Below are 57671 nucleotides of genomic sequence, written 5' to 3' on the forward strand. Positions count from 1 at the left end.
TCTCGCTAGTCATATCCCTGGATGGGCAAAGAAAATACTTGGCATTCATTCTCCTTCTAAGGTTATGGAGAAAGAAGTGGGGCAATGGATACCTGCAGGTATAGCTGAAGGGATTACTAATAACTTAGGTATGGTCAAGACGGCTTCCGAAGAAATGGCTATGGCGGCTATTCCAAGCTTTACCTCCTAAGGTTGCATTAGCACAGAATGAATTGAAAAAGTTTAATAGTATTGTTGCTTCTGCTTCATCTACCAATGCCAAAGCCCTTAATCAGATTCACAAAGATGCCAACGCCAAACGAGCTGATATAACATCACAAGCGAATAAGAAAATTGCGGAAATTGAAGCCAAAGCAAGGGATGCTAAAAAGAAATTGACGGCAGCCCAGGAACGGCAAATAACGAACATCCAAGATAAAGCGGCAAAGGACCGGGCGAAAATCACAGCTGATGAAAATAAGAAAATTGCTTCCCTATCTGCTGGATCTGCTGCAGCTAAAATGAAAGCCTTAGAAGACTATGTGAAGAAGCGGAAAGATTTAGAATCCCTTACATTGGACCAAGAGGCTGCATACTGGCAAAAGGCTGTAGTTTTATTCAAGAACAATGCGAAAGAAAAGACTCAGGCACAGATCATCTTGAATAAGGCAATGGATGCTTTAAATAAGGACCGATACAACAAAGAGAAAGCATATGTGGAAGACAAGAAATACTACAATGAACTATCCCTTGCTGAAGAGTTGGCAGCCTATCAGCAGTATATAAAAGGGTACAAAGCCGGTACAGAAGAACGGATCTATTATGAAAAGGAAATCTATCGTGTAAAGCAGGAAATCCAAAAGCAAATCGATCAAATAAATGCCGACTATCTAACGAAGGTTCAGACCCTCAACCAGCAGCTTATTGACGAAGAGAAGAAGCTAAATGATGAGTATGACAAAGCTTTGGAAGATAGAGCGAAGTCCCTTTATTCCTTTGTTGGATTGTTCGATGAAATCACCAAGAAATCAGTATCGGGAACTACTTTGTTAAAGAACCTGCAGGATCAAGTTTCAGCTTTTGAGGACTGGCAACGAAATCTGGCTGAACTAGCTGCTAAAGGGATTGACCAAGGGTTGCTTGCTGAATTACAGGATATGGGGCCTAAGGCTGGCGCAGAAATTGCCGCCCTTAATAGCCTTACATCTGACCAACTTACTCAGTATGTTGACCTGTGGAAGGCTAAGAACCAGTTGGCAAAAGAAGAGGCGCTCAAAGAACTTTCTAGTTTAAAAGTAGAGACAGCACAAAAGATTGAAGAATTAAGGGCTGATGCAGCTGTGAAGCTATTGGGCTATCAAGAAGAGTGGCGGAAGGCAATGGCTGGCGCGAAGTTCAAGGTGAAAGACGAAGCCAAGGAAATGCCGTCCATTGGTGATTATGCTGTAGCCGGATTAATCAGCGGAATGATGAGTAAGAAAAGTGAATTAGTTTCTGCAGCCGAAGAACTGGCCAGCATTGTGAAAGATACTTTTCAATCCGCCTTGGATATCCATTCTCCATCACGTGTTTTCAGGGGCTTTGGAGTCAACATCAATGAAGGTTTAATTAAAGGGATTCAGGATTCTTCTGCCAAGCTGAAAGGTGTCATGAATAATGTATATGGCAGCATGGCCAGTAGCGCAGGAAAGATGCTGAATGCAAATAACCCTGTTACGGTTTCTTCCACAGGACAGGCAGGCAGTACAACTACAGTTGAGCATAATTATTATATGACCTTCCAATCTCCTAAAGCATTGGATCCTTATGAGACTGCTAGATTAAATAGAAATGCATTAAGAGAATTGGCCATGCAAGTATAGGAGGTGTTTGATTGGAATCATACAGCAGGAAAGAAAAATTGATATTTGATAATAACCAAGGGCAAACACTTGAGATATCCGTGTTGAGCCCTTTTTATTTGGACTCGGCAGAAGGTTTGGACGCGATGGAAAATGAGTTTTTCACCAGCAAAAGCTATGGTATTGACGGATTATCCTTATCAGGATCTAGTGTCAAAGAAAGGAACATTGTCATCAATGGCCGGCTTAGAATCGATAAGGACATTAATCGATCCCGCCTTATTCGTTTCTTCAATCCAAAACATGTGTTCACTCTTCAATACACAAATGGAGAAATCAGCCGGTATATCAAATGCCATGCGGAAAAAACACCTGTAATTAACAAGGCTCCTTATCCGGAATTCATGATATCTCTTCTTTGTCCGAAGCCTTGGTGGTTCGATAATGAAATTAAAACGGATATTGCTTCCTGGATAGGAGGCTTTTCTTTTCCGTTAGTCATTCCGGCTGACACAGGCATTCGGATGGGATATAGAGAGCCTTCATTGATTGTGAATGTATTGAATGCCAGTGACAATGAAGCACCATTACGGCTTGAATACAGGGCATTGGGAACCCTTAGAAATCCATCGGTTGTAAATGTAGAGACACAGGAGAAAATATTGATTGAAAAAGAGATGCAGGCAGGAGATATCATTACGATCAGCACAGAACGCGGTAATGAATATGTCCGGCTAAGTAGGAATGGTATTGTCTCAAATATCTTTAACTATCTTTCTTTCGACTCTAATCCACACTTAGCGTTAGATTTAGGGGATAACTTATTGCGGTATGATGCTGGTCTAAATGTGGACAATCTGGAAGTATCTATATACTTCACGCCACAATATGTGGGGGTGTAAGCGTGGAATTATATGTATGCGACAAGCAGTTCAACAGACTTGGCTTAATCGGTAAGTTTTCCTATCTATTGTGGAGGAAAAGAGACACGAAGCATGGGGAGGCTGAATTACATGTCGATGTAACAATCGATAATATTTCCTTATTACAAAAGGGAAATATTCTGTATAGAGATGATGATAACGAAGCCATGTATATCTATTACCGTGGATTCACAGAGGATGAGGATGGAAAGGAGCAATTATCCATCAAATGCTTCTCGGCTTTGCGATGGATTGATCGGAGGATTTTATGGAATATCTATAATTATAATGACACAGCTGAAAATATCATCCGTTCCATGATTATGTCTGAATGCATCAATCCATCTAATGTAAAAAGGAAGATTGCTCAAATCCAATTAGCTGCCGCCAGAAACTTCGGCACCTCTATACAGTTTCAAGCTTCATATGAAAATGTGCTAGAGCAGGTGGAAAGCTTATGTAATACGTATGAAATAGGGATTCGCTCCAATTTTAACGGGCGGTCTCTTTTTTATGAACTTTATGAAGGAACAGACAGGACCATCGATCAATCGATTAATCCAAGATGTATTTTATCTAAGGATTTTTCCAATGTTATCAGCCGGAATTATGAGGAAGCCGACAATGATTATAAAAATACAGCTTTGATTGCTGGAACTGGCGAAGGTGTTGACAGAAAGCTCGTTTCCATCGAACAAGGTACCGGCCTTGATCGGAGAGAGTTATTTGTGGATGCCCGAGACTTATCGGAAACACAAACGATTGATGAGACCGAGGTGACTCTATCGCCTGAAGAATACATTCTCCTTCTTAAACAAAGAGGGCTAGAAAAGCTATTGGAACAAGAAGAATTCATTTCTTTTGATTGTGAACTAGACGTTACCAAAGAGAACACCAAGTATAATCGTGATTTCTTCCTTGGGGACCTTATCACAATTAGGGATGACAAATTAGGAATCGTCATGAACAGCCGAGTTGTGGAAGTCGATGAAGTCTATCAAGATATTAAAGAAGTTTTTGTGAAGGTGGGGAAATCTATCCCAACCCTTCCCGAAAAGGTAAAAAGGATGGTGAAATAATGGCAATCAATAGTGGGATTTTTGATTCTGTGAATTTTGACAGAGTGTACTTAGCAAAGCATTACGCGGCTTATTTCGCAACGTTCATTGGAAACGGAGTTTTTCCGAATCCGTCCACAGGATTTCAAGTAACGGCAGGCACTGGAATGAACGTTGTATTAAAGCCAGGTAAAGCATGGATAAACGGGTACTACATTTTCAATGATGCTGATTACAATCTTAGCCTTGATGTAGCAGACGGTGTATTAAATCGTATTGATCGTATTGTTCTTCAGCTCAATTTTTTAAATCGAAATATTGTTCCGGTCATTAAAAAAGGGACTGCCAGGTTCTTCTCCTATTGCACCAGTATTAAAAAGGGATGCCGATGTTTATGAAATTGCCTCTGGCTGATGTGTATGTCGCTAAAGGTGTCCGTTCCATCTAACACAAGCGAACTATCACCGATACATCGCGTTAAATAAAGAACTGTGCGGCATTGTACACGGTACTGTAGATCAAGTGGATACCACGGAAATCTTTAATCAGTATCTCGCATGGTTTAATCAAACGAAGACACAGAACACTGCAGACCTAGAAAACTATAAGGCTCAACAAAAGGTTGCTTTTGAAAGTTGGTTTGATGGAATAAAAGGTATTCTAAATGGAGATATTGCAGCAAACTTAGCGGCAAAAATTCAAACCCTGCAGGCTGCATTTAATGTGCATAAGGAAGACTATGCTACATTAAAAACGGACTATGGTCAACATAAGACAGATACGAATTTGCACTTAACAAATGGCCTTCTAAAAATCAAAAATACAGACAGCCAAAAATCCTTTTTATTCAAGATGGATAACAATGGCCCTTATCTGGAAGAGGTGTAAACATGGCAAATGGGGATAGATATTATTTTATAGAAATGCCTGCCACGCAGCACTATACACATGAAGTGAGTATAGGAACTACGGAGGTTTCTGTTACATTGCCGTTTGAAGTAAAAAAGTTTGTTTTTCTTACAAATGATGATGATACGAATGATCTTCTAATCGCTTTTAACACAGCAACCACATCAGATGGAATGTCCGGCACAAATAAGGTTATTCGGTCTAAAGCCAGGGGAAACATTACAAGAATTTCGCTATAAAGCGACTGTCAATCAAGTTTAAACGGTCAGCCGGAACAGGTAATGTCCGATTTTTGACGGTGTAAGTATGGGATTAATAAAACCTAGCGGGTCTAAAATTAGTTATACAATATCACCTAGTGATGAACAAAGATTCTTTTCTAGTGTATTGGTCTGTAACATGATAGTTCAAGTTTTTGTTCCTTTAAAAACAAGTTCTTTGGTTAGGGTAAACCTTCCACTATACGAATAAAATATAGATTTAAGGATTCAACGGGAGGATATGGTGCAGAGGTAGGCCTATTTATCAATAATGTACTAGTTGGGTCATATCAACAAAATTTTTCAAATTATAGTTATATATATATAAAGCAAGACATTACTGTTAAAAAGGGTGATGAAATTACATTGAAGGGACGGGGAATGCTTAATAGTGATGGTATGTATGTTGGAAGAGTAGCGTGTGATGAATTCGGGGTTTATTATGGAATTGCTCCTGCCAATATACCTGTACTTGTTAAAAAGACCTTAGAATAGGAGAGTGAATATGGAACTAGTATTTCAATATACAAACGACGATGAAAGACAACGCCTCATGGAGTTAAATGCAGAATATAAGTTAATTGAAATTAGGGATATTATTACGGGAAAGTATCTAGTTTTTGAGAAGTCGGAAGTAGATAACTCGCCTACGCTTGAACAACGTGTTTCTGCAATAGAAGCTTTACAAAATGCCAATCTATTAGGAGGATTAAAAATGATGAATAGTTCAGCGTATTATAACTATGTGAAAATACAGGTATTATTGGGTAACTTAGGAGTGGAGGAATTAAACATTCTTGCTAGTCGATCAGTAATAACTAGCAGAGGAGAAGGATGAACTGAGTCAATTGGTAAAGACATATAGTTAATTTATACAGAAAGCACCCATTGAGGTGTATTTTTTATGGGGAAAAGGGGGTCTAATCCATTGGAGGCGGATCAAGTGGTGGACTTATGGAAAACATCCATTCAGAAGGACATTGATGAATTGAAAAAGGAAAGTGAATCAGCTAGGAAAGATATAGATGACCTTAAGCGAACAACGGAATTACACGAAAGGGATATAAAGGAGATTAAGAAATCCCTTGAAGAAATCAAAGATGACACAAAATGGCTACGGCGCTCTATTACAAATGCAATCATAGTTGCTGTGGTTGCAGGAATTGTAGCCATTATTTTCGCGACAATGAAAGGAGGTGTGTGAATTGAATAAGGACACTATCACATTATTGGGGGGCTTCCTTACAGCTCTCCTTTTATTTTTGGGTACAATCGGCATTTCTTTTGATTGGTTCACTCAGGAAAGCATTAATGCCTTCGTGGTTGTAGTTGGAGCTTTAGTTGCACTGATTATTAACATCTATGCTGTGTGGAAGAACACTCATACTGGCTGGTTTAAGAATAAGGACAAATAAGCTGCTCATTCGAGTGGCTTTTTATTTTGGGGAGGCGAGGGCCATGTGATTCTTATTGGTTGCTATGATGCTAAGTCATGTGAAAAATAAAAACTATATGAGGTGAATGAAATGGTAAAAATCTTTATTGATCCAGGTCATGGTGGTAGCGATCCAGGTGCAGTAGGTAACGGTATTCAGGAAAAGAATATCACTTTGGCGATTGCCTTACGGGTAAGAGATTTATTATTAAACGGCTACAGTAATGTGGAAGTGAAAATGAGCCGGACAGGTGATACTTTCCCTTCTTTATCTGATCGTACTAATGCAGCTAATACTTGGGGAGCCAATTACTTTATGTCTATCCATATTAATTCCGGTGGTGGAACAGGTTATGAAGATTTTATTTATCCGGGTAGTGGAGCACCAACCACAACATATCAAAGCACCATCCACAATGAAATTATGAAACAAGTAGATTTTGTGGATCGTGGTAAAAAGCAATCTAATCTTCATGTATTACGTGAATCCAATATGCCGGCAATCCTTACGGAAAATGGTTTTATTGATAATGCAACTGATGCAGCCAAGCTTAAGAATAGTGCATATCTTGATAAGATTGCTCTTGGTCATGTAGACGGACTGGTTAAAGCTTTCGGCCTTACTCCTAAAAGTAGTGTCATTTATCACACGGTTGTTGCTGGTGACACGGTGTATGCATTAGCCCAAAAGTATGGCAGCACAACGCAGCAAATAAAAGACTGGAACGGTCTAGATAGTAACTATACCATCAAGCTCGGTCAGAAGTTGCGCGTCAAGTAATGTAAAAACCCTTCTATATAGAAGGGTTTAATTTCTATTTGATGAATATTTTTATTAATAATGTAAATGATAGTAAAAATGGTAGATTATAGAGAGAAATAAATTGATAATAAACCCTCGCTCAATTAGAATAACCATATAACAATTTGGGGATTTTTGGACGAGAGGGGGAAGTTTTTTGGTACGTTCTATTAGTGTTCAAACAATTATTAAACAGCTTGGAGAAGGATCGAGTGACCCTGCAGTAGTTATTGGGGACGACTTTCAAAAGTATGTAATGAAGACTCAAAGAGTATTTGTTGATGGAAAGCATCAATTTTATGATAGTATGTTTTTGAATGAATTATTGGTATACCAAATTGCTGTCTATTTAGGAGTTCCTGTACCAGAAGCGACGATTGCTTATTTGGATAGAGAAATTGTACAGAATGATCCTAGAGCAGTATTTGCCCATAGATTTTTTGAAGGCAAGCATTTTGCTTCTGAAGAAATAAGCGATTTGGAAGACAACGTGATAGAAAATTACAATCAAATGGCACGGATGGGGAAACCCTATTTACGAACATCCTGGAAAAACTTTTTCCGGAATGTAAGTAACAAGAACGATATAGCCAAAATAGTCGCTATGGACATTCTAGTAGGAAATTACGATAGAAATAGCAATACAGGCAATTTACTCGTCACTAATGAAGGGTTTGTACGAAGAATTATTGCAATAGATCATGGACATGCTTTTCAAGGACCAACCTGGACTCCAGAGCGAGCAAATGCTTTAACATCTGTAGAAGTAAGTGAACAATACGTTCAGGGCTATGCTCGTAGTTTTCTGGTTGTGAATTTTAATCAAGGGTACTTAAATGGTATGGGGACGGTCTATAACGCAATCGAAGAACATATAAATGTAAGTGACATGGTTAATCATTCATTTTTAGAAGTAGTACATAAAATCGAGCAAATAGATGAAAATCTAGTTGAATCATGGTTAGAGTCTGTTCCAGATGTATGGTATGTAAATAAAGAGTATCAAAAAAGGTTGTATAAACAATACATTTTAACCCATAAGGTTTTGGTCAGATACATTATTCAAGATTTACTAAATAGAGGGGCTTTTTCTAATAGTATTGGAGGTGTTTTAAAATGGAAGGAAAAAGAAAATGCTGGTACAGCATAGTAAGATTTAGTAATAATAATACGAACGGAGAAGTAATGAATGTAGGGGTGATTCTTCATTCTTTAGGTGAAGAATCAAAATTACATTATTTATTGTTAAATGAAAATACAATCAAGATTAAGGCGTTATCTAATTCACACACTCTGCCGAGCATCTATAAAACCTACAAGGACACTTTAGAATACTATCTGCAAAACAGTATCAAAAATTTAGTTGGCGCTGTAGGTGAGTTGGCGATTGCTTCTCCCCAAGATAATAAGTTTCTTGAAATAATGCATAAATATCACATGAATAAAAACCTCTATTTAACGGAACCTACCTTTGCTCTTACTGAAAATTTAGAGGGATTATTTAAGGTATTGTTTGAGAGCTATGTTGGAAAAGGATACCTAAATGAACGCATAAAACCAGAAAGCGTTAAACATAGTATGAAAAAAATTCTTGAAGAAGAAAATCTTTTGAATAAAAAAGTAATCCATAATCACTCTTTTTCACCTATAGTTGGTTTGGACAATGTACGAGTAAATATAGATTTTAGTTTTAAAAATGGGGTTTGGAACCATATACAAACCATTCCTAATTTAGATAGTACAACCAAGGATACAGAATGGTTTACTAAAACTAAGTTCATGTTTGAAAATATTGATAAAGAGGCCAAGGTTCATTTGTTGTATAGAGAGTCAGATTTAAGAATAAACAAGGAGATGCAGGGCATTTTAAATTATTTCCTACATCTGAGTGGTAAGGTACAAAAAATAGATTTTGAAAATCAAAACAAAATAAATTCATTAATAAGTTTTATCCAAACGGATGCTCATGATTTAACTGAGTTATTAGCATAGTAAAATTGACCCCTTCCTTTAATTGGAGGGGCTTTTTAAATAGTATGTAAGTAATTCCTCGCATTTGTTCCTCAGCCTTGGATTAAAGTAATTATGATGTTCCTCATATCCTTTGTAAATAAATGTATACATTGTAAAGGCCTCGTCACTCTGCTGTTTAAATACCTTAATCTTATTCTTCCTCAAGTAATCCCTTGTTTTCTTAATATCCTTGTATACTTCCTTAATTGTACAATCAACTAATTCCAAATACGGTTTTTTCAACTTTAAATGGCTTTTATCAATCACTTTTCTATCTCTCTCTAAGATAGTGATAACCATAGGTAGGTAAATTTCTTGTTCGATAATATCTCTTTCTTCATTAGGAATCCGTGTCATAACCATTACCTTCTTTAACCTTAATATGACAATTATATACAAACGTTTGTTCTAAAACAACTTGAATTAGAACGAATGTTCTTGTAATATTGAATTATACAAAAGGGAGGGGTCACACATGGGAGCAGTACCAAAACCACCATCAAAAAAGAAATCAAAGGCAAAGCGGCCAGAACGAGATGAGTATGAATTGGAAGAAATCGCAATGCAGTTGAATGAAGCGAAGGACGATCAAGAAAATCGATTAATTATTGCTTTGAACCAAGAAGAGCCTATAAAAGGAAAAGTAACTCATTTGGACCCGGTTACGAAACAAATTACTATTTCATATCTATTCGATAAATATAAAGTCCATTTTTTAGATATCCTCAAAATTGAACGATTACAAGAGAATTAATTAAAGCCCCTTCTCATTGAGTTGGGGCTTTTGTTGTTATTTGGCTCCGCCTAAAGCCAAATGAACATAATAACTTTCAGCTACTTCACTAAAATTGTTTGGATCAAAGTTTTTCCATGTAATCTTATCGTTGGTTTCACGAGTTAATACAATCCTCACCACATCTTCATTTTTCTTTGTTCCATAGGTGTCCACTAAAGGAAGTTGTATTCTTAACATAACCTTTTTAACATCCTTATTTTTAAACAGAATAGGGAAAGCCTTGGTGGCTAAGTTAAGTTGAGCATACTTTGTATCTTTCTTCGAGAGGCTATTATCACCAGCGACAGTTAATTTCAAATAACCATCTGTCTTTGTATATTCCAAGCTTACGATTCGTTTTTCTTTATTGTTAGATTTAGCCCCAAGTTTATCTTTCAAGTCACTAGTGACTTGTTCCTCTACAGATTTATTTTTTTCTTTATGTTCACTTTTACTCTCTTTTTGCTTTACGTGCCCGGCTGCTTCTTCAGCCTCCATTTTTTGCTTATTTTCATCATCAGCAAATAAATAAGACAGAACTGATACCCCTACAAAAATTCCGATGACAATTAAGAATATTTTTAAACCTTTCTTCATTCCTCTTCCTCCCATTCGTAAAACTCATCCACTTTTTTATCTAAGAATTTAGCTAGTTTAAACAGATCATGTACCGTGGGCGTAGTCTTACCTGTAACCCAATTAGAAAGGGTTGTTTTTGAAACGCCCATATATTGTTGGATGTATTCTCTTTTATATGGGCAATCCTTAAATATTTTACCAAAATTGTTTTTCATTTACATCACCATTATATTAATTCGCTAATAAAGATATGTACTCCTTTTCAAATATTACTTGAGATAAAATTCAAGTAATATTTGACCGGACATGCATTTTATAGGCGAATCGCCATACATTGTAATTATCAAAGAAAAGGAGAGTGAAAGAAATGGGAGGGATATTATTGGTAGGGGCGTTCGGTGCATCGTTGATAGGTATAGGGTTGTTGGAGGGAGCAGGAGTTAAAATCAATCATGGTATGCTAACTTTCACAATGGAGGCTGTGAAATTTGGAGGGTTAATCTACTTGGTCAAAATGGCAGCTACATTGTTCCTTTAATAATTGACTACACAATTTAGGTTTCTGAACATTCGGCCTGCCGGATGAGAGGAAAAGAAAGAGGGATATAGAGGTATCTGTCGGAGATAAAATGTAATGTTTGGTACAAGGCCAATCCATTAGTATATAAAGGACTGTAAATTACATTGAAAATTACATCTGATGAAATCTACAGTGAAGAATAGATTGTAGACTACATTGTAAATTACAAGGAGGATTACAATGATAGAAATACTAGCTTTGCCTGTCCTAGCTCTTACAGCTGCGCTTGTCCCAAAAAGATGTATGAAGGACAAGGAGAAAATACAGCACATATTTGAAAATAGGGGGCTTGGCATAAAAAAGAACGATCAGGTGCTTTATCCAATCTTGCTACAGCAATCCCATAATGATATTTATTCCACATACATCTACTCACTTCCACTAGGAATATCCTCAGAACAATTTGAAACATTAATCCCAGCAATTGAAGAAGGAATTAATAAAGATTGCTTCACAGAGTTCGTGGATGGAGTCATGAAGCTGAAAACATATAAGGCGGCCTTGCCTAACAGCTGGGATTATGATGATGGATTATTGCGGCCGAATAAGTGGCTAATACCTATCGGCAAGAATCATGAGGGCATTCTATACCATGACTTTGAAAAATATCCTCATTTACTTGTTGGAGGAGTGACACGGTTCGGCAAAACTGTCTTCATTAAAGAGGCTTTTTATTCCTTACTTATGAACCAGTTAGAGCATGCCGAATTTTACTTCCTGGACTTAAAAGGTGGCTTAGAGTTTGGTAAATACATGGGCCTTCCACAGGTCAAAGGAGTGGCTGCGGATCTATACGAGTCGGTTGAGCTTCTTTCCACAATTCATGAAGAATTAAAACAAAGAGAAAAACTGTTCCGGCACCAAGGTTATACAAACATCATTGATTCTCCAATTAAGAAAAGGACATTCATCATTGTGGATGAAGGGGCAGAGCTATCGCCTAACCTTCTTACTGGTGAGCTGAAGAAGTACGCTAATTACTGCCAGCAGACCTTATCAGAGATAGCTCGTATCGGAGGCGGTGTTGGGTACCGTATGTTGTTCTGTACACAATATCCAGTGAAAGAAGCCGTACCTATGCAAATCAAGATGAACATTGTGGCCCGATTATCATTCATAGCTGCAGCTCAAATATCCAGCAGAGTTATCCTAGATGAAAACGGAGCAGAGGAACTTCCGGCCATACCTGGGCGAGCTATTTATAAAGTGGAGAAAAAGCGTATTGTCCAGGTCCCGTATATTACTGATAAATATATGTTTGAAAAAATGGGGGAGAAAGAACATGACATTAACGCAGTCCAGAACAGAGATGTTGTTAATGACGATAGACCAATTAGAGATGGCAACAATACGTCATCTTCGTGGAATCCACGATCTTAAATCATACCGTAATGCATGTTTCGCCTTGAAAAAATTGGAGCCTTATACATCCACAACATTTTTCAATAAAGAGAAGGTGTATAGAAATGCTAATTTAAATATGTACAGTATTGCTCGAATAAATATGTACAAATTTGATATGAATCTACATACTAATCTTGGGGGGATTAGTATGTACATAACAATGAATATTGATATCGATTTTGAGATTAAAAGTCTTTCAGACTTACCGAAATTCAAACAGATTATGGAGCATATGAAAATGAAAATCAATAAAAGTAAGCTAGCAAAGGAATTGGGTGTGGATCGGCGGACAATTGATAAATATCTAAATGGCTTTATCCCAAAAAGAAAAAGGGAAAAGCCCTCAAAGATTGATCCTTATTATGAAATAATAGCCGCATTGTTATCAGAAGATTCAAAACAGGTATTTTATTACCGTCGTATGCTTTGGCAGTACCTAAAAGACAATCATGGATTGGAATGTGGAGCTTCAACCTTCCGTGCGTATATAGCTCGTACACCTGAATTTAATGCCTACTTTGAAGAGGATAAACGTATTTCTTCACCCAAAGGGACAGTCCGATTTGAAACGCCACCAGGTAAGCAGGCCCAATTAGATTGGAAGGAAAACATTTTATTCGAAACCAAAGAGGGAGAAAAGATAGAAGTCAATGTGGCGGCTTTCATTTTATCAAATTCCAGATTCCGAACATTTCAATTAAGTCTTTCTAAGTCACAGAGTACCTTACTTTCTTTTTTAACAGATACTTTTGAAGCAATTGGCGGAGTTCCAGCTGAAATCCTTACGGATAATATGAAAACGGTAATGGATGAAGCGAGGACTGATTATCAACCTGGGAAAGTGAATGCGAAATTTGATCAGTTTGCGAGGGACTTTGATTTTAAAGTCAAACCATGTATTGCAGGACGACCGAGAACCAAGGGGAAAATTGAATCCACAATGAAACTCCTTGATGAAATTCATGCGTACCAAGGTCAACTGACAATGGAGGAACTTCATCTATTCATACAGGATTTAGGGAATAGAATGAATCACCAGATCCATCAAGGAACGGGGAAAATACCGATTATGGAATTCAAAAAAGAAAGGAACCACTTACTCCAGCTACCAACTGACAAAGTAAGAGATTCCTATCGCATCAAACATACACATGTAAAAGTCAATGCATCAAACATGATTTCCTACAAATCGAATCAATACTCTGTACCACCAGAATATCAAGGAAAAAAAGTAGGCTTACAGGTGTATGATGACTACTTGTGGATTTATTATAACATGAAACTGATCGCCCAACATCCAATTAGTAACGCTAAACTTAATTATCAAGAGGAACATTATAAGGCAAGCTTACTTGTTTCCACCCCTCATTATCCTGAAATCGACGATTTAGCAAAACGGAATTTAGCAACGATTGGAGAAGTGTATAAATAATGAATCCAACTACAAACTATCAACAATTATTATGGAATCTTGACTATCTAAAGTTAAAGCAAATGAGCTTACATTTAAATGAAATCGTAGACTTCAGCGTAAAGCATCAGATGTCATTTATCGACACATTAATCAAGTTGACTGCGTATGAAATAGACATACGGGAGAAAAACATGACGCAATCGATGGTGAAGGTCGCAGCTTTCCCTCATTTTAAGGAGGTGAAAGATTTCGATTTTACCTTTCAAACATCGATTAACCAACAGCAGATTCTAGACTTCCTTACATTGCGTTTTATCGAGGAGAATGAAAATATTGTGTTTTTAGGACCAAGTGGTGTCGGTAAAACCCATTTGGCCACAGCAATAGGGATTGCGGCAGCAAAGAAACGGACGAGTACCTATTTTATTAAGTGCCATGACTTGATTCAAAATTTGAGGAAAGCTCGATTAGAAAATCGGTTAGAGAGCCGTTTGAAGCATTACAGCAAATACAGACTGTTAATCATCGATGAAATCGGTTATTTACCGATTGATCACGAAGACGCTAAGTTGTTTTTCCAGCTGATTGATCGAAGATATGAAAAAAGAAGTACCATCTTAACAACCAATGTGAATTTCAAAGCGTGGGATGAAATATTTCAGGAACCTAAACTGGCCAATGCCATATTAGACCGCATTTTACATCATGCGACAGTTGTGCCTATGATAGGTGATTCATACCGATTAAAGGATCATTTAGCAAAAGAGAACGAGTAATTCTGTACATCCTTATCCAAGCGAAAGTGTACATATTTATGTTGACATTTACAGGTGTATTATCTTAACAAGGCTGGCCGGTCCCTGATAGGATCCGATAAAGAAATCAAACGGGCTTCAAACATTGAACATTCTCTTTTACGGAACGATGCATACCTGTATCTCAATTGTCCATTAGATTGGCAGAGCGAAGCTGTACTTGAATATGTGGTAGAACAACCGAGAACAGCTGGGATTATTGTGAAAGGGATGGCAGTGGCCACAAAGAATAAAATGGTTGCTGATGCTGTCTACAAAAGAAATGGCTATACTCACATTGTAGAAATCGATAATGTCCGGGATATGATCGATAACAAGAAAAAGCTTCAATCCTACAAAGATTGCTTTAGGTATTTAGATACTCCACGCCTAGAGATATTCACGACTACGCAGGACCGTAAAAAGAAATTTGAAAAGTGGCTGCTGGAATATAAGCTGCGTGGCGAAGTGCTTTTATACTCAGATATCCATTAGCCTGCAATCAAGCAGGCTTTATTTAACATTTAATAAAGCCAACAATTTTTCCGTTTGTTTTTCAGTTATAAAATAAGCATTACTGTTGCTACCATAAAGAAGAGTTTTATTATTGTCAAAACCTATATAAATCCACAATGAATCCTTGGTTTTATCATTGTATGTGAGTTCCATTTCATACCTTGCATCAATAGCAAGTTTGTAACTGACTCTCTTGTGTCTAGCCCTGTTTAGAATGCCAGTAACTTTGGTTATTTTTTCTTTATCGGAAGTAATAACCTTCTCCTTAGAGGGTTTATCATAATTTTTTATAGTTATAGTTTTTATGTTAGAAAATCCATTATAAAACATTGTATATCCGATAAAACCAATAATAACAATCAATAGTATTAATAAGATTTTCTTTTTCATTTAATTCCTCCTCTCCATAATTATACTAGTTTACATATGATTATTAACATATTTTTACAAAAGTGATCTTTATAAATTATTTAGGTTTCTAGCCATTTATATTGTTTATTTGGATTTGTTTTTACAGCTGTTTCGTACATGGAATTTCTCCATGATCCGTAGATATAGCCAATTACATCGCCTTTCACATTGCCTCTTTTAATTTGGTATATGGCTTCTTTGAATGCCTTATTCCAGGTATCCATGTGTAATTCAAATTGGAAGTTTATATTAGCTTTTCTAGCAGCTAAGCATAATCTGCCCCATAGTCGATAAATACTACTTGCTGATCTAAAGAACGGACTTACGGTTTCTACAAAGCTTTTTGGTACGGAAGTTGAAACATAGGTGTGATCATAAAATACCGGTTCAGATTGGTTGTCCAAGTTTTCATCCACAGTTGATGAAGGAGTGTCGTTCTCTTTACGTATGTTTTTAATCTTTTGTTTTAAAGAAATAGAAGTTGTTTTATTGGTCGGACACTTATCGGACTTTTTATCATGGGTCTTGTCGGTCACATCTGTGGAAGGCAAGATTTGAATGACATTGGCTGTCTGTCTCATATCCTTTTTACGCTTAGTCGGTACCTGACGGATCATGTCCATATCTTCGAGTTTCTTCATTAAACGCTGTACAGTTTTATAAGAAAGCTCCAACATGCCAGCAATCGTATTCTTGCACATATAACTCACACCGATTTGCTTGCAGCTATGGCGCTTCAAAACTTCCAATAGGCTTATTAGTCGAGACTGTACATCAGAGCGCTTAACAAGTTCCTGGATCTTATCTCTGTATGTTCTTACTGTTTGATTCATTTCTTCCACACTCTTAAATGTAGAAAGGTTTGTATAGGCTGTTTCTCCTGCGATTACAGTTATTTTCTTTTTCATATGCTCGTCCCCCAACGAACAAAAAAGCAACGATTCACCTTGATTAGCAAACCGTTGCCTTGTCCGTCTGCATAAGGTAAAATTATGCATAAGGGTACAGCAAGTGTTTGCCTATCTACGGTAGGCGGACGGTATAGGAGTGCTACCAACACTACTTATACACGCTGTGCTTTTTTGTTTACTTTTTGCACTTTGTACAAGCAGGAGAAAAGTTTTGCATTTATTTTGCACGGCTATAAACTTAATCTTTGCTAAGTATTGATATAACAGCGTTTTGGGGTATTTGTTATATTCCCTCCGAGGGCGTACTTTATGATTGAAGGTAAACATCCACAATATTGATTGTGGATGTTTTTTTATGTAAGCAGTGGCTTATGGACACCTCCTTGAGCCTTCTGTCTTTTTGTTGTATAAAGCTTTGAATGGGGAACTGCCCTACGCTATTTGAACCAACGCTATACAATACCCGAAAAGGTAATGGGTTTGTTGGCGGACATTTGGACAGAAGAGGTTGCACATCTGGAAATAATCGCTACCATGAATAATAAACTGACCAAGGATGCGAAACCTGAGCAAATGAAGGAGGCAGGATTGTCTGATCATTATACAAACCATGATTCAGCCCTTTATTATACAAACTCAGCAGGGACCCCGATTGCTGATTTCTATGAAGACATTGCGGCGGAAGAAAAGGCAAGGGTAACTTACCAATGGATTATTGATATGTCGATGACACGGATCTGAACGACTCGCTGTGCTATTTAAGAGAAAGAGAAATTGTCCATTCCCAACGATTTACCCTTTTGAGTTCTCGTTTTCAAGAAGGTAAATATGGGCATTAGGCTGGCAACTATTATGGTTTGTCGGCCTCTTTCCATTACGGATCATGTTGCTATTTATGGAGATAGTGCCTTTTTGATGGCTCTTAAATAGGTTTCCGCTGTATGGAAGTTTTACTTTATTATTTATTTTTTCTGACTTTAGAGATAAAATAATAGGATAGATACAGCAGACTCCCAATATTGGAGAATCTCTGCAATTAGTGCATAACCTGTTAAGTAAGCGGTTACAAAAGGGATGGCAGGGGAATTTATACAAAGGGGGGAACAGCCATGCATGCAAAGATTGGTTTGTATCAACAGCAAACACTTAAATTAGCGATGACCCAGGAGCTTAGCCAAGCAATAGCTCTTCTTCAATATACATCCCAGGAATTATCTTCATTTCTGGATGACCGGGCAACAGAGAATCCTCTTATTACCATAGAAAGCAGAGAAGCTGTATTTGACGCCAGAAAAGTCCCCAAGAAAAAACATAACCATCAAACATCGTCAAACAATTGGATTGAACAAATCGGAGAAACATCCGTTTCACTGGAAGGATATCTACTATCACAATTGCCACCAAACTATTTAAGACCACATGAACAAAAAATTTTCCAGCACCTCATCCGCAATCTGGACGAGAATGGCTATTTGCGGAGCACTATAGATGAAATGGCTCAATACCTGGGGTTCAGCCAGGATGAGATTTTAGGCATTCTTCATATCCTTCAAGCGCTTGAGCCTGCCGGAGTAGGTGCCCGCAGTTTGCAGGAATGTTTGTATTTACAGTTGAAAAGAAAGGATGAACAGCTAGCTTTAGAAATAGTCAGCCAATACTTTATCGCTTTTGCTGAGAAGAAATGGAAGGGGATTGCAAAGGAGCTGCATATAACCCTTGCTGAAATTCAGGATATATTCGATAAAGTCCAACAATTGCATCCGCGTCCTTGTGCAGATTTTTTTCAGGAAAAGCCTGCTTACATTGCCCCGGATGTGGCCGTTGAAATAGTGGACCGGCAGGTGATCGTCACGATGGCGGATTCCCATGCAAAACAATTAAGTTTCAATCAGTCCTATTACCAGGAAATGTCCAATGTAAAAGATAAACAGGTCAATCGATTCATGCAAGATAAGTTTCATGAGTACCAATGGATCGTAAAAAGTATTGAGCAGCGGAAGGATACAATCCTACGAGTAATGACGGCCATTGCAGAAAAGCAATATGAATGCCTGCAAAAAGGATTTGCCTATTTGAAGCCAATGACGATGAAGGAGATAGCGGATGAACTGGATGTCCATGAATCGACCGTGAGCCGGACTGTAAAGGGGAAGTATGTCCGTGTGCCTTTCGGGACCGTCGAGATGAGGGATTTCTTTACAGCCAGCCTTCAATCTTTATCGACGGCGGATGTATCAGCAAATGAAGCGAAAAAAGCTATCCAAACATTGATTCAGAGCGAAGATAAGAAAAAACCATACTCGGACCAGGACATTGCAGACCGTTTAAGGGAAGAAAACCATATTATCCTTTCACGCCGGACAGTAGCGAAGTATCGGGAACAGTTAAAAATACCATCTTCCTCAAAGCGGAAAAGATTTAATTAAGAAGAAAAGGTGAAGAGATTGTCAGAGAAAATCATGCTGTATTCACGCGAAAAGTGTCATTTATGTGAAAAAGCCAAAGTTGAGTTGAATGCCGTGTCCGAAAGAACGGGCATGGCATATGATATAATAGATATCCATAGTGATGATGCGCTTCTCGAGATGTATAGCCTGATGATTCCGGTGGTAGTCTATAAGGGAGAGATCATCCAATATGGGAAGGTGAATAAAGACAGCGTTATCAATTATCTGAAAAGTGGAATTTAAAAGTAATAGGTATTTCACGGTTGAAAAAAGAGGTTTCCCTTGTTAAAATACAAGTATAGCAAGGGTGAATTTTTTTTGGATAAAGCGGGACAAAAAACGTCTTACCTGGACAAAAAACGTCCATAATAATTTTGATAAGGAGACCTACTCCATGGATACATTATTAGACATCCAAAAAAGATTGTTGCCTGACTTGCTGGAAGTTATGCAAAAGAGATATCAAATCCTGCACTACATACAATTCTTGCAACCAGTTGGCAGGCGCAATTTGGCGCTGAGCCTAAACATGACAGAACGTGTTCTCCGCAGTGAGGTGGAATTCCTTAAAACGCAAAGATTATTGGAAATCCATAGCAGCGGCATGACACTTTCTGAAGACGGCGAACACATCTTAGAACAATTAGATAGTGTAATGAGAGAAATATCGGGTATAGATTCTTTAGAAAAGCAACTGCAAAAGAAACTCAATGTAAAAGAGGTTATCGTTGTGAATGGAAATAGCGATGTCTCTCCTTGGGTGAAAGATGAGCTTGGAAGAGCCGGAGCCAGATGCATGAAAAAGAAATTATCCGGAGACAATATTATTGCTGTTACCGGAGGCACCACTATGGCTTCAGTAGCAGAGATGTTGAATCCGATGCCTGAAAGCAAAAATCTCTTATTTGTTCCAGCAAGAGGCGGTCTTGGGGAGGATGTACAAAACCAAGCGAACACTATTGTAGCTAAGATGGCCAACAAAATGGGATCAGCTTACCGTGTCCTATATGTTCCGGACCAAATAAGTGATGAATCCTATGCAAGCATCATCAAGGAGCCATCGGTCAAAGAAGTGATTTCACTGATCAGAGGCAGCGATGTTGTAATCCATGGCATTGGCGAAGCTGATGCAATGGCTGTAAGAAGAAATTCCACAGAAGCCGTCTTGAACAAAATACAAAATGGTGATGCAGTCGGTGAAGCGTTTGGCTATTACTTCAATGAAGAGGGCCAGATTATCCATCGGGTACAGACCATGGGCCTTCAGCTGGACCACTTACAGGAAGCAAAGGATGTCATAGCCGTAGCCGGAGGATCCTCCAAGGCGAAAGCAATCTCTGCATATATGAGAATCGCTCCATCGAACACAACTTTGATTACTGATGAAGCATCCGCACTACAGTTATTAAAGGGATAACCCTTTTATATAAAAAATTTGCAGTTCCTAATTAAAAGGAGGAAACTACTAATGACAGTAAAAGTAGGTATTAATGGATTTGGCCGTATCGGACGTAACGTTTTCCGTGCTGCTCTTAAGAACCCGAACGTTGAGGTAGTAGCAATCAATGACTTAACAGATGCAAACATGCTTGCGCATCTTTTACAATACGATTCCGTTCACGGAACTCTAGAAGAAAAAGTAACTGTTGACGGCGACAGCATCGTTGTTAACGGCCACAAAGTAAAAGTTATCGCTGAGCGCGACCCTGCTCAAATCGGTTGGGGAGAACTAGGCGTAGAAGTAGTAGTAGAATCTACTGGACGTTTCACTAAGCGTGCTGACGCTGCTAAACATATCGAAGCAGGAGCTAAGAAAGTAATCATCTCTGCACCAGCTTCTGACGAAGATATCACAATCGTTATGGGTGTTAACAACGACGCTTATGATGCATCTAAACATGATGTAATCTCAAACGCTTCTTGTACGACAAACTGCTTGGCTCCATTCGCAAAAGTTCTTAACGACAAGTTCGGAATCAAACGCGGTATGATGACTACAGTTCACTCTTATACAAATGACCAACAAATCCTTGACTTGCCACACAGCGACTACCGCCGTGCTCGTGCAGCAGCTGAAAGCATCATCCCAACAACTACTGGTGCTGCTAAAGCCGTTGCTCTAGTATTGCCTGAACTTAAAGGCAAATTGAACGGTATGGCTATGCGTGTACCAACTCCAAACGTATCTGTTGTTGACTTAGTAGCTGAGTTAGACAAAGACGTTACTGCTGAAGAAGTAAACGCTGAGCTTAAAAAAGCTGCTGAAGGCGAATTGAAAGGTATTCTTGAGTACAGCGAGCTTCCATTGGTTTCTCGTGACTACAACGGAAACACTCACTCTTCATCTGTAGATGCACTTTCTACAATGGTTCTTGAAGGAAACATGGTTAAAGTACTTTCTTGGTACGATAACGAAACTGGTTACTCAAACCGTGTAGTTGACCTAGTTGACTTCATCGCTTCAAAAGGACTTTAATTCTTAACACTCCTCTTATAGCGGAATTGGACGCATGGGGATCGTGTGTCCGGTTAAGATGATAAGATAGAAAAAGTAAAGGGGAGAGGGGAATAACCCCTCCCCCTTTGCTTGTTTTATGAAACGTTTTCATAAAATTGCGCACTGTACATAACTGATCGAATTTTTTTACGGTGCTTTCTCCGTATTCCTTTGCCAATTAATACAGAGAGGTACTGGAAAAAAGATGATTATTTTTGGCAGTGTAGGGAAAATCTACTGGTAACAGTATCTTTTCTACTTCAGATATGACATTCTTTTATTAGGCTAAAGGAGGTTCACTTTCCATGAACAAAATGAGCATTAAAGATATCGATGTTAAAGGCAAGCGCGTATTCTGCCGCGTTGACTTCAACGTGCCGATGCAAAACGGCCAAATTACGGATGATACGCGTGTGCGTGCAGCACTTCCAACCATCCAATACTTGATGGAACAAGGCGCAAAGGTGATCCTTGCTAGTCACATGGGTCGCCCTAAAGGCCAAGTGAACGAAGAACTTCGTTTAACGCCTGTTGCGAAAAAGCTAAGCGAACTTCTTGGTAAAGAAGTGGCTAAAGCAAATGAAGCCTACGGTGATGCTGTAAAAGCACAAATCGAAAAAATGAATGATGGCGATGTTCTATTGCTTGAAAACGTTCGTTTCTACCCTGGTGAAGAGAAAAATGACCCAGAGTTGGCTAAAGAATTTGCTTCATTAGCTGATATCTTTGTGAATGATGCATTCGGTGCTGCTCACCGTGCACATGCATCAACTGAAGGAATTGCTAAATTAATACCTGCAGTATCCGGTTTCTTAATGCAAAAAGAATTGGATGTATTAGGTAAGGCATTATCTAATCCAGAACGTCCTTTCACTGCAATCATAGGTGGCGCTAAAGTAAAAGATAAGATCGGTGTAATCGAAAACCTTCTTGAAATGGTAGATAACCTGATCATCGGCGGAGGCTTGGCTTACACATTCATCAAAGCCCAAGGCCACGAAATCGGTGAATCTCTATTGGAAGAAGATAAGATCGAACTAGCGAAAACATTCATGGCTAAAGCAAAAGAAAAAGGCGTTAATTTCTTAATGCCTGTTGATGCAGTCATTGCACCTGAGTTCGGTGAGAATGTTGAAACTAAAGTAGTCGATATCGATGCAATCCCAGCTGACTGGCAAGCACTTGATATCGGACCAAAAACAGTTGAATTGTATGCACAAACAATCAAAGAGTCTAAATTGGTTATCTGGAACGGACCAATGGGCGTATTCGAATTCGACAAGTTTGCAAACGGCACAAAAGGCGTGGCGCAAGCTCTTGCTGATTCAGGCGCTTACAGCGTAATCGGCGGAGGAGACTCTGCTGCTGCTGTTGAAAAGTTCCATTTAGGCGACAAAATGTCCCATATCTCTACAGGCGGCGGTGCTTCCCTAGAGTTTATGGAAGGAAAACAGCTTCCAGGCGTTGTTGCTCTAAACGATAAGTAATTCAACACAAACACAGGCATTATTGTTATTCTTATTAAGGGCCCTAATAGGGATGCCGATACTGTCGAAATGTGAGTTAAATTAGAGAGGATGGTACTTACATGCGTAAGCCAATTATCGCTGGTAACTGGAAAATGAATAAAACACTTGCTGAAGCGAAAAGCTTTGTAGAGGAAGTAAAAAGCTTAGTACCTTCTAACCAAGCAGTTGATTCAGTAGTATGCTCACCAGCACTATTCTTAGATCAACTTGTACAAGCTACAAAAGGAACTGACCTTGCAGTCGGCGCACAAAACATGCACTTCGAAGAAAATGGAGCATTCACTGGCGAAATTTCACCAGTTGCTTTAGCTGACCTTGGAGTACAATATGTGATCCTTGGACACTCTGAGCGCAGAGAAATGTTCAATGAAACAGACGAGTCAGTGAATAAAAAGACTCTTGCTGCATTTAAGCATAACTTAACACCAATTGTTTGCTGCGGTGAAACATTGGAAGAGCGTGAAAGCGGCAAAACAAATGAGCTTGTTGGAGCTCAAGTAGAAAAAGCGCTTGTTGGATTGACTCCAGAACAAGTAAAAGAAACAGTTATCGCATACGAGCCTATCTGGGCAATCGGTACTGGTAAATCTTCAACATCTCAAGATGCTAATGAAGTTTGTGCACACATCCGTTCAGTTGTTGCATCTCAATTCTCTCAAGATGTAGCTGATGCTGTCCGCATTCAGTATGGCGGTAGCGTTAAGCCTGAAAACATTAAAGAATATATGGCTCAATCTGACATCGACGGCGCTTTAGTCGGCGGAGCAGCTCTTGATCCAAAATCTTTCCTTCAATTGTTGGAGGCTGGTAAAAATGACTAAGGCACCAGTTGCATTAATCATCCTGGATGGCTTCGGACTTCGCGATGTAACGCAGGGAAACGCTGTTGCACAGGCTAAAAAGCCTAACTTCGACCGTTATTGGAACCAATACCCGCACGCTACATTGCGTGCTGACGGTGAATTTGTAGGCCTTCCTGAAGGCCAAATGGGCAACTCAGAAGTAGGACATTTGAACATCGGCGCAGGACGCGTCGTGTACCAAAGCCTAACACGTGTGAATGTTGCAATCCGTGAAGGTGAATTCGACAAGAATGACACTTTCACAGCTGCAATGGACCATGTGAAGAAAACGGGAAAAGCCCTTCACTTATTTGGTCTTTTATCGGATGGCGGTGTACATAGCCATATCGACCATTTATTTGCTCTTCTTAAGCTAGCTGCAAAAGAAGGCGTGAAAAATGTATACGTACATGCAATCCTTGATGGCCGCGATGTTGGCCCGCAAACGGCGAAGGGTTACATTGAACGTACTGAAGCTGTAATGAAAGAACTGGGTGTAGGTCAAATCGCTACAGTATCCGGTCGTTATTACAGCATGGACCGCGACCAACGCTGGGAACGTGTAGAGAAATCTTACCGAGCTATGGTGTATGGAGATGGTCCAACTTACTCAACACCTCTTGAAGCAGTGGAAGATTCATATAACAATGGAATCTTTGACGAGTTCATGCTTCCTTCAGTCATCACGAAGGAAGATGGGTCGCCAGTTGCAACGATTCAAGACGAAGATGCAGTTATTTTCTACAACTTCCGTCCTGACCGTGCAATCCAGATTTCAAACACATTCACGAACGAAGACTTCCGTTCTTTCGACCGTGGAGATAAAGCGCCGAAGAACCTATTCTTCGTATGCTTCACTCACTTCTCTGAAACCGTTAAAGGGTATGTTGCATTCAAACCGACAAACCTTGATAACACAGTAGGTGAAGTACTTTCGCAAAACAACCTGAAACAGCTTCGCATTGCTGAAACGGAAAAATATCCTCACGTAACGTTCTTCATGAGCGGCGGACGTGAAGAGAAATTCCCGGGGGAAGAGCGTATACTGATTAACTCTCCTAAGGTAGCAACTTATGACTTGCAACCTGAGATGAGTGCTTATGAAGTAACGGATGCATTACTGAAGGAAATTGCTGAAGATAACTTTGATGCAATCCTTCTTAACTTCGCAAACCCTGACATGGTAGGCCACTCAGGCATGCTTGAACCGACCATTAAGGCAATCGAAACGGTGGATGAGTGCTTAGGCAAGATTGTGGAAGCGATCGAATCTAAAGGCGGTTATGCAATCATTACTGCTGACCATGGTAACTCAGATGAAGTAGTTACTCCGGAAGGCAACCCTATGACTGCTCATACAACAAATCCGGTTCCAGTCATTGTTACGAAGGACGGAGTAACACTTCGCACCGACGGCAAGCTGGCTGACCTTGCACCAACAATGCTTGATTTGTTAAATGTAGAAAAACCTGCAGAAATGACAGGCTCTACTCTTATTAATAAATAATATTTGAACTAAAAAGGAGATAATTTAAAATGCCATACATTCAATTCGTATATGCACGTGAAGTTCTTGATTCTCGTGGTAACCCAACTGTAGAAGTAGAAGTAATGACTGAGTCTGGTTTCTTCGGACGCGCTCTAGTGCCATCTGGTGCATCAACTGGTGAATATGAAGCAGTTGAACTTCGTGACGGCGACAAATCACGTTACCTTGGCAAAGGTGTTACAAAAGCTGTAGACAATGTAAACAACATCATCGCTGAAGCAGTAATCGGCATGGACGTTACTGACCAAGTTGGTATCGACCGCACAATGATCGAGCTTGATGGAACAGAAAACAAAGGTAAATTGGGTGCAAACGCAATCCTTGGTGTTTCTATGGCTGTTGCTCACGCTGCTGCTGATTCTGTAGGTCTTCCATTGTACCGTTACCTTGGCGGATTCAACGCTAAGCAACTTCCAACTCCAATGATGAACATCATCAACGGTGGATCTCACGCTGACAACAACGTTGACTTCCAAGAATTCATGATCCTTCCTGTTGGAGCTCCAACTTTCAAAGAAGCGATCCGTATGGGTGCAGAAGTATTCCATAACCTTAAAGCAGTTCTTCATGACAAAGGCCTTAACACAGCAGTAGGTGACGAAGGCGGTTTCGCTCCAAACCTTGGTTCTAACCGTGAAGCATTGACTGTTATCATCGAAGCAATCGAAAAAGCTGGTTACACAGCTGGTAAAGATATCATGTTAGGCATGGACGTTGCTTCTTCTGAGTTCTACAACAAAGAAACTGGCACTTATGATCTAGTTGGTGAAGGACGCACTGGTCTTTCTTCTGAAGACATGGTTAATTTCTACGAAGAGCTTTGCAACGAATTCCCAATTCTATCTATTGAAGATGGTCTTGACGAAAACGACTGGGATGGCCACAAATTGTTAACTGACCGTATTGGTGAAAAAGTTCAACTTGTTGGTGATGACTTGTTCGTAACAAACACTAAAAAGCTTGCTGAAGGTATTGAAAAAGGAATTTCTAACTCAATCCTTATCAAAGTTAACCAAATCGGTACATTGACTGAAACATTCGATGCAATCGAAATGGCTAAACGCGCTGGCTACACTGCAGTTGTATCTCACCGTTCTGGTGAAACAGAAGATGCTACAATCGCTGACATCGCTGTTGCAACTAACGCTGGTCAAATCAAAACTGGTTCTATGTCACGTACAGACCGTATCGCTAAATACAACCAACTTCTTCGCATCGAAGACGAGCTTGGCGATTTAGCAGTATACGATGGAATCAAATCTTTCTACAACATCAAGCGCTAATTAGCTGTTGATGAAGTAGGCTGAATGAAGGCCATACAATAAAAAAACCACCCTATCATGTGTGAGAAATCCACATGGTAGGGTGTTTTTTTGTCTAGTCACCTTTATAGAGGTAATCGCGCTTCAGGTTGCTCGCTTTCCGCGGGGCGGGCGATGAGCCTCCTCAGCCTGGGTGGGCTTCCGGGGTCTCATCTGTCCCGCTGATCCCGCAGGAGTCTCGCACCTTCCGCTAAGATAAGCTGAATAATCACCAAGTTAAAAAACATAATCCTCTTTAAATAAATTCTATGTGTAAGATAAAGAGTATAAAGCTGGTTATATTTATATCACAACAATGATAAACAGCCACAATGAAGGACTGCAATCTGACCGGTCCGTTTATCCTCTTATACTCCGTCTTGGCTATTTGGGAAAGACTCTCCTTACATTTTAGCTATATGGTGTTCAGTGCTCTTTAAGGAGATTGGTCAGAAAAAAGGCTTTCAGCCGCAGTACAAGCCATCGGTAAGTAGAGGGGTGGCTCATTCTATGGTACGATCCTTAAATCAGCCAAGCACTCCTCTTCAGGCTTTATATATTCCCTAGATATTAAATGGTACGCAATCGGAAACGGATTGCTTGCAATTCCGATGGTTCCGCAGCTTCTTTCATCCGTAGACGTATAGGCTTCACGCAAAATGCTAAAATACTTTGCGAAAAAGATAACAGGTAATATTAACCTCCACGCTTTACTTAGTTATAAGGATATAATAAGGGTGTCGAATACGAACCATGATCGGTTTGTGATGGAGGAGAACAGTTTGCTGATAAAGAAGCAGGTAAGGGAACAATTAGTGGAAGTAGAGAAAAAGTATCAGGTTAATTTGGATATGTACAGAAACAAGCTGGCATTCAAGGATCTGCCTGATGTACTGTTTGCGGATGAAGTCATCCAGTTCATAACGGCAGGTTACTATAATGGGAATAATTATATGCTCGTTTGTACAAATAAACGTATATTGGCGATGGATAAAGGAATGCTGTATAAATTGCGCTTAGAGGAAATTCCTTTGAATCGAATCAAGTCGGTTTCTTACAGGAAGAAACTCCTTTTTGCCGAGATGGAAATCATCACTACGTATGCAACGATAACAATTGATCAAATGTATAAAGACCAGGTGGCCCATTTTGCTGCTGCCATAGAAGAGCAGTTGCAGCCATAGTTTTTATAAGAAGCCTTCCATTTAGTTTGAAGGCTTTTTTCTATGCCTTTTAGTGGGCGAACTGTTTGTCTTTCATAAAAAAAACCGCCAATTTAAGACGGTTTTTTTATACCTATTCCATTACACATGCGACACAATTAATTCAAGCTCTCCCTCTAACTCGAAAGCACCGAACTCAGCAGGCAATAAGAAATGGTCTCCTTTTTTTACTGCATATTTCTTGCCATTGTGGGAAAGTGTCCCTTGACCTTCGATTGCGCTGCATAATAAAAATGGATGTGTCTGCTCGAATGGAGCCAAACCTTGAATTTCCCATTTATCTACTGAGAAATAGCCATTTTTCACAAAGGTAGTGATTGTTGCACCATCTATATGTTTCTTTTCAAATGACAATTGCTCAGGGGCAAAGGGCACAGTTATGACATCCTTGGATTTTTCTAAATGCAGTTCTCTTTCATTGCCTGAAGCATCTTTGCGGTTGTAATCGTAAAGGCGATAGGTGGTGTCGGAGTTCTGCTGTGTTTCCAGCACTAATGTCCCCTTGCAAAGGGCATGGACGGTTCCGCTCGGCACGTAGAAGAAATCGCCTTTTTTGATATTGACGACTGAAAGCAACTCATCCCAATCTCCTTCGTCGATCATTTTCTCCAACTCTTCCTTCGATTGTGCGTTGTGGCCAAAAATTAATGTAGCATCTTCATCACAGTCGATAATATACCAGCATTCCGTTTTCCCCAGTTCGCCATTTTCATGCTCGTTTGCATAGGTGTCATCTGGATGTACCTGTACAGATAAATCATCGTTTGCATCTAGTATTTTCGTCAATAAAGGAAAGGTTTCCCCAGGTAAATGGCCAAATAATGCACGCTGCTCTTTCCATAGATCCGCTAAAGATAATCCCTTATAGGATCCTTGTTTTACAACACTTGGCCCATTTGGATGGGCAGAAAAAGCCCAGCATTCACCTGTTTTATCAGACGAAAGCTCGTATCCGAAGGAACTTAATCTTGTTCCACCCCAAATTCTTTCCTGCATTACCGGTTCAAAAAATAAAGGTTCCATTATTTATTCCACTCCCTGATGTCTGTATTCTGTTAAGCATAGCTTTATGAAACAATGGAAGCCTATCCTCCATATGCCGGTGGCAGGCTTCCATTATTGTCTTCCTTTTATGCGATTTCTTCTAGTAATGCATATGCTTCATTTTTGGTCGAAGCAGCTAATAATTTTTCTCTATATTGTTCATCCATCAATTGTCTTGAGAGCATCTGAAGGATTTTTAAATGGGCATTTCCTGCGCTGCTTTCAGGTACGGCAATCATGAAAATCAGTTTTGCATCTGTGCCGTCCAAGCTTTTCCAATCAACGCCGTCCTTTTTGATACCGAACACAACACTTGGTTTTTTCACTGCCGCCGATTTCCCATGGGGAATGGCGATATTCATGCCGATACCGGTAGATCCTTCTTTTTCACGATTAAGGATCGCCTGCTTGAATTCTTCTTTTGAATGCAATGCATCCACTGAATCTAGTTTTGAAATCATTTCATCAATGATTTCCCCCTGTGTTTTACCTGTTAAATTTGTTTCAATCAATTCAAAACTGGTGATATCTGTTAATTTATTAATTTCTGCTACAGCTTCTTGTTTCTCCTGGGCTGGTTGCTCTGTCATTGGAACAACATTATCTGCCTTTTCGGGTGCTTCTGGGATAGAAGATTCTACATCTTTTTTCAGTAAATTAACCATTATCGCCGTTACAATAGAACCAGCCACAACGGCTACGAAGAACATTAATACATTATCTACAGCCCCAAGCAGAGCGACAATCGGCCCGCCGTGAGCGACACGGTCTCCGACATGGAATAGCATCGCGATAACAGAACCTGTCATTGAACCAACCACGATACTTGGAATAACGCGAAGCGGATCTTGTGCTGCGAATGGAATGGCCCCTTCTGTAATTCCGAATAAGCCCATTGTGAAAGCTGCCTTACCTGCTTCACGATCCTGTTGAGCAAATTTGCGTTTGTTGATGAATGTAGCCAAACCTAAACCGATTGGCGGGATACAGATGGCTACTGCAATTGGTCCCATGATTTCGTAGTTACCTTCAACGATCATTGCTGAGCCGAACATGAATGCCACTTTATTGAAAGGGCCGCCCATATCAACAGCGATCATTGCTCCTAGTATCATGGCTAATACGATAGAACTTGCTCCTTGCATACCTGCCAACCAGGCGGTCAGCCATTCAAATACGCTAGAGATCGGGCCGCCGATAAATAAGATAAATAATAAACCGACAAACAATGAACCGAATACCGGAAGAATAATGATTGGCATGATTGGCATAATTGCTTTTGGTACTTTAATTTTCTTGATGCCTAATACGATATAACCCGCAAGGAAACCGGCTACAATCCCGCCAAGGAATCCTGCTCCTGCTTCACTTCCATAAAAACTTCCGTTTGCTGCAATAAAACCTCCGACCATACCCGGAACCAAACCAGGCTTGTCAGCTATACTGAATGCAATATAACCGGCAAGGATCGGTACCATGAAACCGAACGCCGCACCGCCGATTCCGTTAATCGTATGCCAAATTGAATCTTCTGGGATCACAATTCCCCCAGGTGTATTTTCGCCGCCCAGAGCCAATGAAATGGCCACTAAAAGTCCACCGACTACGATGAACGGTACCATGAACGAAACACCGTTCATTAAGTGTTTATAGATCGCGCCTACAATGCCTGATTTTTTTCCAGCATCTGTGCCGTTGTTCGAAGTGGCCTCGGATTCCTTATAAACAGCCACTTTGTTTTCTTCAAATTGCTTAAATAATTTTTCTGGCCTACGGATTCCTTCTTGGACTCCGACAACAAGTAAACGCTTACCTTTAAAGCGTTCTTTATCAACTTGCCGGTCTGCTGCGATGATGATTCCGTCCGCTTCCTGGATTTCTTTTGCTGTTAATGCATTCTCAACGCCAACTCCGCCTTGAGTTTCGACCTTCATTTGGATTCCTAATTGATCCGCCGCTTTTTGAAGATTTTCAGCAGCCATATAGGTATGTGCAATCCCATTCGGGCATGACGTTATAGCCAATAACTTCATGAAAGTTATCCTCCTTGTTATGAAAATGTTTTCATCTCTTGTCTATAACTATAATCGGTTCATAAAAATATAAAGTTCAGATTTTTACCGTAGTCTCCGGTAATACGGAAACTTGGGTGTCATAAGAATCCTATGGGAATGGCGGCGTTGGGTAGCCCAACAAAACCGCCAATTCTCTAAAGTGGAAATAACAGTGAATGACCAAATGATAATGACCAAAGATTTGATAGTAAGAAGGAACATGAAGTGCGTGAAGAGCCTTTCAGAAAGGTAGTAACGATTCCCCTTATGAAGAAGTAATTTGCATTTTCATTCAAAAGATTTGTTTTTTAGAGAAAAACGGTTACCGATGTCCCTTCCCCAGCCGTACTTTTTACAAGAATCTGGTCGTGATATCGCTCGATTACCAGTTTTACAATCGCCATGCCGAGACCTGAACCGGGAACTTTCTGCGATCGGGAATGATCTGCACGATAAAATGGCTCAAAGATATGGAGGATAACTTCTTCTGACATCCCGATTCCTGTATCTATGATTTCAACGCCTGTCTTATGACTCTCTTCAAAAACACGAATCTCGACCGATCCACCATCTCGATTATATTTAATCGCATTTTCCACTAAATTGAAAAGTGCTCGATACAGAAGAGCTTTATTGCTTTTTACTAATTTTTCTTCTCCTGTAAGCCGGATGGTTACGTTTTTTTCCTCGGCTTTTGGGGAAAGTTCCTTTATCATCTGTTCTAAAAGATTTTTCATGCCAACAATATCATCAGCGCTTTCTACCCGTTCGTTTGCCAGTGCAAGCAAGCCGTCAACTGTTTTTCGCAGTCGATCTATACAGATCTTGGTATCCTGTGTAAACTCCCGGTATTCCTCAGCACTAGGTTCTCCACTCATTTCAAGCACTTGAAGGGCCGTATAGACAACGGATAATGGAGTCTTTAACTCATGAGCGGCATTGGAAGAGAAATTTTTCTGTACAGCAAATGAGTCTTCCAGACGGTCCATCATCACGTTAAACGACTGTGTAAGAGTGAACACCTCGTCTTCAGCCTTGGGTAAATCTACCCGCTGATTTAGGTTTTGCTCATCGATTTTACGAATGGAATTTGTTAAGCTGGCCAGTGGCCTTAGCATACGGCCTGTCACCCAATAGGTGAAGGCAAGTGAAATAAAGATAGTCAGAAGCATCATTAGGATACCCTGAATAGAAAAGCCTTGTGTTGCTGCCACATATGTATCTTTATCTGTCATATCAATGTCCTGCGTCCTTTTTGTCTGACCTTCCCACAACAAGTCCTTATCTGTTCCGGAATCTTGGCCTTTATAGGTTTGAGGCTCATTGAGGAGAGAAATATAATAGCCTCTCGCTGAATATAGAGAATTGAATGTTAGAACGAAACAGGCAAGGGTCAAAATTAATCCGACAAAAAAAGTGATTTTTACACGTAGGGACCATTTTTTCATGATACATTCATGTCCGGATTGTTGATGCGATATCCCTGCCCGCGTATTGTTACAATATAGCCGTCATTCCCGGTTGCGGCGGTTAATTTCTTTCGGAGAGAATGGATATGAAAGCGAAATGAGTTGGAGAAAAGGTCGACTTCGCTGTCCCATACATGTTCAATTAGTTCCTCTGTGCTGACTACTTTGCCCTGGTGATACATCAGGTACTGTAAAATAGAATATTCCTTTTTAGTCAACTCGATAGGTGTGTTATTGTAGGCAACGATCTTAGCTGCGGTATCTAGGCATAGGCTGCCACAGTGTAACTTGGTATTCTCGATTTGGATACGACGGCGGAGTAGGCTGCGTATACGGGCCTCAAACTCTCCAAAATCAAATGGTTTTGTCAGATAATCGTTGCAGCCGCTGTCCAATCCTTTAATTTTATCTTCCACTTTATCACGGGCGGTAAGGATTAAAATCCGAAAATGTGCATCTTCTTCTCGAATCGTGCGTAGAACCTCCATCCCTTCGATTACCGGTATATTTAAATCAAGTATCATTAAATCATAACTGTTTACCGCATAAAGCTCGAGAGCCTCTTCCCCATCATATGCGCAATCGACGGCATAACCTAGTTTGCGTAGGCCGCGTGCCACAAATTTGGAGAGCAGTTCTTCATCTTCTACAAGTAGCAATTTCATCACATCATCCACCTTTTATCAAATAGTATAACCATATCACAGTGAATGTTAGATGATTGTTTAGAAGTAATCAGCGTATTTGAATCGACCATTAATAGAAGGGCGCTGGATCATCTCTAATCTTCAAATTGACATTCTTTTTTTAAAGTGAACTGCACGCTGTCTTCGATTTGCATTATTTTATGAAACTTTATAATTGGACGATTAATATTCATCTAACATTCATCTAACAATCGATTTGTTAGGCTCTTACTTGTCAAACGACAATAAATTAAAGGAGCTGAAAAAACATGTACATTTTCATGAATGCTATAAAAAATCTTGGCAGAAACAAAGGAAGAAACATGTTAATGGCTGTCATTATCTTTTCCATTATTGTAACGACAGTCGTTTGTATTACGATAAATACAACAACAAATTCTATTATTGATGATTATAAGTCCCGTTTTGGTTCAGAGGTTACACTTACATTTAATGAAAAAATGGCAAATCTCCCGATGGATGAGTTTAAAGAGGCGACAACTAAGCAACAACTTGAATATGGGAAATCTGATTTGTTACAAAAAAAAGTAATTAATTTAAAAGTGATGTTTTCAACAGAATTGAAAGCATTAGATGAAGAAACTTCACTAGGGCAGGAATTGGAACCTATCAGAGACACCGGCAATATTGTTCAGTCTGCACTTCCAGCAAAAGGACTTATTATCGGTAGTTCTGAAAAAAACATTTCAGAAGAATTTAAAAAAGGAACTCGAAAAATTATAAAGGGTAAACTATTCAAAAATAAAAATGAAGTAATCATAAGTGAAAAGTTTGCGAAACTGAATAATCTTTCGGTAGGGGACACAATTAAGGTAACTAGTATCATTGAAGAGAAGCCTATGGCGGAACAATTGAAAGTGACAGGTATTTATGTGGATAAGTCGATACCAGATCCAACACTTTCTCAAATAAAAAAACCAGTAACAAACAGAGATAATGAAATTTTAACAAGCCTAGAAACAGCTGCAAGTATGGAAATGAGTGATGAAACAGGAATTGTAGAGTCTAGGTTTTTCTTGAAGAACCCCTCGTTATTGCCTGCTTTTGAAAAAGAATTGAGAGAAAAAGGTCTGCCAGAATTTTATGATGTATCAACAGATGAAGCTGGCTACAAACAAGTAATTGGACCTATTGAAGGTCTTGCGAACATTTCAAATCTCTTTTTGAAAGTAGTATTCGTACTTGGTTCTGCCCTTTTAATCTTGCTATCAACACTTTCGATTCGAGAAAGAAAGTATGAAATCGGTGTATTGCGTGCAATGGGTATGAAAAAAGGGAAATTAGCTCTTGGATTACTTTCCGAGACATTAGTGGTAACAATGGTCTGTCTTGTTTTAGGACTAGGTATAGGATCAGTAGCGTCGCAGCCAATAGCCAATGGCTTGCTTCAAAATCAAGTTGGACAACCGCAAGAGAGTTCAAATATGGATCAAGTGATATCAGGGGAAGATAATTCAGATTTAGAACCGCTTAGTGAATTAAGCGTTTTGTTAAGCGCCGATGCAATTGGCCAAATTGTGCTGATATCTCTTATACTGGCATGCATTTCAAGCTTAGTAGGGATTTTGTTTATCACTAGATTTGAACCAAGAAAGATACTCTCTGAAAGGAACTGAGGTAGATTAATATGAATTTATTATCAATGGAAAAAGTTGACTATCAGTATGAAGGAGCTTCAAAGAAAACATTGAAGAATCTTAGTATCGATTTTAAAGCAGGAACGCTTTATGGCATTATTGGAAAATCAGGCGCAGGAAAGAGTACGATATTGTCTCTGATTTCGGGCCTTGACCTTTGTACATCTGGCGTTATTATGCATAAAGGGAAAAACATCCAGCATATCGATCGAGATGTATATCGTGCAAAAGGAATTGGCGTTATCTTTCAAGGCTATAACCTTTTAACAAATGCTACAGCATTAGAAAATATTATTCTTTCTATGAACATTAGTGGAAGTAAAGTGAAGAATAAAGAGACATATGCTTACGCATTGCTAGCAAGAGTAGGCATTGGCCGTGAAGAAGCCAATCGTAAAGTATTGAAATTGTCTGGAGGAGAACAGCAACGTGTAGGAATTGCTAGAGCTTTATCTCACGATCCAGACATTATAATTGCTGATGAACCAACAGGTAATTTAGACAAAGATACGGAAGAAAATATTATGAACATTTTACAGTCACTCGCACATGAAAAGAATAAATGTGTCATTGTCGTTACCCATTCAAAAGAAGTAACAAAATATGTGGATGAGCTTTGGGGACTAAACGCTGGAAACTTGTTATTTCTAAAAGAAACGCATGAATCTAAGGCATAAGAATATATGTGATCAGGGGGCTGTTGTATCGATCGTTTTTAACCCTTTGTTTATCTATTAATACTATTCAAGTGGGACCACACATTAAATGGACATCTGGCATCAAGCGATTGTTTTAAGGGTACAAACAGTGGAATGATCTCCAAGCATAATTCGAAACAGAATGTAAAATGATGATAGTAGAAGAATGGAATCAAACAGAAAACATGTATTATAGAGAGTACAATAGGAAAAATCAAAATCTTTAAGGGCATGGAATCAATTAATTATGGAAGTTTATGGAGAGTGGTACGTAAACTCCTTCAATTTAATGCCATCTTGCTATTGGGTGCATTGTCTATAAGAAGTATAAAAAAGCCTGTATCGATGATACCGAGTAATCATTGATACAGGCTTTTTTATGTATCGCGTATGCACCCTTCTTTCATTTACATGTTATTCAGCTTTTCCAAAAAACTCATTGTATCCTTTTCCCTAATCAAGGATTGGATTTGTTCCGGCTGCTCACACAAGTATGAAAGCTCCTGAAACAGCGCCTTTAATTCATCTGGCTTGTCATTTTTAACGGCTATCATAAACACCAATGAGACAAGCTCGGTTCCCCATGTAAGTGGTTTTTTTAAAGTGGCTATGGCTATGGCCGACTGTTTGATAAATTTGGGGTTGCCATGCGGAATGGCGATGCCTGCTCCGATGGTTGTCGAAGACATTTTTTCTCTTGCGATTGTATTGGCGATAAATTCTTCTTCCACGTATCCTTTTTTATATAAGCCTGTCGCTAATTCTTCAATGAGCGTATAGGGATGGTCCTTTTCTATTTGTAAAAAAACCAGAAATGGATTTGTGAAATTCATAAAATTGGATTGTTTCACTTTTCTCTCTTGGGGCTCATTCAATCGCATAATATATTCCCTTAGCTTTTGTTCTTCTGCTGCTTCAAATAGCGGCGATACGACGATATGCGGTATATGTACAGCCGAAAGCCCGACAGTTGAAATGATTAAATCAACCTGATTGTCCTTTAAATATTCCTTTAGATCCTCTTTTGAAATACATCCCTTAATATGGATGAGCCGCATCTTTCTTTCAATTTTCGTCCTTAATAACTGTGACATGCCGATTCCCATATGGCACACAATAACTGCTTGTTTCAGTTTTCCTTCATTTTTCTCGAAACGCTCTACTGCAGCCTGGAAATGGAGCGTCAAATAGGCTGCTTCTTCCTCGGGGATTTTAAAAGGCATATCCGCTTCTGCTTCATCGAGGGCAGTAATGATCATATTGAACATGAATGGATACATGTTTTTTATTTCATTCAGCATCGGATTGGATATGGCTAAACTATATTGAAGCCGGTTTAAAGTGGTATATAAATGGACTTTTAATCCTTCTTTTAAGGTTATATCGTTTGTGAAATCCAGGGCGTGCAAATCAGACATCCGTTCAATTAAATAAGCCAATAGTTTCGTTAACCTATCATTGTTTTCGGATAGATTCAATTTTGCAGCCAATTCGCCATTTTGCCGATAACGGAATTTTCCTCCCAGAATATGAAGTGTCAAATAAATGACTTCATCCTCCGGGAACCGCAGTGAAAAATGATGCTCTAATTTATGTAAATAGTCATTTGTCCACATATATTCCTGTTTGTTTTGCAGCGCGCTCTTTTCTTTTTCATAAACGGAGATCGGCTGATTCAGTTTAACCCTTTTAATCATGAAAAGTGTATGTACCAGTAGACTTTCCAATGACTCATCAGCAAAGAAAATCGAATGGCTGCTTTGCAGTTTTTTTAACTCAGCCAGTACAATGTCAATTTCGTGGGAAGAAAATTGTTTTTTGATAAAATGATTGGTCAGTTCCTGATTATTAACCAGTTCCGGCAGCTTTGACAGCGCTTTCCTCTTGTTCCCTTCACTGCCTTCCACACTTAACCCATGCTTTTGTTTAGATACTAGCAACAAATCAAAATGATTCAGCCATTCTTTAATAACTTCTAAATCTTTTTTTATAATGTTTCGGTTTACGAAGTATTGAGAAGAAAAATCCAGGGCGGACAGTGCCTTTGTACCCATCAACAGCTGGTATGCGATTTGAAGTGTTCGTTCATCATCCGATAGGAACGATGGAGTTTTATTTGTTAAGTGGAGTTTGTTGAACACCTTTACTTTTTCATGGTCTGCAATCTCCAAATATACGCCTAAACCCGGTTTTCTGATCAGTGATGCATTGGAATGCTGAGTTAGATAATCTTCTATCTTCTTAAAATCATTCCTGATTGTCTTTTCTGAACAGCCGACTCTTTCAGCTAGGTCATTGACCAAAAAAGGTTGGCCTGCAGCTGTCAATAATGTTTTTAAAATCTCTTGCTGTCTATTATTCATGCAGTGCTCCTCCTTTCTTTTTATATAATCCCTTTATCTCTTAAGAGGTGTTTACGTTATATTTGTATAACTAAATCATAATACACACAATAGTAATAATTGTAAAACAGAGCTTTTAATGTATATATGGCAGAGGATATTACGTGCTGTTATAAATACTATATATTATTTGTGTATAACGAAATTTTATTAGAATATATACTTTGATCCGCTATTCTTATTTCTTGATAAACTGAATATAAGTCTGTATTTTCAGATAGTATCTGTGTATGATTATTATATGGATTGGATAATGGGAGAGTGGGAGAACATGCTGAAGGCGATACTATTCGATTTGGATGATACATTGTTATGGGATCAAAAGAGTGTAAGTGAAGCATTCAAAGCAACATGCAGCTATGCGGCAGAAAAGTATAATATATCAAGCGAACAATTGGAGGACGCCGTAAGAAAAGCGGCAAGGGAGCTTTATGCTTCTTACGATACATATGAATTCACTCAAATGATCGGTATTAATCCGTTTGAGGGATTATGGGGAGATTTTGGAGACGGCCATCTGGAGTTTCCGAAAATGAAAGAATTGGCTCCTGGCTATCGGAAAGGTGCCTGGACGCAGGGGCTTTTGATGATGGGGATCCAGGACCAGGAATTAGGGGCGAAGTTAGCTGAACGCTTTCCGGAAGAGAGAAAAAAGAATCCGTTTGTATATGAGGAAAGCCTGCGCGTACTAGATGCTTTGAAAGGAAAATATAAACTGGGCCTGCTGACAAATGGTTCACCAGAGCTGCAGAAGACGAAACTGTCAATCACGCCGGAAATTGCTCCTTATTTTGATGAGATCATTATTTCCGGATCCTTTGGAAAAGGAAAGCCGGATGCTTCTATCTTTGAATTCGCGCTGGATCAAATCGGCGTTGGGCCGGATGAGGCCCTTATGATAGGCGATAATCTGATGACTGATATATTAGGTTCCAATCGGGCAGGAATCAAAAATGTGTGGATTAACCGCCATGGAAAAGAACGGAACGAGGTTGAACCAACCTATGAAATCAAGCATTTGGAAGAATTGTATGCTATTTTGGAAACAGTGTAGAATAGGCCATTGCCAAACATTGAATCTGTTCGCCGGTTCCTCCAATTGTTATGCTTATCGGAGAGGTGAATGTCAATGGAAAAGAAGGGCTTCAAAAGAGGGAATATCCTATTTATTGCCGTATTAACGATCAGTTTATTGATCATGGTCGGAATCTGTTTTTTCATTTATGCCGGTTTCCTGTCTTTTTTCGGATTTGAATATCAATCTGCACGTTCATTGATTCTTTTTTTATTCGTCCTATTTATAGGTGGAGGAATATTGGAATGGTTGGTGTTCTTGTTCAGGGCAGTATTAGCACTCCTTGGGATGCATCAGAAATTAATTCTTTTTCTGGCGCTGTTATTTGAACTTGCAGGATTGTTTATGGTAATCCATACGATTGACCGATTGATGGTTAGTATATCAATACCTGAATCTACGGAAGCTTTATTTGCTCTCTGCTTAGTTTTATTGGAATGGGTATTCAAGTCGTTAGGGAATAACCGTAAAGCAGCTTGAGCTCATGGAAGCATTCCATTTGGGGCAGAGTTATAATAGAAGTGGAAGATGCATCATATGGCAGCAATCAATGACCCTTTGAAGGAGGAAGCACCATGGGAGCAACTGTGAAGCCCACAATTACATTGGATGAAGTCAGTAAAGCGGATATTAGGGTAGGCACGATTACTCAGGTAGAAGATGTAGAGAAATCGAAAAAATTAGTGAAGTTGACTGTAGATTTCGGCGACTTCAAACGGACAATCCTTGCCGGTTTGAGGGGTGAAAGAGAAAATCCCGCTGAGATTGAAGGGAAACAAGCTTTATTTATTGTTAATTTGGCGCCTAAGAAAATGGCTGGCGAGGTATCAGAGGGAATGCTCTTTGATATCGGGTATGAAGATGGGATAATCCCTGTGCTTGCACAGCCTGAAAGACCGGTCCCTAATGGAACGAGAGTAGGATAGACTAGCTATATAGGAGCGATTCCCGGATTGGGAATCGCTTTTGTTCTTAAGATTGGACTTCTTTTCCTGCGGATAAAAAGGATGTTACCTGCTTTTTGTGGTGGTTGTCATGCCAAATGAATGAACATATATAGCTATAAAGCGTATGGGGATGGCCTGTGTATTCATCGATTTTTTCTCCGTCCAATGAAAAAGCTTCAAAAAAAGCATTGTCTGTCTTTTCGCGAAGAGCTGCTATCAGTTTTTTTCTGCTCTGTAAGATTTCTTCAATTAAATCGTTTCTAGTTATGCCGGAGATTGCATAGTCTGTCGCTAGGTCATTTACTTCCTGGATGGGTTTACTGCGGACATCAGCATCTTGTTTCATTTGAGGGAGGATTTCATTTGCCACATATTCATCCCATAGCATCATATGTGCGACTATCTGTGCACAGGACCACTTCCCGTCAGTGATTGGCTGATGAAAATGGGCATCGTCCAATGTCTTTAAACCCTCAATCCAAAGGATGGAACGGGCAAATTCATCCACTATCTTCTGTGGCTGTTCCATGTAATCAACTCCTTCTGTTTTCTCTTTCATTACTATTCTTCAAAAGAATTGAAATTCCTTTTTGAACGGGCAAGATGAGCATTTTTTTTTGGGAGTTAAACCAGATACCACTTTTCATCAAAGGATAGATCAAGCGTCTTTCCTATTAAAATCCCGAATTGTATAAAATCCTTTTCCTTTTGCAGTTAATACCTTTCCATCTTGGACTATAAGATCATCCAGATAATTAGTATGATCAAAAATACCTGCTGCTTCACGATTTTCTTTAGTTATGCCAATCGTATATTTTTTGCCTTTTAGCACGCCTGATTTCGCAAGGAGATATGGAGAACTTGAAATACTAGCAATTAATGATACTTGCTTTTCCAAACGTTTAATAAACTCGAAAATGTTTGTCTCATTTTGTAAAGCTAAAATATCCATGCAACCTGTTAGTAAAAGACTATCTATTTCTTCCCAATTAACTTGTTCAATAGAAACGTCTGGCAAACAAGTAAGACCAGATTCCCCTTGTATTGGTTCATTATTTACCCCTACAGTGATTACTGGTTTACCTCCTTGCATTAGGATGGATAAAGCGACTGTGAGTTCATATTCACTATATTGCGGATATAATAGTACGGCTGTTTTTTTTCATACATTTCCCCTGTATAGAGACTTTTTTTTAACGCTTTTATTAATTGTAATTAAATGTACAATTGGTTTGGATTTCATTTATCCTTTAACTGACTTATCAAAATTCCATCTTGTTTATGTATATAAAATACCGTAAAATTCCATTTTTAACTTAGATTAACCTACTCTGTCGTTCGATAAAAAATAAGCCGTCACATTGACAGCTTTGCTCTTCTTTTATTTCATCTAGTTCATCAGTTTTTTTTATTAGTTGTTTCATAAATACGTTCTTATAAAAAAAGATGATTATTCTATCGAAGAGTTGTGGAGGAATATGCGAAAGTGAAAAGAAGCTGCTCAATTAGAACAACTCTGCTATTGAAGGGCAAATAGCAATAGCAACGGAATCCTACCAAAAAAAACAGACCTTTAGGGGTCTGTTTTTGTAGGAGAGCTTTTATTCTCCTAAATCCACATTATGGTACACTTGCTGAACATCTTCCAAATCCTCGATCGCATCGATCATTTTCTCGAATTGCGCTTGAGCATCTTCTGGAAGAGTCATTTCATTTTGGGCAAGCATCGATAGCTCGGCGACAGTAAATTCAGTAATTCCAGCGTCCTTGAATGCTTGTTGGACTGCATGGAATTGATCAGGCTCAGCATAAACGATCACTGAATCATCCTCTTCAAGGATATCGCGAACATCTAGATCCGCTTCCATTAAAAGTTCCAATACTTCATCGGCTGTTTTTCCTTCGATGCCGATAACAGCAGTTGAATCAAACATGTAGGCAACAGAACCGCTGACTCCCATATTTCCGCCGTTCTTTCCGAAAGCTGCACGGACATCGGAAGCTGTGCGGTTTACGTTATTTGTCAAAGCATCTACGATCACCATTGACCCGTTCGGCCCGAAACCTTCATAGCGAAGCTCGTCATAATTTTCATCTGAACCGCCTTTCGCTTTTTCGATGGCACGGTCGATGATTGTTTTTGGTACACTATATGTTTTGGCGCGTTCAAGTACGAATTTCAATGCTTGGTTTGATTCCGGATCCGGTTCGCCCTGCTTGGCTGCCACGTAGATTTCACGGCCAAATTTAGCATAAATGCGGCTAGTATTAGCATCTTTTGACGCTTTTTTCTCTTTGATATTGTTCCATTTACGGCCCATATTGTTCCACTCGCTTTCAAGAAATAATCTGTATAAAAGGAATAGGAAAATGCGTTTTCCCGCCCTTTTGAAAAATGAATATAAAGCTACTGCATATGTTTAGTGATTCTGGTCCGTGGCCATTTACGGCCCGAATTTTTCATACGCTCTATTATACCTTATTTTGATTGTCAGTTTCGAGTCTTATCATGAAAAATTACTGCTTGTAAAGGTGTTCCCAAATCTTAGGGACGGTAAACAAATTTCATAAGAGATAGAGCAGCTTTTAAGGGCCGACTCTTATACAAAAGGATCGATTTTTTCAAAGCCGGCAATTTAACCGCAACTTAATGTGATTGATAGCTCCATTAAACACAAAAAAAGACAGCGTAATGACTGTCTTTTTTTATCGTATGTTTTTTACCATTTATTCAGCGGCAGGCGCCTCTGGATTAAGCTCAAGCTCAACGAGGATTTTAATATCTTTGCCTACTAAAACTCCGCCTGTCTCAAGTGTTGTATTCCAAGTAAGGCCGAATTCTTCACGATTAATAGATGCTTCAGCATCAAAGCCATATACTTCCTGGCCCCAAGGATTTGTCCCTTTACCGTTATACGCCACATCGAATGTTACCGGTTTTGTTACGTCTTTAATGGTTAGATCTCCAGTAACTTTATAGTCGCTTCCAGATCCCGCAATACTTGTTGATTTGAATGTCATTTCTGGATATTTTTCTGTATCAAAAAAATCAGCTGATTTTAAGTGATTATCTCGATCTTCACTTTTTGTGCTGATGCTTGCCATTTCGAAAGCGAATGAGATGTTTGCTGATGCAAGGTCTGCCAAGTCTGCTGCAATGACTTCAGCTGTATAGTTTTCAAATGTCCCTTTCACTTTTGAAACCATCATATGTTTTACTTGGAACCCGATGTTTGAATGTGATGTGTCTACTGTGTATTTAGCCATAATAAAATTCCTCCCTTTAATATATCTCTAATTCGAGATATTAACTCAAAGTATAGGGCGATAAATCCAAAGATCCCTGTTTACCGCCACTGTACGATTCAAGTATTATCCGTTAATTCAACTATACAAAATAATTATCTCTAAGTCAAGATATTTTATTTAGTAATATATGATTTATTTTAATCTGTTTTGAGAATAACAAAGAGTAGGGCAGTTTTTGTCTAGTGCCGGGGAAATCGGACATCTATCCGAAAACAACCTTTAGTAACAAAATATATATATGGAAAAGATGTTGAAAAAAGAAGTGAAACAACCATCTTTTTTTGAAAGAAGGCGACGTGGCCTATATCCTTAAAAGTGCTAATGGAAGTAAAAAGGCACTTATATTGATATACTGAACATAAAACCATTAGTAAGGAGGACGAGCCATGCTTGTCATTAAAATTCCGAAAGAAGAAAAACAAGACCTGATCCAAAACATCCAACACCATTTTTATATAGAAAGAGATGAAGAAATAGGGGAATTGGCAGCCGAAAATTTTCTGGATTTCATGGTGAAACAGCTTTCTCCGCATATTTATAACCAAGCGATACATGATGCACAAAAAACAATTGAACAAAAGGTTATCTCACTGGAAGAAGACTTATATGCCCTTGTCCAACCAATCTCATATAGAGAAAGATAAACATGGCCATTCTATAATGATGGAAAAGCAATAACAGAAAGGGGACTAGGAGATGTGCGGTTGCAGCAGTCTTACGCAAGTAGTAATGGAGAAAGAGGAGCAACAGCGAAAAAAGAAGGAAGAGCAGAAAAATATCCTTCGTGGCCAAGGAAAAAATAACCTTGAAATTTGGATGGATATGCTGATGCAACGAATGAAAATCGAAAGATAAATTTGATTCCGTTCCATGGTTCAACCATGGGGCGTTTTTTTGTTTGCTCCAGTACTTTCATTCATCTATTTCATTCATTTATCACAATTCCATGATATTATGTAAGAATAATAATCTGAACATTATTAATGTTCCATTCAAATTAACGTGGGGGAGAGATGTTCGATGAATAAGAATCAAACTTGTGCTTGCTCGAAAAAATGCGGTCCGATTGGATCAGTTATATTAGCAGTCAGCGTATTAACTGTTATCCCAATTTTGGTTGCCGTGTGCGTTAAGAAAAGGAAGGAACGTTTGGAAGCGTGAAAAAAGAGAGTACAACCCATTCAACTTCTATAGACTATTCGCAGGATTACATAAGGATATGGGATGCAAAGGTGTGCATTAGCTTCGCTGCTATGATCTCCATTTTTAGTATAGGAATATGGAGGCTGCTTAAAATGGGGACTGTAGAATCGCAGAAATGGTTTGAACATTCCTCTAGTACATTCCAGGACCTCGTCCATTATATCCTCGCATCTGGGCATGGTACAGTTTATTTCATGGCCTCGACCAGTTGCATGTTAATCGGTTGTTTATTTTTATTATGTAATCTACACAGTTGCCTGGAAAAGAAACAGGAAAAGTAAGAAAAGGAGCTGTCCCCAAAAGCCATGCATGATGGCTTTTGAGGCAGCTTTTTTATTTAAAAGATATGCTGGTATATCATTTTGGGGATGTTGTAGATAAGAGGTGATGGTTTTTTTCGCCCATTCCTATATGAGTGAGTATCTTTCAGCATAAATGGCTAATTGAACGAATGTCAAATGGGCATTTATACTTCTTAGTGCCTTAACGTTAAAAAAATGTTCGTTAACTGTATGCAACCAAAGATAACATTCATGTCATTTTTAGTTGATAGACAACTTCATAAAATAACAGATAATAAAAGTAGAGGTGAAAAAAGTATGATTAGTATGAATTTGAAGAGATTGCGAATGTCTAACCATTTCACTCAAGAAGAGATTGCAGAAAAATTGAATGTATCCCGTCAAGCCGTAGCCAAGTGGGAAAAGGGAGAAACCATGCCGGATATCTCCAGTTGTATGGTTTTGGCCAATTTATATCATGTTACGCTCGATAATCTGGTTAATTATAGCGATGAAGCTTCCGGGTTGATGGTCCCTCCGAAAGGAAAACACTTTTTTGGCAGTGCAACAGTCGGAGACCGGGGGCAAATCGTCATACCGAAACAGGCTAGGGAAATATTCGGGATAGAACCGGGCGACCATCTTATTATTGTCGGCGATGAAGATCGGGGTTTGGCGATTATTCCACAAAACTATATGAAGATGTTTTTTGATCCGGCTGCCTTTTTCTCTGAATGAGAAAGAAAAAATGAAGGGAGGGCAAAAACATGAATACAGCAATTGAAATAGCGGGACTTACTAAACAATACCGTTCAAAGATAGCCGTTGACCATGTATCTTTATCTATCATCCAAGGTGAATTATTTTCTCTGTTGGGAGTGAATGGAGCAGGGAAAACGACTCTGATCAAAATGTTGTCTTGCCTGACAAAGCCGACTGAGGGGGATGCGTTGCTTATGGGAAACAGTATTCTCCGTAAACCTAAAAAGGTCAAAGAATACATAGCTGTGTCCCCGCAGGAAACAGCTATTGCCCCTAATTTGTCCGTCAGGGAAAATCTGGAGATGATGGCGGGTGTTCACGGGTTTGGAAAATCGGAAGCAAAGAGAAAAGCGGATGAGATGATCGGGCTTTTTTCGTTTGGAAATATGGAAAAACAGCGAAGCAAAACATTATCTGGAGGATGGCAACGGCGGTTGAGCATCGCAATGGCCTTGATCGGCGATCCGAAAATTCTCTTTCTTGATGAGCCGACACTGGGCCTCGATATCCTGGCGCGGCGAGAATTATGGGCTGTTATAAAGAATTTAAAGGGGAAGGCAACTATTATATTGACGACCCATTATTTAGAGGAAGCTGAAGCGTTGTCAGATCGGCTTTGCATTATGAAGGACGGTAGAGTCAGAGCATTGGGGACTGTAGACGAACTGAAGAAAAAAGCAGAAGCAGACCGATTTGAAGATGCTTTTGTCAGTCTGATTGCAGGAGGCGAACCAACATGAGAATGAATGTATTTGCGGCTAGGACTGCAAAAGAAATTCTGCGTGATCCTTTGTCTTTGTTTTTTGGCATCGGTTTTCCGGTTGTCCTTATCTTGCTGCTTTCCGATTAACCGGAACATCCCAAATGATTTATTTAATATTGAACAGCTGACCCCGGGTATCGCTGTATTCGGTTTATCGTTTATGTCACTGTTCTCTGCGCAGATTATTGCGAAGGATAGGGAGTCTTCATTGCTAGCAAGGCTATTCACTACACCGATGACAGCTTTTGATTTTATTTTGGGGTACACACTTCCCCTTATTCCAATGGCACTCGTGCAGAGTATCATCTGCTATTTGGTTGCTTTTTTGCTAGGAATGGATATGAATGCTTCTATTTTTGTTGCGTTAGCTATGATTCTACCGACCTCTTTCGTTTTTATCGGCATTGGCTTGCTTTGCGGAAGTGTATTGAATGAAAAGGCAGCCGTGGGTGTATGCGGGGCGTTACTTACCAATGTTACAGCATGGCTTTCAGGTACTTGGTTCAGCCTTGATCTTGTGGGAGGAATGTTCAAGACGGTTGCTTATTGGCTTCCATTCGCCCATGCGGTCGATATGGGCAAGGCAGCAGTGAATGGCGACTACAGCGGAATGCTGCCCCATTTTTGGTGGGTCCTTTTCTATGCACTGTTCTTTGTGATTATTGCCATATCAGTGTTCCGGAAAAAAATGATGATGGAGTAGTCTATGTCTGGGCTATAAGAGCTTTGGAAGTTAATCAAAATCCCCAATATGCAGTTTAACCATATCTGCATATTGGGGATGGAAAAATCCTTTTATCAATCGCTTCGATGGTCCCTTTTCATGGCAACTTGGTATTTTTCAAGGAATACACCGATAAACATGCTTGCCAGCAGGAAAGGATAAAATTTCTGCATCATATATAACTGGGCCTCTCTTGACCAGAGAGCCTGCAGAAAAGGAATATCCTTCATGATAAAAGAGGATATGATCATTAATGCATATAATGTAAACCAGACCAGTGTCAGAATGCTGCTTTCCAAGCGGGCGTAGGCGGCTATAATGCCGATAATAAGCGCCAGCACAGCGACAGAAAGATAATTGGATGGCAGCATAAATGAATTGAATGTAGTTGTTTCAGCGAGCATTGAAAATAATAATCCGAATATTAATGCGGAAAAAGCGTATGTAATGAAAATGAGAGTTCTATTAAAAGCAGATTTGGTAGCGATCAGAGTAATGGTAGCTACAATGATCATAACGGCTTCGATATAGGAGTTCGTGTTCCATATTAAAGCAAAAATGCTGACAACGGCGAATATACAGTTGATGATGTCTATTTTTTGAATAATTGAACTGTACATATCCTCACTTCCTCTCCTACAGACATTATACCCCATCTTAACCTTGAAAAATCGCAAAGTAGCGCAGGTTTCGAAAAGTTCGGAACAAGAAAAAAATGCCAGGGTAGATAAGGGAGGACCGCTAAAATAGATTGAGAAAATGGAAATGGTATGGTACATTATTAATAATGTTGCAATAATGTAGGAGGTGGACTGCGTGAATACATTTCTCACAGTTCTTCTAGTAATTGTCAGTATAGCACTAATTGTGGTCGTTATACTTCAATCTGGTAAGAGTGCAGGGCTTTCTGGAGCTATTTCCGGCGGAGCTGAGCAATTATTCGGTAAACAAAAAGCGCGCGGAATGGATCTTGTTCTTCATCGAATTACGATTGTATTGGCAGTATTGTTTTTTGTACTTACAATTGCCATTTCTTATTTCAGTTTGTAAATAGTAGTCGTGGAAACCAGCAAAAGCTGGTTTTTTTGTGTGGAAAAAATCTCTAGGATCAGCTTGTGGGTTTAGAGAACTTGCAGGAAGGCAACAGCCTTTAAAGCTTAAAAATAAACGGAGCCATAGCAAATCAAAGCGGGAAGTAAAAGAGTGTTTCATTAGGTGTTTGTATAGTTTTTTGAATTTTCAATCTTTATTTTCTTTCTTAATGGAACCTTAACAAACGGATTTTAAGATGGAATATATATGGATTTTTTTTACAAAGGGGGAATAAGAAAATGAACCGGCAGCTATGGTATGGTTTTTTTGCATTTATTGGTGTAGTTATTATCGGTTTTTTTGTACTGCTGATGGTCATTATTAGTCCGGAAAAGTCAAAGGACAGCCAAATGGCAGCTGCACATCCGGTTGTCCAGCCGAAAGCTGAAGCGCCGCCGAGGAGCACAGCTGATGTAGTGGATAAAAAATATAAGAAGTATATGCCGCCCAGCATTCATGATGTACCCGGCGGACCTGAGGGGGAGAAAATCAAACAAGGCTATAAATATATGACTGAGACGGCATCTACTTTAGATGGGTATGTCGGCAACAAGCTGTCATGCGTCAATTGCCATGCGAATGGAGGCACTGGCCCAGCCTTGGATTTGATTGGAATTACAAAAGTATATCCGAAGTATAATTCCCGTGCTGATAAAATAATCACGATTGAAGACCGCGTCAATGGCTGCTTCCGGCGGAGTATGAACGGAAAGCCGCTAGAGAAAGACAGCCCTGTAATGGATGCGATGGTGGCCTATCTCGATTATATATCCTCCAATGTGCCCGAAGAAACGAAAGAGCGTCCATGGGGCGAATTGCAAAAGGTAAAAGGCGATATCACAAAAGTAAACGTTGATAACGGAAGAGAGATTTTCCAGAAGGCCTGCATTTCCTGCCATGGTGAAAACGGGGATGGAAATCGCTATGGCTTAGCGGTCTTCGGAGAGAATTCCTATAATATCGGCGCGGGAATGGCAAGGCTTAGAACGGCTGCTGCCTTCATACAGAACTATATGCCTTTGGTGGCGAACGGAGGATACGAGCCAGGTTCGCTGACCGAACAGGAAGCAATTGATGTCGCAGCATATATCAATGGACAGCCTAGGCCGGACTTCGCCGATAAAATCTATGATTGGCCAAAAGGCGATGCACCGGATGATGCCGCCTATGAAACGTTGGCACAGAAAAAGAAGAAAGAATAGTGGTAACAAGAAGGAGAGGCTTAAAAGGCCTCTTTTTTTACTGGGCAGAAACGGCGTACTTCTCTGAAGAATATAGGAAAATGCCCACCAGAAAGCAACTCAGTTTGTAAGCCTTTTCTTTATATAAAAGGGCCCGGCTTTACATAGAAGTCACTTTATTAGAAATGTGTCTAAAATGTGAAATCGTTAAAAATAGAGAAAAAAAATACTTACATCAGCGGATTTTTTTTTGATATAGTGAAAAACAGACCGGTTGGTATAGCGGGGGTGTACTGGCCAAATGGAAAAAGATCGTTGATAATCAACATCGCGACAAAAGCTTTTCCATCAAAGTGTAAAGTAAAGGACAGGACCGGATGTACTGGTAAGGAATGAGGGGCATGGTTTGCTCTTGTCCTTTCACTAATCCTAAATGGAAAAGAAGGAGTAGCAGCTTGTTTGCAGTCTTCATAGAAAACAATTTAGACGGACATATATTCAATGAAGGAAAATCTGTCCGTAATAGAAGTGTTTATGGCCATGATCGATAAAAGAGTAGTTTAGAGCTTTTACGTAGATAGGGCCTCTGTCCGTGAACTATAGAGGCTGGCGTGCAAAACTATTTATTTGAAAATTCTGTTATTTTTAGGCGGTTGATAGCGGGCCATTTTTAAAACTATGATGCTGCTTCTATTGAATGGAAAATGATGTCTTGCTTGATCAAAAAGACAAAAATACAAGTGGGAGTCATTTGAAAAGCATCAGCAAATTGATTGAAGGAGTTTTAATAAGTGAATAAACAAATCAAAACAGGGCCGATTATGGCTGCCCTTTTAGTGGCAGGCTTTGTCGGACTGTTCAGTGAAACAGCTTTAAATATCGCTTTAGGTGAACTTAGCCAAATTTTTGAAGTGAACGCGACGACTATTCAGTGGCTGGCTACCGGCTACTTTTTAACTTTAGGGATTTTAGTTCCCGTAACAGGCATTCTCATGCAGAAATTCACTACACGCCAAATGTTCTTGGCGTCTTTATTTTTGTCGATTGCAGGGACGCTGCTTGCTGCAATGGCGCCGATGTTCAGCTTGTTATTGGCTGCCCGGGTCATTCAAGCGGCTGGACTGGCGATTATTCTGCCATTGACACAGAATGTTATTTTTACGATATTTCCCCCAAATAAACGCGGTGCGGCGATGGGGGTTATGGGCTTGGTCATTTTGGCCGGACCCGCATTCGGACCGACTTTGGCGGGGATGATTTTAGATACATTATCGTGGCATTGGATTTTCTGGTTTACGATTCCGTTCCTATTATTCTCGGTTATCTTTGGTTATTTCTTCATTCCGAATGTCAATGAAATCCGGAAAGTATCGATTGATGTTCTATCCGTCCTTTTATCGACCATCGGCTTCGGCGGTGTTGTGTACGGAGTAAGTGTCGGTGGAGACCGTGGTTGGGACAGCCCTATGGTAATAACGACAATCATCGTCGGTTTAGCAGCGCTTATTTTATTCGGCGTCCGCCAGTCAAAGATGGAACATCCGATGTTGAATCTAAAGGCGTTCAAATATCCTATGTTCGCATTAGGCCTTGCCATGAATATGATTACATTCCTTAACATGTTGTCCATGCTGGTTATTTTACCGATGTATATGCAAATGTCCCTTGTCGTTTCAGCTTTTGTGACAGGGCTGATCATGCTTCCGGGCAGTTTATTGAACTGTGTGCTGGCTCCGGTGATCGGACGTCTGTTTGATAAATATGGTCCCCGTGCTGTCATTACGCCAGGAACGATTTTAGTCGTAATCGGCTACGGTTTATATGCCATGTACGGAACAGAGACCGCTTTATGGATTATGGTTGTGACACATATTGTGATGATGCTTGGTATCGGAATGGTCCTTGCATCTGTACAGACGAATACATTAAATGCACTGCCTAGACAGTATTACCCGGATGGAATTGCCATTACACAGACTTCACAACAAGTCTCCGGAGCCATTGGGATCGCTGTCATGGTTTCGTTGTTTTCTGCTAAACAGAGCCATTACCTGTCTGATTTTCCGAGCGACCTATCAGCTGCTGCTGCGTCAGGCTCGTCGTTTGTTTTTAAAATCAGCTTGGTTTTAGCCATCATCAATATGGCGCTTTCATTCTTTATGAAAAAAACACAGTGAGATACAGGAAATAGGGAATGCAGACGAAAAACTCGATTTTGATGAACGGTCAAAATCGAGTTTTTAGGTTAGGCAGGAACATATTCCTTAGGTTCTTTGAAATGGATATATCCATTATAAAAATGAATAGTGTTTATAAGAAAAAGCTGCCAAATGCGAGCTTAATCAGTGTGCACTAAAGGTTTCAGTTGTTCTTTGCTTTTTTGACTGCTTTGACTTCATACTTGCCCACTTCCACGCTAACAATATACTCAGGTTTGGCGTTCCCTCGTTTTGCTTTATGGTTGGCAATATGGGCATCGCTTTTTTCCCACTGCTTCCAATGTTCCTCCGACTCCCAACGGATCATAACGACTACCTCTTCATTGCCGCGCAGAACTTTTTTCTCCATAACTGTAACATCAATGAATCCTTCCTGTTTTTCGATGATGCCTTCTTTGCTGAATTGGTTGACCACTTGTTCCGCATGTCCCTCAGTCACTGTTATTTTTCTCAATTGGACAAACATTGAATATCCCCATTTCTATTCATATTTATGGCAAAGCCCTAAGTAAAAATCAATTATTTTCGTTTTTTTCCTCGTTAAGCTGTTCTTTTGCATCTGATAATGAAGCTTTTTCTTCTGTCTCTTCAGACTCGTAAAGTTCAAATAATTGAACAAATTCTTCTATGACCATCTCGATTGCTTTCAGCTCGCCTGCAATGATCGGGTTAATGGCTTGCAATTCAGGAGAGCTTAATTGTTGTTTGAGCGTAGAACGTTTTGTATTCAGTATTTCTAAAAAGGCAATCGCTCTTCCCCGGCGAAAGGTTTTGGCGCCACGTGTATAATTTTGCTGGTCTCTTCTTTTATAACCTTCGCCGCGTGTATGTCTATCCTTGTTGTGTCCTCTATGGCCTTCATTTCTCATAATGGTAATTCCTCCTTTTGTATACAAATGTATACTTAATTAATTTGATTGTATACATTTGTATACAGAAAGTCAATAGAGAGTCTTTTATAATGAAGGTTGTATCGGATTCATAAACAGTATTTTTCCAATGTTAGAAAGTGTTCATATCTATATGACTTCTTTGTGAAGGTCAATAGTCCTTAACCATTTCTTAACAATTTATTTCTATTTTGATAGTAAAGACAATATTTGTAAAAAGGGGTGGGGAAGATGAATAAAAATGTATGGTATTCGATTGGGGCGATAGCGGGGACTATTGCTCTTGGTTTTGCTGTTTTAGTTATGTTCATACACGTTCCTAATCAGGGAGGCAAAGCCCAGACTGCGGATGCCCCGGTACAAGACGCGGTCAAAACAAAAGCGACAGCAACAAGTACAGCTGACATTGTGGATGAACAGTATAAGGATTTTATGCCTCCAAGCCTGGATGATGTTCCAGAGGGAAAAGAAGGGGAAGAAATTAAGTTAGGCTATTCTTATATCTCTGATACATCTACCACATTGGATGGGTATGTAGAAAATACGTTATCCTGCACCTCCTGCCATGCGAATGGGGGCAATGGCCCAGAACTTGACTTGATCGGCATCACTAAAACGTATCCAAAGTATAATGCGCGGGCGGGAAAAGAAGTCACCATCGAAGATCGGGTTAATGGCTGCTTTCGCAGAAGCATGAATGGGAAGCCTCTGCCGAAAGATGGACCTGAAATGAAAGCGATGGTTTCCTATTTGGATTATATCTCATCGAATGTTCCTGAAGGCACGAAGGAGAGACCGTGGGCTGAACTGCAGAAAGTGGAAGGAGATATCACTCAAGTCAATGCGGACAAGGGCAGAGAGATATACAATAAGGCTTGTATTACATGCCACGGGGAAAAAGGGGAAGGCAATAATAATGGACTGGCGGTTTTTGGCGAGCATTCATATAATATTGGAGCCGGGATGGCTCGAATCCGGACTGCTGCCGGCTTTATCAAGGAATTCATGCCAAAGGCGGCTACGGGCGGATATGAGCCAGGTTCATTGACAAAAGAGGAAGCATTGGATGTGGCAGCCTATATCAATGCACAAGCAAGACCAGATTTTGCGGATAAAATATACGATTGGCCAAAAGGAGATGCACCGGACGACGCAGCGTATGAAACATTGGCCAAAAAACAGAAATAGTTGAGAAAGAGGCTGGGACAAAACCCTCCTCTGAATAGAAAAAAAGTGAAATTGAGAGCACTCAATTTCACTTTTTCATTATCTGACTAGTTTTGTCCCAGCCTCTATTTTCATGATCGAGGTTAAATTCCATTCTCCGAAAGGAAGCCTTTGTTCTCGCCCTATCTTAAGCGTGTCGGGGCAAAACGGCGCTCTCCGTTTTTCTTCATGTCCAGCTGCGGCCTCGAGCTATTAGAATACTTCCTTCTTCTTATTTCGATAAGTCAACATTAGCTCGCTGCGCTCACTGTGTTTCCTTTATCTAGGGAAAAAGTACGGCGCTAAACGACCGTCTCCGCTTTTCTTGCCCCCTATGTTATGCTTAGGATAAATGGAATCGCAGCTTTGTTGGGGGGAATCTGGATGGAAGGGAACTTGCGGGGAAAGAGTGTGCTTATTGTCGAGGATGATAGGCAGGTGAGAAATGTCATTAAATTGCATTTGCAAAAAGCCGGCTTCGAGTTATTGGAGGCTGAGGACAGCGAATCCGCCAGAATGCAGTTTCTGAAGCATGATCCTTGTTTTTTGGTTATGGATCTTATCCTGCCGGACGAGGACGGATATGATCTGTGCAATTGGGTGCGCAATGAGTTGAAGAGCAATGTGCCAATTATGATCGTTAGCGCCCGCAATAGTGAAGAGGATCGGATAAAAGGGCTGATGGAGGGAGCGGACGATTTTTTATCCAAGCCATTCAGCCCCGGGGAACTCGTAGCCCGGGTAGAGACTGTTTTGAGGCGGACAGCCAATCGGTGCAGCAAAATCAGCTTCAGGGGGTTGACCATCAAGCCGATTAAAGGAGAAGTCCGTTTTGAGGAGCATATATTGGATCTGACTTTATTTGAATACAAATTATTAATGTATTTGATGCAGCATCCGAACCAGGTTTTATCGAGGGAGCAAATCATCAGTTATATATATGAAAATGGCGAAAAACAGGTAAGCGACCGGACAGTGGATGTACATGTGACACATTTAAGAAATAAAATCGCCCAGTATACGGATCATACTTTCATTGAAACTGTGCGTGGAATGGGCTATCGTTTCATAGGATAAATGAAAAGGGGCAGGAGAGCATTTGTGCAGGTGTTTCCTTCTGTTCCTTTATCATGGATAAATCCACAAAAATTTGTTTAAATAAAGAGATACGAATACTTAGTGTTATCAGCATCATTGTCAACAACACAGGATGAGGAGAGTAATGAACATGAAAATCAAGAAACCGGAACCGTTCACTTTTGAAGGCGGAAAGAGAGCGGTTTTATTATTGCACGGATTTACAGGGAATTCTTCCGATGTCCGGATGCTAGGAAGATATTTGCAAGATCGGGGCTATACAAGCCACGCCCCCCACTATAAGGGACATGGCGTACCGCCAGAGGAATTGGTCAGTACAGGTCCGAGAGATTGGTGGAAGGATGTATTAATGGGGTATGATCGGCTGAAACGGATGGGCCATGATGAAATTGCAGTAGCAGGATTATCACTTGGAGGCGTATTTTCCTTAAAATTAGGTTACACTGTACCTATTAAGGGAATTGTACCAATGTGTGCGCCCATGTCTTTTAAAAGCAAGGAGCAGATGTATGACGGCGTTCTTGCCTATGCCCGTGAATATAAGAAAAGGGAAGGAAAGCCGCCTGAACAAATCGAACAAGAGATGATGAAGTTTGCGCCAATGGATACATTGGAAGCTTTGCAGGATCTAATTGCTTCTGTCCGGAATTCTGTCCGGGATATAACTGTTCCGACATTCGTCGTCCAGGGATCCAAAGACAATATGATTAATACAGACAGTGCAAATATCATATATAATGAAGTAAATAGCAATAAAAAAGAAATCAAATGGTATGAAGAATCTGGACATGTTATTACGCTTGATAAAGAAAAAGAACAGCTCCATAGCGATGTGTTTGATTTCCTAGAGCAATTAGACTGGAAGGAATAGCTTTTACCCTTGAATAGGGAGGTTGTTAATTATAATGGAAGAAAATATTCGGTATTATTATGATCGGTTGCTTCAATTCATGAAAGAAGAATCGTACAAACCGATGACAGTACAAGAATTAGAAAAAGAATTGGGCATTGAAGAATCGGACGATTTTAAAAGCTTTGTAAAAGCGCTCGTCAAAATGGAAGAAAAAGGACAAGTTGTCCGTACAAGAAGCAACCGGTATGGGTTGCCGGAAAAAATGAATCTGGTCCGCGGCAAATTGATTGCGCATGCCAAGGGCTTCGCATTTGTGACGCCGGAAGAACCAGGCATGGATGATATTTTTATCCCGCCCCATGAAACCAAGAATGCCATGCACGGCGACATTGTATTGGTGCGGGTATCTTCGGAAAGCTCGGGTTCAAGACGGGAAGGTTCCGTTGAAAAAATCATCGAGCACGGTTTGACGCAGTTGGTGGGAACGTATGTAGAAAGCAAGCATTTCGGTTTTGTTATCCCTGATGATAAAAAAGTCGTTAACGATATTTTTATCCCGAAGGCATCCCGAATGGGTGCAGTTGAAGGACATAAGGTTGTAGTCCATTTAACGGCTTATCCGGAAGGAAGGGCGAGTGCTGAAGGGGAAGTTATCGAAATCCTTGGCCATAAGAATGATCCAGGAGTCGATATTCTGTCTGTCATCCATAGCCATGGCCTTCCTCTTGAGTTTCCGCCGGAAGTGCTGAAGCAAGCTGAAAATACCCCTGATACGATTGCGGAAAGTGATCTTGATAACCGCAGAGACTTACGGGATCAAGTGATTGTGACGATTGATGGCGCTGACGCAAAGGATTTGGATGATGCCGTAACCGTTACTCGTTTGGAAAACGGAAATTATAAGCTTGGTGTCCATATTGCCGATGTAAGCCACTATGTGACAGAAGGCAGCCCGATAGATCGGGAAGCATTTGATCGCGGAACAAGTGTTTATTTGGTGGACCGGGTCATTCCGATGATTCCCCATCGCTTGTCTAATGGCATCTGTTCATTGAATCCCCGTGTGGATCGTCTGACTCTTTCCTGTGATATGGAGATTGATCCATCCGGCAAGGTGGTTAATCATGAAATCTTCCAAAGTGTCATAAAGACAACGGAACGAATGACATATTCCGATGTAAATAAAATTTTGGTCGAACAGGACGAAGATTTACGGGAGAAATACGACCATGTAGTTCCGATGTTTGAAGAAATGGAAAAACTGGCCCAAATTCTTCGCGATAAGCGCATGCAGCGAGGAGCAATTGATTTTGACTTCAAAGAGTCAAAAGTGCTTGTGGACAGTGAAGGCCATCCGACCGATGTCGTCCTCAGAGAACGTTCCGTCGCTGAGAAGCTGATTGAAGAATTTATGTTGGTTGCGAATGAAACGGTCGCTGAACATTTCCATTGGATGAATGTTCCGTTCATTTATCGGATCCATGAAGACCCAAAAGAAGAGAAACTGCAACGATTCTTTGAGTTCATTACGAACTTTGGTTATGTTGTAAAAGGAAAAGCAAATGATATTCATCCGCGTGCCCTTCAGGAAATCATTGAAGCTGTTGAAGGAAAGCCGGAGGAAATGGTTATTTCAACTGTTATGCTTCGTTCCATGCAGCAAGCCAAATATGATCCGGCCAGCCTAGGGCATTTTGGGCTATCAACGGACTTTTACACCCATTTCACGTCGCCTATCAGACGGTATCCGGATTTGATCGTCCATCGATTAATCCGCACTTATTTAATTGAAGGAAAAATAGATAGTGCCACGAAGGAAAAATGGGCCCAGCTTATGCCTGAAATAGCAGACCATACGTCTAAACGCGAACGCCGCGCTGTTGATGCGGAACGGGAAACGGACGATTTGAAGAAGACGGAATTTATGCTTGATAAAGTGGGCGAAGAATATGATGGAATCATTTCTTCTGTCACAAACTTCGGCATGTTTGTGGAGTTGGAAAACACGATTGAGGGATTGATCCATGTCAGCGCCATGAACGATGATTACTACCGTTTTGATGAG

The 57671-nt window shown here is 39.8% G+C and carries 62 protein-coding genes and 2 pseudogenes (1 of these 64 running past the window's edge); 47 read left to right on the forward strand and 17 right to left on the reverse strand.

Going from position 1 to position 57671, the window contains the following annotated elements:
* The 13 genes from ABC357_RS00005 to ABC357_RS00065 all read left to right on the forward strand — a co-directional run.
* The coding region (locus tag ABC357_RS00005) for a hypothetical protein (RefSeq protein ID WP_412885532.1) at positions 1 to 190 on the forward strand (190 nt) is incomplete at its 5' end.
* Positions 191 to 212: 22 nt separating this feature from the next.
* Positions 213 to 1841, forward strand: coding sequence for a hypothetical protein (locus ABC357_RS00010; RefSeq protein ID WP_412885533.1), 1629 nt, complete (start codon positions 213 to 215; stop codon positions 1839 to 1841).
* 11 nt (positions 1842 to 1852) lie between these two features.
* On the forward strand, positions 1853 to 2722 hold the full coding sequence (locus ABC357_RS00015; RefSeq protein WP_412885534.1) for a phage tail family protein: 870 nt from the start codon (positions 1853 to 1855) through the stop codon (positions 2720 to 2722).
* Between the two features lie 2 nt (positions 2723 to 2724).
* Entirely contained in the window at positions 2725 to 3822 is a 1098-nt protein-coding gene (locus ABC357_RS00020; RefSeq protein WP_412885535.1) for a siphovirus ReqiPepy6 Gp37-like family protein, read from the forward strand.
* Positions 3822 to 4199: a hypothetical protein gene (locus ABC357_RS00025; RefSeq protein ID WP_412885536.1), complete on the forward strand. Its 378-nt coding sequence runs from the start codon at positions 3822 to 3824 to the stop codon at positions 4197 to 4199. Before ABC357_RS00020 ends, ABC357_RS00025 begins: the two co-directional genes overlap by 1 nt.
* A gap of 124 nt (positions 4200 to 4323) precedes the next feature.
* The gene (locus ABC357_RS00030) at positions 4324 to 4689 is read left to right on the forward strand and encodes a hypothetical protein (protein ID WP_412885537.1); all 366 of its coding nucleotides are present in this window, start codon (positions 4324 to 4326) and stop codon (positions 4687 to 4689) included.
* Between the two features lie 2 nt (positions 4690 to 4691).
* Positions 4692 to 4949 (forward strand): hypothetical protein, encoded by a 258-nt coding sequence (locus tag ABC357_RS00035; RefSeq protein WP_412885538.1) that lies wholly within the window; start codon positions 4692 to 4694, stop codon positions 4947 to 4949.
* 526 nt (positions 4950 to 5475) lie between these two features.
* A complete protein-coding gene (locus tag ABC357_RS00040) occupies positions 5476 to 5808 on the forward strand; it encodes a hypothetical protein (protein ID WP_412885539.1) in 333 nt (110 codons plus the stop codon).
* A gap of 66 nt (positions 5809 to 5874) precedes the next feature.
* Entirely contained in the window at positions 5875 to 6174 is a 300-nt protein-coding gene (locus ABC357_RS00045) for a hemolysin XhlA family protein (RefSeq protein WP_412885540.1), read from the forward strand.
* A gap of 1 nt (position 6175) precedes the next feature.
* Positions 6176 to 6385 (forward strand): hypothetical protein, encoded by a 210-nt coding sequence (locus tag ABC357_RS00050; RefSeq protein ID WP_412885541.1) that lies wholly within the window; start codon positions 6176 to 6178, stop codon positions 6383 to 6385.
* A 111-nt stretch (positions 6386 to 6496) separates the two neighbouring features.
* Complete coding sequence (locus ABC357_RS00055) at positions 6497 to 7186, forward strand: N-acetylmuramoyl-L-alanine amidase family protein (RefSeq protein WP_412885542.1); 690 nt, start codon at positions 6497 to 6499, stop codon at positions 7184 to 7186.
* Positions 7187 to 7364: 178 nt separating this feature from the next.
* Positions 7365 to 8357, forward strand: a complete 993-nt coding sequence (locus ABC357_RS00060) for a HipA family kinase (RefSeq protein WP_412885543.1) — start codon at positions 7365 to 7367, stop codon at positions 8355 to 8357.
* Positions 8324 to 9199: a DUF3037 domain-containing protein gene (locus tag ABC357_RS00065; protein ID WP_412885544.1), complete on the forward strand. Its 876-nt coding sequence runs from the start codon at positions 8324 to 8326 to the stop codon at positions 9197 to 9199. Before ABC357_RS00060 ends, ABC357_RS00065 begins: the two co-directional genes overlap by 34 nt.
* 18 nt (positions 9200 to 9217) lie before the next feature.
* Here the strand turns inward: ABC357_RS00065 and ABC357_RS00070 are convergent, their stop codons facing one another.
* On the reverse strand, positions 9218 to 9577 hold the full coding sequence (locus ABC357_RS00070; protein ID WP_412885545.1) for a YhjD family protein: 360 nt from the start codon (positions 9575 to 9577) through the stop codon (positions 9218 to 9220).
* A 118-nt stretch (positions 9578 to 9695) separates the two neighbouring features.
* On the opposite strand from ABC357_RS00070, the gene ABC357_RS00075 reads away from it, so the two are divergent.
* On the forward strand, positions 9696 to 9974 hold the full coding sequence (locus ABC357_RS00075; protein ID WP_412885546.1) for a YolD-like family protein: 279 nt from the start codon (positions 9696 to 9698) through the stop codon (positions 9972 to 9974).
* A 36-nt stretch (positions 9975 to 10010) separates the two neighbouring features.
* Here ABC357_RS00075 and ABC357_RS00080 read toward each other — a convergent pair whose 3' ends face one another.
* Both ABC357_RS00080 and ABC357_RS00085 read right to left on the reverse strand, forming a co-directional pair.
* Positions 10011 to 10592, reverse strand: coding sequence for a hypothetical protein (locus ABC357_RS00080; RefSeq protein WP_412885547.1), 582 nt, complete (start codon positions 10590 to 10592; stop codon positions 10011 to 10013).
* Complete coding sequence (locus tag ABC357_RS00085; protein ID WP_412885548.1) at positions 10589 to 10789, reverse strand: helix-turn-helix domain-containing protein; 201 nt, start codon at positions 10787 to 10789, stop codon at positions 10589 to 10591. Before ABC357_RS00085 ends, ABC357_RS00080 begins: the two co-directional genes overlap by 4 nt.
* Positions 10790 to 10941: 152 nt before the next feature.
* Between ABC357_RS00085 and ABC357_RS00090 the strand changes: the two genes are divergently transcribed.
* The 5 genes from ABC357_RS00090 (at position 10942) to ABC357_RS00110 (ending at position 15261) form a co-directional block, all read left to right on the forward strand.
* The gene (locus ABC357_RS00090) at positions 10942 to 11112 is read left to right on the forward strand and encodes a hypothetical protein (RefSeq protein WP_412885549.1); all 171 of its coding nucleotides are present in this window, start codon (positions 10942 to 10944) and stop codon (positions 11110 to 11112) included.
* 222 nt (positions 11113 to 11334) lie between these two features.
* Positions 11335 to 12534, forward strand: coding sequence for an FtsK/SpoIIIE domain-containing protein (locus ABC357_RS00095; protein WP_412885550.1), 1200 nt, complete (start codon positions 11335 to 11337; stop codon positions 12532 to 12534).
* Between the two features lie 172 nt (positions 12535 to 12706).
* Positions 12707 to 13990 carry an IS21 family transposase gene (gene istA, locus ABC357_RS00100; protein ID WP_412885845.1) on the forward strand — a complete coding sequence of 428 codons (1284 nt, stop codon included), beginning with the start codon at positions 12707 to 12709 and terminating at the stop codon, positions 13988 to 13990.
* Positions 13990 to 14748 (forward strand): IS21-like element helper ATPase IstB, encoded by a 759-nt coding sequence (gene istB / locus ABC357_RS00105; protein ID WP_412885551.1) that lies wholly within the window; start codon positions 13990 to 13992, stop codon positions 14746 to 14748. The genes istA and istB overlap by 1 nt, the downstream gene beginning before the upstream one ends.
* 54 nt (positions 14749 to 14802) lie before the next feature.
* Positions 14803 to 15261, forward strand: a complete 459-nt coding sequence (locus ABC357_RS00110; protein ID WP_412885552.1) for a hypothetical protein — start codon at positions 14803 to 14805, stop codon at positions 15259 to 15261.
* An 18-nt stretch (positions 15262 to 15279) separates the two neighbouring features.
* On the opposite strand, the gene ABC357_RS00115 is transcribed toward ABC357_RS00110, so the two are convergent.
* Together ABC357_RS00115 and ABC357_RS00120 are read right to left on the reverse strand one after the other, a co-directional pair.
* Positions 15280 to 15672, reverse strand: coding sequence for a YhfM domain-containing protein (locus tag ABC357_RS00115; protein WP_412885553.1), 393 nt, complete (start codon positions 15670 to 15672; stop codon positions 15280 to 15282).
* 80 nt (positions 15673 to 15752) lie between these two features.
* Entirely contained in the window at positions 15753 to 16601 is an 849-nt protein-coding gene (locus ABC357_RS00120; RefSeq protein ID WP_412885554.1) for a cyclic nucleotide-binding domain-containing protein, read from the reverse strand.
* Positions 16602 to 17021: 420 nt separating this feature from the next.
* On the opposite strand from ABC357_RS00120, the pseudogene ABC357_RS00125 reads away from it, so the two are divergent.
* The 10 genes and pseudogenes from ABC357_RS00125 to ABC357_RS00170 form a co-directional block, all read left to right on the forward strand.
* Positions 17022 to 17443: pseudogene (locus tag ABC357_RS00125) on the forward strand (manganese catalase family protein); the annotation flags it as partial.
* Between the two features lie 270 nt (positions 17444 to 17713).
* Positions 17714 to 19030, forward strand: coding sequence for an RNA polymerase factor sigma-54 (gene rpoN, locus ABC357_RS00130; RefSeq protein WP_412885555.1), 1317 nt, complete (start codon positions 17714 to 17716; stop codon positions 19028 to 19030).
* Between the two features lie 18 nt (positions 19031 to 19048).
* Positions 19049 to 19294, forward strand: a complete 246-nt coding sequence (locus ABC357_RS00135; protein WP_412885556.1) for a glutaredoxin family protein — start codon at positions 19049 to 19051, stop codon at positions 19292 to 19294.
* 151 nt (positions 19295 to 19445) lie between these two features.
* On the forward strand, positions 19446 to 20468 hold the full coding sequence (locus tag ABC357_RS00140; protein WP_412885557.1) for a sugar-binding transcriptional regulator: 1023 nt from the start codon (positions 19446 to 19448) through the stop codon (positions 20466 to 20468).
* 51 nt (positions 20469 to 20519) lie between these two features.
* Positions 20520 to 21527 carry a type I glyceraldehyde-3-phosphate dehydrogenase gene (gene gap / locus ABC357_RS00145; protein ID WP_412885558.1) on the forward strand — a complete coding sequence of 336 codons (1008 nt, stop codon included), beginning with the start codon at positions 20520 to 20522 and terminating at the stop codon, positions 21525 to 21527.
* A gap of 326 nt (positions 21528 to 21853) precedes the next feature.
* On the forward strand, positions 21854 to 23035 hold the full coding sequence (locus tag ABC357_RS00150) for a phosphoglycerate kinase (protein WP_412885559.1): 1182 nt from the start codon (positions 21854 to 21856) through the stop codon (positions 23033 to 23035).
* 101 nt (positions 23036 to 23136) lie between these two features.
* The gene (gene tpiA / locus ABC357_RS00155) at positions 23137 to 23898 is read left to right on the forward strand and encodes a triose-phosphate isomerase (RefSeq protein ID WP_412885560.1); all 762 of its coding nucleotides are present in this window, start codon (positions 23137 to 23139) and stop codon (positions 23896 to 23898) included.
* Complete coding sequence (gene gpmI, locus ABC357_RS00160; RefSeq protein ID WP_412885561.1) at positions 23891 to 25426, forward strand: 2,3-bisphosphoglycerate-independent phosphoglycerate mutase; 1536 nt, start codon at positions 23891 to 23893, stop codon at positions 25424 to 25426. Before tpiA ends, gpmI begins: the two co-directional genes overlap by 8 nt.
* A gap of 29 nt (positions 25427 to 25455) precedes the next feature.
* Positions 25456 to 26751, forward strand: coding sequence for a phosphopyruvate hydratase (gene eno / locus ABC357_RS00165; protein WP_412885562.1), 1296 nt, complete (start codon positions 25456 to 25458; stop codon positions 26749 to 26751).
* A 755-nt stretch (positions 26752 to 27506) separates the two neighbouring features.
* Complete coding sequence (locus ABC357_RS00170; protein WP_412885563.1) at positions 27507 to 27953, forward strand: PH domain-containing protein; 447 nt, start codon at positions 27507 to 27509, stop codon at positions 27951 to 27953.
* Between the two features lie 120 nt (positions 27954 to 28073).
* On the opposite strand, the gene manA is transcribed toward ABC357_RS00170, so the two are convergent.
* The 4 genes from manA to ABC357_RS00190 all read right to left on the reverse strand — a co-directional run bounded on the left by manA (position 28074) and on the right by ABC357_RS00190 (position 33224).
* Positions 28074 to 29015, reverse strand: a complete 942-nt coding sequence (gene manA, locus ABC357_RS00175; protein ID WP_412885564.1) for a mannose-6-phosphate isomerase, class I — start codon at positions 29013 to 29015, stop codon at positions 28074 to 28076.
* 107 nt (positions 29016 to 29122) lie between these two features.
* Positions 29123 to 31069 (reverse strand): fructose-specific PTS transporter subunit EIIC, encoded by a 1947-nt coding sequence (locus ABC357_RS00180; protein WP_412885565.1) that lies wholly within the window; start codon positions 31067 to 31069, stop codon positions 29123 to 29125.
* A 329-nt stretch (positions 31070 to 31398) separates the two neighbouring features.
* On the reverse strand, positions 31399 to 32325 hold the full coding sequence (locus ABC357_RS00185) for a sensor histidine kinase (protein ID WP_412885566.1): 927 nt from the start codon (positions 32323 to 32325) through the stop codon (positions 31399 to 31401).
* Positions 32326 to 32534: 209 nt separating this feature from the next.
* Positions 32535 to 33224: a response regulator transcription factor gene (locus ABC357_RS00190; protein WP_412885567.1), complete on the reverse strand. Its 690-nt coding sequence runs from the start codon at positions 33222 to 33224 to the stop codon at positions 32535 to 32537.
* Positions 33225 to 33514: 290 nt separating this feature from the next.
* Here ABC357_RS00190 and ABC357_RS00195 point away from each other — a divergent pair, with 290 nt between their 5' ends.
* Both ABC357_RS00195 and ABC357_RS00200 read left to right on the forward strand, forming a co-directional pair.
* On the forward strand, positions 33515 to 34882 hold the full coding sequence (locus tag ABC357_RS00195; protein WP_412885568.1) for an ABC transporter permease: 1368 nt from the start codon (positions 33515 to 33517) through the stop codon (positions 34880 to 34882).
* 11 nt (positions 34883 to 34893) lie between these two features.
* Positions 34894 to 35580, forward strand: a complete 687-nt coding sequence (locus tag ABC357_RS00200; protein ID WP_412885569.1) for an ABC transporter ATP-binding protein — start codon at positions 34894 to 34896, stop codon at positions 35578 to 35580.
* Between the two features lie 428 nt (positions 35581 to 36008).
* Here ABC357_RS00200 and ABC357_RS00205 read toward each other — a convergent pair whose 3' ends face one another.
* A complete protein-coding gene (locus ABC357_RS00205; protein ID WP_412885570.1) occupies positions 36009 to 37964 on the reverse strand; it encodes a BglG family transcription antiterminator in 1956 nt (651 codons plus the stop codon).
* A 310-nt stretch (positions 37965 to 38274) separates the two neighbouring features.
* On the opposite strand from ABC357_RS00205, the gene ABC357_RS00210 reads away from it, so the two are divergent.
* The 3 genes from ABC357_RS00210 to ABC357_RS00220 all read left to right on the forward strand — a co-directional run bounded on the left by ABC357_RS00210 (position 38275) and on the right by ABC357_RS00220 (position 40004).
* Positions 38275 to 39057 carry an HAD family hydrolase gene (locus ABC357_RS00210; RefSeq protein ID WP_412885571.1) on the forward strand — a complete coding sequence of 261 codons (783 nt, stop codon included), beginning with the start codon at positions 38275 to 38277 and terminating at the stop codon, positions 39055 to 39057.
* A gap of 75 nt (positions 39058 to 39132) precedes the next feature.
* A complete protein-coding gene (locus tag ABC357_RS00215) occupies positions 39133 to 39558 on the forward strand; it encodes a YrvL family regulatory protein (protein WP_412885572.1) in 426 nt (141 codons plus the stop codon).
* Between the two features lie 95 nt (positions 39559 to 39653).
* On the forward strand, positions 39654 to 40004 hold the full coding sequence (locus ABC357_RS00220) for a hypothetical protein (protein WP_412885573.1): 351 nt from the start codon (positions 39654 to 39656) through the stop codon (positions 40002 to 40004).
* A gap of 46 nt (positions 40005 to 40050) precedes the next feature.
* On the opposite strand, the gene ABC357_RS00225 is transcribed toward ABC357_RS00220, so the two are convergent.
* From ABC357_RS00225 to ABC357_RS00240, 4 genes and pseudogenes are all read right to left on the reverse strand, one after another.
* On the reverse strand, positions 40051 to 40554 hold the full coding sequence (locus ABC357_RS00225; RefSeq protein ID WP_412885574.1) for a DinB family protein: 504 nt from the start codon (positions 40552 to 40554) through the stop codon (positions 40051 to 40053).
* A gap of 129 nt (positions 40555 to 40683) precedes the next feature.
* Positions 40684 to 41127: pseudogene (locus ABC357_RS00230) on the reverse strand (DJ-1/PfpI family protein); the annotation flags it as partial.
* Between the two features lie 499 nt (positions 41128 to 41626).
* Positions 41627 to 42346 (reverse strand): YebC/PmpR family DNA-binding transcriptional regulator, encoded by a 720-nt coding sequence (locus tag ABC357_RS00235; protein WP_412885575.1) that lies wholly within the window; start codon positions 42344 to 42346, stop codon positions 41627 to 41629.
* A gap of 406 nt (positions 42347 to 42752) precedes the next feature.
* Positions 42753 to 43292: a YceI family protein gene (locus ABC357_RS00240; RefSeq protein WP_412885576.1), complete on the reverse strand. Its 540-nt coding sequence runs from the start codon at positions 43290 to 43292 to the stop codon at positions 42753 to 42755.
* A gap of 428 nt (positions 43293 to 43720) precedes the next feature.
* Between ABC357_RS00240 and ABC357_RS00245 the strand changes: the two genes are divergently transcribed.
* From ABC357_RS00245 to ABC357_RS00270, 6 genes are all read left to right on the forward strand, one after another.
* Entirely contained in the window at positions 43721 to 43978 is a 258-nt protein-coding gene (locus ABC357_RS00245; protein WP_412885577.1) for a DUF2164 domain-containing protein, read from the forward strand.
* 52 nt (positions 43979 to 44030) lie between these two features.
* Positions 44031 to 44189: a hypothetical protein gene (locus ABC357_RS00250; RefSeq protein WP_412885578.1), complete on the forward strand. Its 159-nt coding sequence runs from the start codon at positions 44031 to 44033 to the stop codon at positions 44187 to 44189.
* Positions 44190 to 44354: 165 nt separating this feature from the next.
* Positions 44355 to 44495, forward strand: coding sequence for a hypothetical protein (locus tag ABC357_RS00255; protein ID WP_412885579.1), 141 nt, complete (start codon positions 44355 to 44357; stop codon positions 44493 to 44495).
* Between the two features lie 641 nt (positions 44496 to 45136).
* Entirely contained in the window at positions 45137 to 45556 is a 420-nt protein-coding gene (locus tag ABC357_RS00260) for a helix-turn-helix domain-containing protein (RefSeq protein WP_412885580.1), read from the forward strand.
* A 29-nt stretch (positions 45557 to 45585) separates the two neighbouring features.
* Positions 45586 to 46320, forward strand: a complete 735-nt coding sequence (locus ABC357_RS00265; protein WP_412885581.1) for an ABC transporter ATP-binding protein — start codon at positions 45586 to 45588, stop codon at positions 46318 to 46320.
* Between the two features lie 81 nt (positions 46321 to 46401).
* Complete coding sequence (locus ABC357_RS00270) at positions 46402 to 47046, forward strand: ABC transporter permease (protein WP_412885582.1); 645 nt, start codon at positions 46402 to 46404, stop codon at positions 47044 to 47046.
* A 95-nt stretch (positions 47047 to 47141) separates the two neighbouring features.
* Here the strand turns inward: ABC357_RS00270 and ABC357_RS00275 are convergent, their stop codons facing one another.
* Complete coding sequence (locus tag ABC357_RS00275; RefSeq protein ID WP_412885583.1) at positions 47142 to 47687, reverse strand: hypothetical protein; 546 nt, start codon at positions 47685 to 47687, stop codon at positions 47142 to 47144.
* A 196-nt stretch (positions 47688 to 47883) separates the two neighbouring features.
* Between ABC357_RS00275 and secG the strand changes: the two genes are divergently transcribed.
* From secG to ABC357_RS00290, 3 genes are all read left to right on the forward strand, one after another.
* A complete protein-coding gene (gene secG, locus ABC357_RS00280) occupies positions 47884 to 48117 on the forward strand; it encodes a preprotein translocase subunit SecG (RefSeq protein ID WP_412885584.1) in 234 nt (77 codons plus the stop codon).
* A 281-nt stretch (positions 48118 to 48398) separates the two neighbouring features.
* The gene (locus tag ABC357_RS00285) at positions 48399 to 49361 is read left to right on the forward strand and encodes a c-type cytochrome (RefSeq protein WP_412885585.1); all 963 of its coding nucleotides are present in this window, start codon (positions 48399 to 48401) and stop codon (positions 49359 to 49361) included.
* A gap of 800 nt (positions 49362 to 50161) precedes the next feature.
* Positions 50162 to 51517 (forward strand): DHA2 family efflux MFS transporter permease subunit, encoded by a 1356-nt coding sequence (locus tag ABC357_RS00290; protein ID WP_412888539.1) that lies wholly within the window; start codon positions 50162 to 50164, stop codon positions 51515 to 51517.
* Between the two features lie 184 nt (positions 51518 to 51701).
* On the opposite strand, the gene ABC357_RS00295 is transcribed toward ABC357_RS00290, so the two are convergent.
* Together ABC357_RS00295 and ABC357_RS00300 are read right to left on the reverse strand one after the other, a co-directional pair.
* Positions 51702 to 52025, reverse strand: a complete 324-nt coding sequence (locus ABC357_RS00295) for an antibiotic biosynthesis monooxygenase (protein WP_412885586.1) — start codon at positions 52023 to 52025, stop codon at positions 51702 to 51704.
* Positions 52026 to 52074: 49 nt separating this feature from the next.
* Positions 52075 to 52428, reverse strand: a complete 354-nt coding sequence (locus ABC357_RS00300; protein ID WP_412885587.1) for a hypothetical protein — start codon at positions 52426 to 52428, stop codon at positions 52075 to 52077.
* Positions 52429 to 52680: 252 nt separating this feature from the next.
* On the opposite strand from ABC357_RS00300, the gene ABC357_RS00305 reads away from it, so the two are divergent.
* The 4 genes from ABC357_RS00305 to rnr form a co-directional block, all read left to right on the forward strand.
* Positions 52681 to 53637 carry a c-type cytochrome gene (locus tag ABC357_RS00305; protein ID WP_412885588.1) on the forward strand — a complete coding sequence of 319 codons (957 nt, stop codon included), beginning with the start codon at positions 52681 to 52683 and terminating at the stop codon, positions 53635 to 53637.
* Between the two features lie 402 nt (positions 53638 to 54039).
* Positions 54040 to 54732 (forward strand): response regulator transcription factor, encoded by a 693-nt coding sequence (locus ABC357_RS00310; RefSeq protein ID WP_412885589.1) that lies wholly within the window; start codon positions 54040 to 54042, stop codon positions 54730 to 54732.
* 151 nt (positions 54733 to 54883) lie between these two features.
* Positions 54884 to 55624 carry an alpha/beta hydrolase gene (locus ABC357_RS00315; RefSeq protein ID WP_412885590.1) on the forward strand — a complete coding sequence of 247 codons (741 nt, stop codon included), beginning with the start codon at positions 54884 to 54886 and terminating at the stop codon, positions 55622 to 55624.
* A gap of 34 nt (positions 55625 to 55658) precedes the next feature.
* Positions 55659 to 57671, forward strand: partial view of a ribonuclease R gene (gene rnr / locus ABC357_RS00320; RefSeq protein ID WP_412885591.1) — the 5' portion only. The gene runs 375 nt beyond the window's last position; the window shows 2013 of its 2388 coding nt (coding positions 1-2013); it begins with the start codon at positions 55659 to 55661; its stop codon lies beyond the right edge, outside the window.

This window comes from Bacillus kalamii, from assembly GCF_047238185.1.
In the GTDB taxonomy this organism is placed as follows: Bacteria; Bacillota; Bacilli; order Bacillales; family DSM-1321; genus Bacillus_AD.

Bases quoted from the DNA above. Each gene is read 5' to 3' on its own strand.
- ABC357_RS00025 (WP_412885536.1), top strand. From the start codon at position 3,822: ATGGCAATCAATAGTGGGATTTTTGATTCTGTGAATTTTGACAGAGTG.
- ABC357_RS00035 (WP_412885538.1), top strand. From the start codon at position 4,692: ATGGCAAATGGGGATAGATATTATTTTATAGAAATGCCTGCCACGCAG.
- ABC357_RS00040 (WP_412885539.1), top strand. From the start codon at position 5,476: ATGGAACTAGTATTTCAATATACAAACGACGATGAAAGACAACGCCTC.
- ABC357_RS00045 (WP_412885540.1), top strand. From the start codon at position 5,875: ATGGGGAAAAGGGGGTCTAATCCATTGGAGGCGGATCAAGTGGTGGAC.
- ABC357_RS00055 (WP_412885542.1), top strand. From the start codon at position 6,497: ATGGTAAAAATCTTTATTGATCCAGGTCATGGTGGTAGCGATCCAGGT.
- ABC357_RS00065 (WP_412885544.1), top strand. From the start codon at position 8,324: ATGGAAGGAAAAAGAAAATGCTGGTACAGCATAGTAAGATTTAGTAAT.
- ABC357_RS00070 (WP_412885545.1), bottom strand. From the start codon at position 9,577: ATGACACGGATTCCTAATGAAGAAAGAGATATTATCGAACAAGAAATT.
- ABC357_RS00075 (WP_412885546.1), top strand. From the start codon at position 9,696: ATGGGAGCAGTACCAAAACCACCATCAAAAAAGAAATCAAAGGCAAAG.
- ABC357_RS00080 (WP_412885547.1), bottom strand. From the start codon at position 10,592: ATGAAGAAAGGTTTAAAAATATTCTTAATTGTCATCGGAATTTTTGTA.
- ABC357_RS00085 (WP_412885548.1), bottom strand. From the start codon at position 10,789: ATGAAAAACAATTTTGGTAAAATATTTAAGGATTGCCCATATAAAAGA.
- ABC357_RS00090 (WP_412885549.1), top strand. From the start codon at position 10,942: ATGGGAGGGATATTATTGGTAGGGGCGTTCGGTGCATCGTTGATAGGT.
- ABC357_RS00095 (WP_412885550.1), top strand. From the start codon at position 11,335: ATGATAGAAATACTAGCTTTGCCTGTCCTAGCTCTTACAGCTGCGCTT.
- istA (WP_412885845.1), top strand. From the start codon at position 12,707: ATGTACATAACAATGAATATTGATATCGATTTTGAGATTAAAAGTCTT.
- istB (WP_412885551.1), top strand. From the start codon at position 13,990: ATGAATCCAACTACAAACTATCAACAATTATTATGGAATCTTGACTAT.
- ABC357_RS00115 (WP_412885553.1), bottom strand. From the start codon at position 15,672: ATGAAAAAGAAAATCTTATTAATACTATTGATTGTTATTATTGGTTTT.
- ABC357_RS00120 (WP_412885554.1), bottom strand. From the start codon at position 16,601: ATGAAAAAGAAAATAACTGTAATCGCAGGAGAAACAGCCTATACAAAC.
- rpoN (WP_412885555.1), top strand. From the start codon at position 17,714: ATGCATGCAAAGATTGGTTTGTATCAACAGCAAACACTTAAATTAGCG.
- ABC357_RS00140 (WP_412885557.1), top strand. From the start codon at position 19,446: ATGGATACATTATTAGACATCCAAAAAAGATTGTTGCCTGACTTGCTG.
- gap (WP_412885558.1), top strand. From the start codon at position 20,520: ATGACAGTAAAAGTAGGTATTAATGGATTTGGCCGTATCGGACGTAAC.
- ABC357_RS00150 (WP_412885559.1), top strand. From the start codon at position 21,854: ATGAACAAAATGAGCATTAAAGATATCGATGTTAAAGGCAAGCGCGTA.
- tpiA (WP_412885560.1), top strand. From the start codon at position 23,137: ATGCGTAAGCCAATTATCGCTGGTAACTGGAAAATGAATAAAACACTT.
- gpmI (WP_412885561.1), top strand. From the start codon at position 23,891: ATGACTAAGGCACCAGTTGCATTAATCATCCTGGATGGCTTCGGACTT.
- eno (WP_412885562.1), top strand. From the start codon at position 25,456: ATGCCATACATTCAATTCGTATATGCACGTGAAGTTCTTGATTCTCGT.
- manA (WP_412885564.1), bottom strand. From the start codon at position 29,015: ATGGAACCTTTATTTTTTGAACCGGTAATGCAGGAAAGAATTTGGGGT.
- ABC357_RS00180 (WP_412885565.1), bottom strand. From the start codon at position 31,069: ATGAAGTTATTGGCTATAACGTCATGCCCGAATGGGATTGCACATACC.
- ABC357_RS00185 (WP_412885566.1), bottom strand. From the start codon at position 32,325: ATGACAGATAAAGATACATATGTGGCAGCAACACAAGGCTTTTCTATT.
- ABC357_RS00190 (WP_412885567.1), bottom strand. From the start codon at position 33,224: ATGAAATTGCTACTTGTAGAAGATGAAGAACTGCTCTCCAAATTTGTG.
- ABC357_RS00195 (WP_412885568.1), top strand. From the start codon at position 33,515: ATGTACATTTTCATGAATGCTATAAAAAATCTTGGCAGAAACAAAGGA.
- ABC357_RS00200 (WP_412885569.1), top strand. From the start codon at position 34,894: ATGAATTTATTATCAATGGAAAAAGTTGACTATCAGTATGAAGGAGCT.
- ABC357_RS00205 (WP_412885570.1), bottom strand. From the start codon at position 37,964: ATGAATAATAGACAGCAAGAGATTTTAAAAACATTATTGACAGCTGCA.
- ABC357_RS00210 (WP_412885571.1), top strand. From the start codon at position 38,275: ATGCTGAAGGCGATACTATTCGATTTGGATGATACATTGTTATGGGAT.
- ABC357_RS00215 (WP_412885572.1), top strand. From the start codon at position 39,133: ATGGAAAAGAAGGGCTTCAAAAGAGGGAATATCCTATTTATTGCCGTA.
- ABC357_RS00220 (WP_412885573.1), top strand. From the start codon at position 39,654: ATGGGAGCAACTGTGAAGCCCACAATTACATTGGATGAAGTCAGTAAA.
- ABC357_RS00225 (WP_412885574.1), bottom strand. From the start codon at position 40,554: ATGGAACAGCCACAGAAGATAGTGGATGAATTTGCCCGTTCCATCCTT.
- ABC357_RS00235 (WP_412885575.1), bottom strand. From the start codon at position 42,346: ATGGGCCGTAAATGGAACAATATCAAAGAGAAAAAAGCGTCAAAAGAT.
- ABC357_RS00240 (WP_412885576.1), bottom strand. From the start codon at position 43,292: ATGGCTAAATACACAGTAGACACATCACATTCAAACATCGGGTTCCAA.
- ABC357_RS00245 (WP_412885577.1), top strand. From the start codon at position 43,721: ATGCTTGTCATTAAAATTCCGAAAGAAGAAAAACAAGACCTGATCCAA.
- ABC357_RS00250 (WP_412885578.1), top strand. From the start codon at position 44,031: ATGTGCGGTTGCAGCAGTCTTACGCAAGTAGTAATGGAGAAAGAGGAG.
- ABC357_RS00255 (WP_412885579.1), top strand. From the start codon at position 44,355: ATGAATAAGAATCAAACTTGTGCTTGCTCGAAAAAATGCGGTCCGATT.
- ABC357_RS00260 (WP_412885580.1), top strand. From the start codon at position 45,137: ATGATTAGTATGAATTTGAAGAGATTGCGAATGTCTAACCATTTCACT.
- ABC357_RS00265 (WP_412885581.1), top strand. From the start codon at position 45,586: ATGAATACAGCAATTGAAATAGCGGGACTTACTAAACAATACCGTTCA.
- ABC357_RS00275 (WP_412885583.1), bottom strand. From the start codon at position 47,687: ATGTACAGTTCAATTATTCAAAAAATAGACATCATCAACTGTATATTC.
- ABC357_RS00285 (WP_412885585.1), top strand. From the start codon at position 48,399: ATGAACCGGCAGCTATGGTATGGTTTTTTTGCATTTATTGGTGTAGTT.
- ABC357_RS00290 (WP_412888539.1), top strand. From the start codon at position 50,162: ATGGCTGCCCTTTTAGTGGCAGGCTTTGTCGGACTGTTCAGTGAAACA.
- ABC357_RS00295 (WP_412885586.1), bottom strand. From the start codon at position 52,025: ATGTTTGTCCAATTGAGAAAAATAACAGTGACTGAGGGACATGCGGAA.
- ABC357_RS00300 (WP_412885587.1), bottom strand. From the start codon at position 52,428: ATGAGAAATGAAGGCCATAGAGGACACAACAAGGATAGACATACACGC.
- ABC357_RS00305 (WP_412885588.1), top strand. From the start codon at position 52,681: ATGAATAAAAATGTATGGTATTCGATTGGGGCGATAGCGGGGACTATT.
- ABC357_RS00310 (WP_412885589.1), top strand. From the start codon at position 54,040: ATGGAAGGGAACTTGCGGGGAAAGAGTGTGCTTATTGTCGAGGATGAT.
- ABC357_RS00315 (WP_412885590.1), top strand. From the start codon at position 54,884: ATGAAAATCAAGAAACCGGAACCGTTCACTTTTGAAGGCGGAAAGAGA.